The sequence below is a fragment of the Brevibacillus sp. B_LB10_24 genome (genome assembly GCF_046036945.1).
GTDB lineage: Bacteria > Bacillota > Bacilli > Brevibacillales > Brevibacillaceae > Brevibacillus_C.
The window spans coordinates 57672-115142 of sequence record NZ_JBJQOQ010000014.1 but is presented as its reverse complement, the minus strand read 5'-3'; the positions used below and the strand labels follow the sequence as shown (position 1 = coordinate 115142).

59 protein-coding genes (1 of these 59 cut by a window edge) are annotated in these 57471 nt (G+C 51.7%); 10 read left to right on the top strand and 49 right to left on the bottom strand.

Annotated elements, in window-relative coordinates; genetic code table 11:
- Positions 1 to 1059 carry the 3' portion of an amino acid permease gene (locus ACI7RC_RS14745; RefSeq protein ID WP_408108985.1) on the top strand. It extends 330 nt beyond the left edge of the window, so 1059 of the gene's 1389 nt are visible here — the last part of the coding sequence; the start codon falls outside the window, past its left edge; its stop codon occupies positions 1057 to 1059.
- Positions 1060 to 1117: 58 nt separating this feature from the next.
- Here the strand turns inward: ACI7RC_RS14745 and hmpA are convergent, their stop codons facing one another.
- On the bottom strand, positions 1118 to 2338 hold the full coding sequence (gene hmpA / locus ACI7RC_RS14740; protein ID WP_408108984.1) for an NO-inducible flavohemoprotein: 1221 nt from the start codon (positions 2336 to 2338) through the stop codon (positions 1118 to 1120).
- A gap of 109 nt (positions 2339 to 2447) precedes the next feature.
- Positions 2448 to 3401 (bottom strand): threonine ammonia-lyase, encoded by a 954-nt coding sequence (locus ACI7RC_RS14735; RefSeq protein WP_408108983.1) that lies wholly within the window; start codon positions 3399 to 3401, stop codon positions 2448 to 2450.
- A 135-nt stretch (positions 3402 to 3536) separates the two neighbouring features.
- On the opposite strand from ACI7RC_RS14735, the gene deoD reads away from it, so the two are divergent.
- Both deoD and ACI7RC_RS14725 read left to right on the top strand, forming a co-directional pair.
- On the top strand, positions 3537 to 4244 hold the full coding sequence (gene deoD, locus ACI7RC_RS14730; RefSeq protein WP_408108982.1) for a purine-nucleoside phosphorylase: 708 nt from the start codon (positions 3537 to 3539) through the stop codon (positions 4242 to 4244).
- A gap of 159 nt (positions 4245 to 4403) precedes the next feature.
- Positions 4404 to 5492 (top strand): DUF418 domain-containing protein, encoded by a 1089-nt coding sequence (locus ACI7RC_RS14725; protein WP_408108981.1) that lies wholly within the window; start codon positions 4404 to 4406, stop codon positions 5490 to 5492.
- A 174-nt stretch (positions 5493 to 5666) separates the two neighbouring features.
- Here the strand turns inward: ACI7RC_RS14725 and ACI7RC_RS14720 are convergent, their stop codons facing one another.
- The 15 genes from ACI7RC_RS14720 to ACI7RC_RS14650 all read right to left on the bottom strand — a co-directional run bounded on the left by ACI7RC_RS14720 (position 5667) and on the right by ACI7RC_RS14650 (position 22994).
- On the bottom strand, positions 5667 to 6317 hold the full coding sequence (locus tag ACI7RC_RS14720) for an isochorismatase family protein (protein ID WP_408108980.1): 651 nt from the start codon (positions 6315 to 6317) through the stop codon (positions 5667 to 5669).
- Between the two features lie 60 nt (positions 6318 to 6377).
- Positions 6378 to 7127, bottom strand: coding sequence for a maleate cis-trans isomerase family protein (locus ACI7RC_RS14715; RefSeq protein WP_408108979.1), 750 nt, complete (start codon positions 7125 to 7127; stop codon positions 6378 to 6380).
- Between the two features lie 62 nt (positions 7128 to 7189).
- Positions 7190 to 8215 (bottom strand): 2,5-dihydroxypyridine 5,6-dioxygenase NicX family protein, encoded by a 1026-nt coding sequence (locus tag ACI7RC_RS14710; protein WP_408108978.1) that lies wholly within the window; start codon positions 8213 to 8215, stop codon positions 7190 to 7192.
- Positions 8216 to 8250: 35 nt separating this feature from the next.
- On the bottom strand, positions 8251 to 8967 hold the full coding sequence (locus tag ACI7RC_RS14705; RefSeq protein ID WP_408108977.1) for an ABC transporter ATP-binding protein: 717 nt from the start codon (positions 8965 to 8967) through the stop codon (positions 8251 to 8253).
- Positions 8960 to 10744, bottom strand: a complete 1785-nt coding sequence (locus tag ACI7RC_RS14700) for a branched-chain amino acid ABC transporter ATP-binding protein/permease (protein ID WP_408108976.1) — start codon at positions 10742 to 10744, stop codon at positions 8960 to 8962. The genes ACI7RC_RS14705 and ACI7RC_RS14700 overlap by 8 nt, the downstream gene beginning before the upstream one ends.
- Positions 10741 to 11616 (bottom strand): branched-chain amino acid ABC transporter permease, encoded by an 876-nt coding sequence (locus ACI7RC_RS14695; RefSeq protein WP_408108975.1) that lies wholly within the window; start codon positions 11614 to 11616, stop codon positions 10741 to 10743. Before ACI7RC_RS14695 ends, ACI7RC_RS14700 begins: the two co-directional genes overlap by 4 nt.
- 11 nt (positions 11617 to 11627) lie before the next feature.
- Positions 11628 to 12803, bottom strand: coding sequence for an ABC transporter substrate-binding protein (locus ACI7RC_RS14690; protein WP_408108974.1), 1176 nt, complete (start codon positions 12801 to 12803; stop codon positions 11628 to 11630).
- A gap of 78 nt (positions 12804 to 12881) precedes the next feature.
- Entirely contained in the window at positions 12882 to 13700 is an 819-nt protein-coding gene (locus ACI7RC_RS14685; protein WP_408108973.1) for an alpha/beta fold hydrolase, read from the bottom strand.
- A gap of 54 nt (positions 13701 to 13754) precedes the next feature.
- Complete coding sequence (locus ACI7RC_RS14680) at positions 13755 to 14993, bottom strand: FAD-dependent monooxygenase (RefSeq protein ID WP_408108972.1); 1239 nt, start codon at positions 14991 to 14993, stop codon at positions 13755 to 13757.
- Positions 14994 to 15686: 693 nt separating this feature from the next.
- On the bottom strand, positions 15687 to 16472 hold the full coding sequence (locus ACI7RC_RS14675; protein WP_408108971.1) for an isochorismatase family protein: 786 nt from the start codon (positions 16470 to 16472) through the stop codon (positions 15687 to 15689).
- A gap of 289 nt (positions 16473 to 16761) precedes the next feature.
- A complete protein-coding gene (locus ACI7RC_RS14670; protein WP_408108970.1) occupies positions 16762 to 17256 on the bottom strand; it encodes a DinB family protein in 495 nt (164 codons plus the stop codon).
- Positions 17257 to 17386: 130 nt separating this feature from the next.
- Positions 17387 to 18955, bottom strand: coding sequence for an acyl-CoA synthetase (locus ACI7RC_RS14665; RefSeq protein WP_408108969.1), 1569 nt, complete (start codon positions 18953 to 18955; stop codon positions 17387 to 17389).
- 82 nt (positions 18956 to 19037) lie between these two features.
- Positions 19038 to 20378 (bottom strand): APC family permease, encoded by a 1341-nt coding sequence (locus ACI7RC_RS14660; RefSeq protein ID WP_408108968.1) that lies wholly within the window; start codon positions 20376 to 20378, stop codon positions 19038 to 19040.
- Positions 20379 to 20416: 38 nt separating this feature from the next.
- Positions 20417 to 21541: an aromatic ring-hydroxylating oxygenase subunit alpha gene (locus ACI7RC_RS14655; protein ID WP_408108967.1), complete on the bottom strand. Its 1125-nt coding sequence runs from the start codon at positions 21539 to 21541 to the stop codon at positions 20417 to 20419.
- Positions 21542 to 21569: 28 nt separating this feature from the next.
- Entirely contained in the window at positions 21570 to 22994 is a 1425-nt protein-coding gene (locus tag ACI7RC_RS14650) for a gamma-aminobutyraldehyde dehydrogenase (protein WP_408108966.1), read from the bottom strand.
- A 238-nt stretch (positions 22995 to 23232) separates the two neighbouring features.
- Between ACI7RC_RS14650 and ACI7RC_RS14645 the strand changes: the two genes are divergently transcribed.
- From ACI7RC_RS14645 to ACI7RC_RS14635, 3 genes are read left to right on the top strand one after another with little or no spacing between them, the layout of a single operon-like run.
- Positions 23233 to 23784 carry a TetR/AcrR family transcriptional regulator gene (locus ACI7RC_RS14645; protein WP_408108965.1) on the top strand — a complete coding sequence of 184 codons (552 nt, stop codon included), beginning with the start codon at positions 23233 to 23235 and terminating at the stop codon, positions 23782 to 23784.
- Positions 23781 to 24122 (top strand): DMT family transporter, encoded by a 342-nt coding sequence (locus ACI7RC_RS14640; protein WP_408108964.1) that lies wholly within the window; start codon positions 23781 to 23783, stop codon positions 24120 to 24122. The genes ACI7RC_RS14645 and ACI7RC_RS14640 overlap by 4 nt, the downstream gene beginning before the upstream one ends.
- A gap of 28 nt (positions 24123 to 24150) precedes the next feature.
- On the top strand, positions 24151 to 25155 hold the full coding sequence (locus ACI7RC_RS14635) for a sigma-54 interaction domain-containing protein (RefSeq protein ID WP_408108963.1): 1005 nt from the start codon (positions 24151 to 24153) through the stop codon (positions 25153 to 25155).
- Between the two features lie 60 nt (positions 25156 to 25215).
- Here the strand turns inward: ACI7RC_RS14635 and ACI7RC_RS14630 are convergent, their stop codons facing one another.
- The 3 genes from ACI7RC_RS14630 to ACI7RC_RS14620 form a co-directional block, all read right to left on the bottom strand.
- Positions 25216 to 25971: an SDR family NAD(P)-dependent oxidoreductase gene (locus tag ACI7RC_RS14630; RefSeq protein WP_408108962.1), complete on the bottom strand. Its 756-nt coding sequence runs from the start codon at positions 25969 to 25971 to the stop codon at positions 25216 to 25218.
- A gap of 6 nt (positions 25972 to 25977) precedes the next feature.
- Positions 25978 to 26415 (bottom strand): MarR family winged helix-turn-helix transcriptional regulator, encoded by a 438-nt coding sequence (locus ACI7RC_RS14625; RefSeq protein WP_408108961.1) that lies wholly within the window; start codon positions 26413 to 26415, stop codon positions 25978 to 25980.
- 158 nt (positions 26416 to 26573) lie between these two features.
- On the bottom strand, positions 26574 to 26915 hold the full coding sequence (locus ACI7RC_RS14620) for a winged helix-turn-helix transcriptional regulator (protein WP_408108960.1): 342 nt from the start codon (positions 26913 to 26915) through the stop codon (positions 26574 to 26576).
- 219 nt (positions 26916 to 27134) lie between these two features.
- On the opposite strand from ACI7RC_RS14620, the gene ACI7RC_RS14615 reads away from it, so the two are divergent.
- A complete protein-coding gene (locus tag ACI7RC_RS14615; RefSeq protein ID WP_408108959.1) occupies positions 27135 to 27716 on the top strand; it encodes an NAD(P)H oxidoreductase in 582 nt (193 codons plus the stop codon).
- Between the two features lie 65 nt (positions 27717 to 27781).
- On the top strand, positions 27782 to 28798 hold the full coding sequence (locus ACI7RC_RS14610) for an NADP-dependent oxidoreductase (protein ID WP_408108958.1): 1017 nt from the start codon (positions 27782 to 27784) through the stop codon (positions 28796 to 28798).
- Between the two features lie 270 nt (positions 28799 to 29068).
- Here ACI7RC_RS14610 and ACI7RC_RS14605 read toward each other — a convergent pair whose 3' ends face one another.
- The 4 genes from ACI7RC_RS14605 to ACI7RC_RS14590 all read right to left on the bottom strand — a co-directional run bounded on the left by ACI7RC_RS14605 (position 29069) and on the right by ACI7RC_RS14590 (position 32397).
- Positions 29069 to 29452, bottom strand: a complete 384-nt coding sequence (locus ACI7RC_RS14605) for an OsmC family protein (RefSeq protein WP_408108957.1) — start codon at positions 29450 to 29452, stop codon at positions 29069 to 29071.
- Positions 29453 to 29553: 101 nt separating this feature from the next.
- On the bottom strand, positions 29554 to 30735 hold the full coding sequence (locus tag ACI7RC_RS14600; protein ID WP_408108956.1) for a P1 family peptidase: 1182 nt from the start codon (positions 30733 to 30735) through the stop codon (positions 29554 to 29556).
- A 146-nt stretch (positions 30736 to 30881) separates the two neighbouring features.
- A complete protein-coding gene (locus ACI7RC_RS14595; RefSeq protein WP_408108955.1) occupies positions 30882 to 31949 on the bottom strand; it encodes a phosphodiester glycosidase family protein in 1068 nt (355 codons plus the stop codon).
- The gene (locus tag ACI7RC_RS14590) at positions 31939 to 32397 is read right to left on the bottom strand and encodes a hypothetical protein (RefSeq protein ID WP_408108954.1); all 459 of its coding nucleotides are present in this window, start codon (positions 32395 to 32397) and stop codon (positions 31939 to 31941) included. Before ACI7RC_RS14590 ends, ACI7RC_RS14595 begins: the two co-directional genes overlap by 11 nt.
- Before the next feature lie 206 nt (positions 32398 to 32603).
- Between ACI7RC_RS14590 and ACI7RC_RS14585 the strand changes: the two genes are divergently transcribed.
- The gene (locus ACI7RC_RS14585) at positions 32604 to 32771 is read left to right on the top strand and encodes a hypothetical protein (protein ID WP_408108953.1); all 168 of its coding nucleotides are present in this window, start codon (positions 32604 to 32606) and stop codon (positions 32769 to 32771) included.
- A 93-nt stretch (positions 32772 to 32864) separates the two neighbouring features.
- Here the strand turns inward: ACI7RC_RS14585 and ACI7RC_RS14580 are convergent, their stop codons facing one another.
- Positions 32865 to 33308 (bottom strand): carboxymuconolactone decarboxylase family protein, encoded by a 444-nt coding sequence (locus ACI7RC_RS14580; protein ID WP_408108952.1) that lies wholly within the window; start codon positions 33306 to 33308, stop codon positions 32865 to 32867.
- Positions 33309 to 33532: 224 nt separating this feature from the next.
- Positions 33533 to 34399 carry an RNA polymerase sigma-70 factor gene (locus ACI7RC_RS14575; protein WP_408108951.1) on the bottom strand — a complete coding sequence of 289 codons (867 nt, stop codon included), beginning with the start codon at positions 34397 to 34399 and terminating at the stop codon, positions 33533 to 33535.
- A gap of 170 nt (positions 34400 to 34569) precedes the next feature.
- On the opposite strand from ACI7RC_RS14575, the gene ACI7RC_RS14570 reads away from it, so the two are divergent.
- Positions 34570 to 35652: a copper amine oxidase N-terminal domain-containing protein gene (locus tag ACI7RC_RS14570; RefSeq protein ID WP_408108950.1), complete on the top strand. Its 1083-nt coding sequence runs from the start codon at positions 34570 to 34572 to the stop codon at positions 35650 to 35652.
- Positions 35653 to 35728: 76 nt separating this feature from the next.
- Here the strand turns inward: ACI7RC_RS14570 and ACI7RC_RS14565 are convergent, their stop codons facing one another.
- From ACI7RC_RS14565 to ACI7RC_RS14455, 23 genes are all read right to left on the bottom strand, one after another.
- Positions 35729 to 36292, bottom strand: a complete 564-nt coding sequence (locus ACI7RC_RS14565) for a DUF4825 domain-containing protein (protein ID WP_408108949.1) — start codon at positions 36290 to 36292, stop codon at positions 35729 to 35731.
- Entirely contained in the window at positions 36289 to 36963 is a 675-nt protein-coding gene (locus ACI7RC_RS14560) for a permease prefix domain 1-containing protein (RefSeq protein ID WP_408108948.1), read from the bottom strand. Before ACI7RC_RS14560 ends, ACI7RC_RS14565 begins: the two co-directional genes overlap by 4 nt.
- Positions 36960 to 37325: a PadR family transcriptional regulator gene (locus ACI7RC_RS14555; RefSeq protein WP_408108947.1), complete on the bottom strand. Its 366-nt coding sequence runs from the start codon at positions 37323 to 37325 to the stop codon at positions 36960 to 36962. The genes ACI7RC_RS14560 and ACI7RC_RS14555 overlap by 4 nt, the downstream gene beginning before the upstream one ends.
- A 156-nt stretch (positions 37326 to 37481) precedes the next feature.
- Positions 37482 to 37664, bottom strand: a complete 183-nt coding sequence (locus tag ACI7RC_RS14550; RefSeq protein ID WP_408108946.1) for a hypothetical protein — start codon at positions 37662 to 37664, stop codon at positions 37482 to 37484.
- A 366-nt stretch (positions 37665 to 38030) separates the two neighbouring features.
- Positions 38031 to 38720, bottom strand: coding sequence for a hypothetical protein (locus tag ACI7RC_RS14545; protein WP_408108945.1), 690 nt, complete (start codon positions 38718 to 38720; stop codon positions 38031 to 38033).
- Positions 38717 to 39610, bottom strand: a complete 894-nt coding sequence (locus tag ACI7RC_RS14540) for an ABC transporter ATP-binding protein (RefSeq protein WP_408108944.1) — start codon at positions 39608 to 39610, stop codon at positions 38717 to 38719. The genes ACI7RC_RS14545 and ACI7RC_RS14540 overlap by 4 nt, the downstream gene beginning before the upstream one ends.
- Positions 39607 to 39978, bottom strand: coding sequence for a GntR family transcriptional regulator (locus tag ACI7RC_RS14535; RefSeq protein ID WP_408108943.1), 372 nt, complete (start codon positions 39976 to 39978; stop codon positions 39607 to 39609). Before ACI7RC_RS14535 ends, ACI7RC_RS14540 begins: the two co-directional genes overlap by 4 nt.
- Before the next feature lie 199 nt (positions 39979 to 40177).
- Positions 40178 to 41251 carry a YkvI family membrane protein gene (locus tag ACI7RC_RS14530; RefSeq protein ID WP_408108942.1) on the bottom strand — a complete coding sequence of 358 codons (1074 nt, stop codon included), beginning with the start codon at positions 41249 to 41251 and terminating at the stop codon, positions 40178 to 40180.
- Between the two features lie 84 nt (positions 41252 to 41335).
- Entirely contained in the window at positions 41336 to 42445 is a 1110-nt protein-coding gene (gene menC, locus ACI7RC_RS14525; protein ID WP_408108941.1) for an o-succinylbenzoate synthase, read from the bottom strand.
- A 19-nt stretch (positions 42446 to 42464) separates the two neighbouring features.
- Positions 42465 to 43313 (bottom strand): GNAT family N-acetyltransferase, encoded by an 849-nt coding sequence (locus ACI7RC_RS14520; protein ID WP_408108940.1) that lies wholly within the window; start codon positions 43311 to 43313, stop codon positions 42465 to 42467.
- Positions 43314 to 43315: 2 nt separating this feature from the next.
- Positions 43316 to 44449, bottom strand: coding sequence for a M20 peptidase aminoacylase family protein (locus ACI7RC_RS14515; protein WP_408108939.1), 1134 nt, complete (start codon positions 44447 to 44449; stop codon positions 43316 to 43318).
- Positions 44446 to 45306 carry a MurR/RpiR family transcriptional regulator gene (locus tag ACI7RC_RS14510; RefSeq protein ID WP_408108938.1) on the bottom strand — a complete coding sequence of 287 codons (861 nt, stop codon included), beginning with the start codon at positions 45304 to 45306 and terminating at the stop codon, positions 44446 to 44448. Before ACI7RC_RS14510 ends, ACI7RC_RS14515 begins: the two co-directional genes overlap by 4 nt.
- Before the next feature lie 528 nt (positions 45307 to 45834).
- Positions 45835 to 46581 carry an amino acid ABC transporter ATP-binding protein gene (locus ACI7RC_RS14505; RefSeq protein ID WP_408108937.1) on the bottom strand — a complete coding sequence of 249 codons (747 nt, stop codon included), beginning with the start codon at positions 46579 to 46581 and terminating at the stop codon, positions 45835 to 45837.
- Positions 46582 to 46595: 14 nt separating this feature from the next.
- Entirely contained in the window at positions 46596 to 47255 is a 660-nt protein-coding gene (locus ACI7RC_RS14500; protein WP_408108936.1) for an amino acid ABC transporter permease, read from the bottom strand.
- Between the two features lie 75 nt (positions 47256 to 47330).
- The gene (locus ACI7RC_RS14495; RefSeq protein WP_408108935.1) at positions 47331 to 48137 is read right to left on the bottom strand and encodes an amino acid ABC transporter substrate-binding protein; all 807 of its coding nucleotides are present in this window, start codon (positions 48135 to 48137) and stop codon (positions 47331 to 47333) included.
- Between the two features lie 418 nt (positions 48138 to 48555).
- The gene (locus ACI7RC_RS14490; protein ID WP_408108934.1) at positions 48556 to 49608 is read right to left on the bottom strand and encodes an ABC transporter ATP-binding protein; all 1053 of its coding nucleotides are present in this window, start codon (positions 49606 to 49608) and stop codon (positions 48556 to 48558) included.
- Positions 49605 to 51293, bottom strand: a complete 1689-nt coding sequence (locus tag ACI7RC_RS14485) for an ABC transporter permease (protein ID WP_408108933.1) — start codon at positions 51291 to 51293, stop codon at positions 49605 to 49607. Before ACI7RC_RS14485 ends, ACI7RC_RS14490 begins: the two co-directional genes overlap by 4 nt.
- On the bottom strand, positions 51283 to 52362 hold the full coding sequence (locus ACI7RC_RS14480; RefSeq protein WP_408108932.1) for an ABC transporter substrate-binding protein: 1080 nt from the start codon (positions 52360 to 52362) through the stop codon (positions 51283 to 51285). The genes ACI7RC_RS14485 and ACI7RC_RS14480 overlap by 11 nt, the downstream gene beginning before the upstream one ends.
- Before the next feature lie 40 nt (positions 52363 to 52402).
- Positions 52403 to 53173: a 5'/3'-nucleotidase SurE gene (surE, locus tag ACI7RC_RS14475; protein WP_408108931.1), complete on the bottom strand. Its 771-nt coding sequence runs from the start codon at positions 53171 to 53173 to the stop codon at positions 52403 to 52405.
- Positions 53163 to 53963, bottom strand: a complete 801-nt coding sequence (locus ACI7RC_RS14470; RefSeq protein WP_408108930.1) for a sugar phosphate isomerase/epimerase family protein — start codon at positions 53961 to 53963, stop codon at positions 53163 to 53165. Before ACI7RC_RS14470 ends, surE begins: the two co-directional genes overlap by 11 nt.
- Positions 53939 to 54760, bottom strand: coding sequence for a PHP domain-containing protein (locus ACI7RC_RS14465; RefSeq protein WP_408108929.1), 822 nt, complete (start codon positions 54758 to 54760; stop codon positions 53939 to 53941). Before ACI7RC_RS14465 ends, ACI7RC_RS14470 begins: the two co-directional genes overlap by 25 nt.
- A gap of 296 nt (positions 54761 to 55056) precedes the next feature.
- Complete coding sequence (locus ACI7RC_RS14460) at positions 55057 to 56538, bottom strand: amidase (protein ID WP_408108928.1); 1482 nt, start codon at positions 56536 to 56538, stop codon at positions 55057 to 55059.
- Positions 56539 to 56668: 130 nt separating this feature from the next.
- The gene (locus tag ACI7RC_RS14455; protein WP_408108927.1) at positions 56669 to 57355 is read right to left on the bottom strand and encodes an O-methyltransferase; all 687 of its coding nucleotides are present in this window, start codon (positions 57353 to 57355) and stop codon (positions 56669 to 56671) included.
- Positions 57356 to 57471: the final 116 nt, after the last annotated feature.

Sequence of the window (57471 nt, the reverse complement as noted above, 5' to 3'; positions counted from 1 at the left end):
GAGCTGCTCTCTTCCGGGCTGTTGATGCAGAGATGGTTTCCCGCTTCACCGGTTTGGATGTGGTGTGCGGTCTTCGGTGTCGTATTGTTCGTATTGAATGCGCTTTCTGCCAAAGCTTTCGGCGAGACCGAATTTTGGTTCTCCACCGTGAAGGTAAGTGCGATCATTTTGTTCATTATTTTAGGTGGAGCCGCCATGTTCGGCTTCATCAGTATGAAGGGTGGACAAGCTGCCCCGCTGTTTACTCACTATACGACAGCTTCCCTTCTGCCGCACGGCATAACCGGCTTGCTGCTGACGATGATTACGGTTAACTTCTCCTTCCAGGGAACGGAATTGATCGGGATTGCCGCAGGCGAGAGCGCCGAGCCGGAAAAAACAATCCCGCGGTCGATTCGAGCGACCGTTTGGCGTACCTTGATTTTCTTCGTATTGGCTATTTTCGTTTTGGCCGGATTAATCCCATATCAGCAAGCAGGCGTCATCGAGAGCCCGTTCGTCGTCGTGTTTGACAGTATTGGTATTCCTTTTGCCGCCGACATCATGAACTTTGTCATTTTGACCGCGCTCCTCTCCGTTGCCAACTCCGGTTTGTATGCGGCAACCCGGATGCTTTGGTCTTTGTCAAAATCAGACATGGCAAGCCCTGCACTAGGCCGTCTCAACAAAAAGGGCGTTCCGATGAACGCCCTGCTGCTGACATTTGCGATCGCGCTCTTGTCCCTTCTCTCCAGCGTGTTTGCCAAAGATACGGTTTATGTCTGGCTTATTTCTCTCGCAGGCCTGGGCGCTCAGGTAGGCTGGATTTCCATATCCGCTTCCCAGTTGGCTTTCCGGAAACAGTACTTGGCTAATGGCGGAAAAGTAGCGGATCTAAAGTTTAAAACACCGCTTTATCCGGTTCTTCCGGCGGTCGCCCTGACTTTAAATACGGTTGTTTTGCTCAGCCTGGCCTTTGATCCTGAACAGCGTGTGGCGCTTTACTGCGCGATTCCGTTTACGATATTCTGCCTCGTATATTTCCAACTGAGGGTCAAAGGGAAGGCGGTACTGGATTAACTGAAACGAAAGAGCCCTGACTAAACTCAGGGCTCAATCTTTTTGCTCAGGCAATCGGCTAATCTTCCAGGCTGCCAGCCGGGCCGAAGAATTCAAAGTGGATTCTCTGTGCCGGAACTCCCCAGTCCTTGAGCGTCCGATTGACTTCCCTCATGAACGGAACCGGGCCGCAGAAGTAGAAATCCGCCTCGTTCGAGGACAAGATTGACTTCAGCCAAGCCAAATCGACAAACCCTTCCTTGTCGAAATTACCCGCCAGCCGGTCTTCCGCAGACGGCTCGGAATAGCATGTGTAAGACGTTACTTGGCTGTGGTTTTCGGCAAGCTGGGCGACGTGTTCTTTCATCGCGTGCGTGCTGCTGCCTGTCGCAGCCTGGATAAAGGTGACCTTCCGGTTTGGAAAGCGTTCCACGAGTGTGTTCAGCATGCTCATCAGCGGGGTGAGGCCAACGCCGCCGGCAAGCAGCACTACCGGCAGATCCCCGGCTGTGTCCAATACGAAGTCGCCGGCTGGGGCACTGATCTCCAGGACATCCCCTTCGTTGACCTGGGCATGAAGGTAGCTGGAGACGACTCCCTTCGGCCGCTGGTCCAAAGCGTCTTCCCGCTTGACGCTGATCCGGTAGTACGCTTTTCCCGGGCTGTCGGACAAACTGTACTGCCGCAGGTGGGTATTCTGCTCACCAGGAATCTCCGCTTTCACGGTGATATACTGCCCCGGCAGGTAATCGGCGATCTGGCTGCCATCTTCCGGCACAAGGTAAAAGGAGGTGATCACATCGCTTTCCTTCACCTTTTTCGCTACTGTAAATCTGCGCCAGCCTTCCCAGCCGCCCCGCTGCTCCCGGGCCTGCTGGTACATTCCGGCCTCGATGCTGATGAAAGCGTCAGCGATCACGCCATACGCCTCCGCCCAGGCCTGGATGATCTCATCCGTAGCCGCATCGCCGAGCACATCCTTGATTGCAGCCAGCAGATTTTCACCGACGATCGGATAGTGTTCCGGCTTGATGCCCAGGCTGCGGTGTTTGTGGCCGATTTGCTCCACCACCGGAATGATGGCGCCGAGATTGTCGATATGCGCGGCAGCGGCGTAGACGGCGTTGGCCAGTGCCGTCTGCTGGCGCCCCTGCTTTTGATTGGCATGATTGAAGATGTTCAACAGCTCTGGATGCTGGGCAAAGAGCCGTTCGTAAAAACGGGTCGTAATCGCCCTTCCATGAGTTTCCAGTACAGGTACGGTCGATTTTACCACTTCTATCGTCTTTGGGCTTAACATCTCTATCCCTCTTTCCTGTGATCTGATTCACAGGTTTCAGTATAGACCCGTTTTCCATGCCGCACTGTTATTACAATCACACGAAAAATTGCGGCTTTGTGACAAAGCATCACTCCCCGCCGATCATCCTCGCCGCCTGTTCCAAGTCGACATTGCCCCCGGAGATGACGGTCACCACCTTTTTCCCCGTAAAAGGCAGCTTTCCAAACATCGCTGCCGCCACCGTAGTCGCGCTGGACGGCTCGATCATCTGCTTCATCCTCTCCATGACAAAGCAAAAGGCCTGGCGAATTTCTTCCTCGCTGATCAGAACGATGTCGTCGATGTACTTCATCACAATCGGGAAGGTAAGATCACCCGGCTGGCTCGTCCGCAGCCCGTCGGCGATCGTCGAAGAGGCGGGAATAGAGGTGATCTGGCCGCGCTGGCGGGACAGATACGTATCATTGGCCAGAGCCGGTTCGACGCCGATCACCTGAACCCGCGGGCGGCTTTCCTTGATGGCAGTCAAAATCCCCGATATCAAGCCCCCTCCCCCAATTGGTACGATGACGGCATCAACATCATCCACCTGCTCCAATATCTCCAGTCCAATCGTGCCTTGACCGGCCATGATGAACGGATCGTCATAGGGCGGGATGTACACGCCGCCCTCCTGAAGCGCGATCTCCTTTGCCCGCGGGATGCGCTCCGCCGATGTCATTCCGCACGTCTCCACCTTGCCGTTGTAGGCCTTGATTGCATTGACCTTGCAAAGGGTGGCGTCTTCGGGAACGACGATGGTCGCGGGAATCCCCAGTCGATTGGCGGTGTAAGCCACGGCCTGGCCGTGATTCCCGGAGGATGCCGCGGTCACGTACTTCGCCCCTTCCGCTGCTGCTTGCTTCACTCGGTTGGCCGCTCCGCGGATTTTGAACGATCCGGTTTTCTGCAAGTGCTCCGCCTTCAGAATGATCTGATTGCCGCAAATGCGCGAAAGCTGTTCCGACTGCAGCAGGGGCGTGACATAGGCGATATCGGCAATGCTCCGCTTGGCAGCTTGAATGTCCTGCAACGTGATCATGGGCTAATGCTCCTTTAACTTTGACATGAACATAAGTAAGTAATTGGATATCGGAGCCGCGATTCCCTGCCGCGTTGATCAGGAACGGCAACATGGTATAATACTACAGAACGTGAAACAGGAGGGATTTATTCGATGAGTGTACATATTGGCGCCAAGGAAAACGAGATTGCCGAATCCATCCTCTTGCCCGGCGATCCGCTGCGGGCAAAACACATTGCCGAGACATTCCTGGAGAATGCCGTCTGCTACAACAACGTGCGCGGAATGCTTGGCTATACGGGAACGTACAAGGGCAAACGGGTCTCTGTTCAAGGTACGGGGATGGGGATTCCGTCGATCTCCATCTATGCCCAGGAATTGATGCAAGAGTACGGCGTGAAGAATTTGATCCGGGTGGGAACGTGCGGAGCCATCCAGCAGGACGTCAAGGTGCGGGATGTCATCCTGGCGATGAGCGCCTCCACCGATTCGGCCGTGAACAAAATCCGCTTTAACGGGATCGACTTTGCTCCGACAGCAGACTTTGACCTGTTGAAAAAGGCTTACGATCTTGCAGCCGCAGCGGGAATGTCGGTAAAGGTGGGGCCTGTCTTTACCAGCGACACCTTTTACAACGAAGATGCAGACGGACAGCGGCTACTCGCAGCTTACCAGATTCTGGCCATCGAGATGGAGACAGCCGCCCTTTACACGCTCGCGGCCAAGTTTAACGCCAAGGCCCTCTCCATCTTAACGGTGAGCGACCACATCCTGACAGGTGAAGCGACTTCGTCTGAAGAACGCCAGTTGACCTTCAACGATATGGTCAAAGTGGCCCTGGAAACCGCCACTGCCAGCTAAATAGCCGCAAGGCCGACGAAGCACCCAGTCTTTTTTCCAGACTGGGTGTTTGTTTTTGCTAATCTTACACCCCTGTAAGGAAAATGAAAGACAAATCGATTGTTCGTCACAAGCCCCCTCCCTATAATTGGGTTGAACATAATGAAAGGAAGAACAGAAATGAATTCACAACCCATTTCGAGCAGGGAGCGGATCGTCTCGCTCGATATCATTCGCGGAATCGCCCTGTTCGGCATCATGTTGATTAACGTGCCCGCTTATATCATTTACACCTCTGATACCCCGCCGGTTGATTACAGCGGGCTGAACGGCGTACTGCATACGTTGATTTCCATCTTCGTAGAAAAGAAATTCTTTTCCATATTTTCCTTTTTATTCGGCGTCGGCTTTTACATCTTCGTATCGCGCGCCGAAAAACGGGGAGACAGGTACTATCTCAGGTATGTGCGCCGGCTGCTGGCGATGCTGGTATTCGGCATAGTCCATCTCTTGATCTGGTGGGGGGATATCTTGACGATCTACGCACTGATGGGCTTTTTCCTGATTCCGTTTTACAACCGGAAGCCGCGAACCATTCTCCTGTGGATCGGCATTCTTGCCGGGCTTCACGAGCTGTCCCTGCTCGGCTCGATGGCCCTGTATCAACCGGGCGCCCAGCCGCCTTCCGTTTTCGGCTTTTTCGGCAACGACGCGGTCAATATCTTCGTCATGTTTTTGCTCGGACTGTACGCGGCGAAGACAAACCTGATCGCTCAGGTATCGACCCATTTTCGCACGTACAAACTCACCCAAGCCGTCACGCTGGTGTTGTCGGTTATTCTTTCCGCTGGCGTTCTGTGGATGAGCCTGGTAACGGAATCTGATGCTGTCAGCTTCTACAAAAATTCGCTGATTGGCCTTGGCGCTGTCCCGATGGCCGTGTTTTACTTGACTACCCTATTCCGTTTGCTGGAGCACAAGGGCGTGCAAAAAATGCTCCGCCCGATCGGCTGCGTCGGACAGATGGCTTTCTCCAATTACATCGGACAAGATTTGATCGGCGCCAATATCATCATCCCGCTCGCCGGGCTGCAAGTTGTCTCGCCGCTGCCTGCGCTCATCATCGCCATTGTCATCTATCTGATCGAGCTGATCGCAAGCATTATCTGGCTGAGATTTTTCTCTTACGGCCCGCTTGAATGGATATGGCGCTTGCTCACGTACGGAAGGCTGCGAAAGAAGCAATCTGCGGAAGCGGCGAACGCGTAAACGGAGGCGTTCCTGCCCGCTCTTTTGAATGAACCATTTTCGCATCGGCTCTTGCCTGAAAAAATAGCGCAAAATCGTCCCCAGCCTTTCCAGTTGGCGGGGACGATTTTACGCTTACACTGCGGCCTTGCCTTTTTTTGAAGATCCGGCTTGACCTTCTATGGAAGCTCTCTTTTAGGAAATCGCCTTGTACGAATGAATGTCTTGGATTAGCTCGCTGGCGTTTAGCACATCGGCATATTTTTGTTCCATGTCAAACAGGCTCTGGTCGTGCGAAGCAAGAGAACGATCGCCAACGGCGTCCTTCACGACAATCGGTCGATATCCGTATTGGAGTGCATCGACCACTGTCGCCCGCACGCATCCGCTTGTCGTACAGCCGGTCACAATCACCGTATCGATTCCGTTGACGTTCAAACGGGAAATCAAATCCGTTCCGAAAAAAGCGGAAGCGTACTTTTTGTTCAGGATCATGTCCCCTTTTTTGTAATGGAGCCGCGGATCCAACTGTACAGCGTCCGTTCCAAATTTCAGGGTTTTTAATCCGCCCATTTTTTTCAACCAGATCCCGGAATCACCCATATCTTCTTCGTATGCGATGGTAGTGAATATGACGGGCAAGTTTTTTTGGTGAGCCGCATTCAGCAATTGATTGATGACTTCAATCTGCCTGGATAAATCTGAACCGAGAGGCATGACCGGATCCGTAAAGCCTTGGATGACATCAACCACGAGGAAACAAGGCTTGTTCCCAATACCTAGCGGTTGCCCAAAACCCCTTTCGCGAAAATTGCGCAAATCATTTTGCAACTGATTGGTCTCCATGGGTTTCCTCCAATTACCAAATTTCTTGTTTACTTCCTCTTCATTCACGCTGCAGGCCGCTCAATACTTGCCGGATAAAAGGGCCCCCGCATCAGGCACAATCGGTTTCAACCCCAGTGTCCTGAGGATCTGGTAGACGGTTGCTGTCGCTGCGGATAGAACCGGCTTGCCCAGCCTGTTTTCAACTTCCTGTACCGCCGGAAGTGACGGCATCTGAACACATGCTGACAGCACCACAGCATCCGCTTCCCGCACGTCCAATTTTTCAGAGATCGAGAGCAAATTCATCGGGTCCAGCTTGCCTACCTCGAGATTATCGGCGACCTCCAGGCTGATAGAGTCAACCACCTCGATACCGTATGACTGAATATAGTCGATGACCATGCCGGTAAGCGGCTTCATATACGGAGCGATCAGGGCGATTTTTTTGGCACCCATCGTTTGAATTCCCTGAATTAACGCTCCGGCACTGCTGACTGTAGGAATGTCTACTCCCATGTCCTTCGCCGTCTTTGATAATTTCTCTTCCGAGACGGAATGATAGCCAGGTCCATTGCACATGATCGCAACCAGACAGGCATAAGCCAAGACATCGCATCTTGCATCTGATAGTTCGACAGCGCAGCGGATGCTGTCATTGTCCATTTTGACCAATTCTTCCTTTGTCACATGCTTCATCCGCATGCGGCTCGAGTGAAAGGTAAATGCATCTTGTGCCAACTGCGAACGGGATCTGAGCATTTCCGGAATTTCCGTTTCCATCGTCGTATTGGAACTGGGCACGATCAGCCCGATTCGATAATTTTTCAAACTGTTCCACTCCTTTTTCTACCTGTTTTTCATGTACCGTTGAGAACTACAAACCGACAAAATCACACCGGCTTCATTTCTTCGATAACGACGTCCCCGTCCTTTACGATGAGTTTGCCGTCCAGATACAACGTGCAGTTTTTCATAGGAATATCGAGATGGCATTTGGTATCATTTGTTCCGCCCAGTTCTGTATTGGGGCCTAATGAAAACAATACATTTCCGTAAAAAGCACGTCCGTCCATCCCAAACACGTTGCTGTCCAGGGCCAAGCTGTGCCACTTGGCACGTTCATTCAGTCCCCAACCGATGTGGGATATCGCGTAGGCCCGGGGATCTTGGAAACTTTCGATGTATTCTCTCATCAACATGGCGTCAAACCCGCCTTCAATCTCCGTGACAAAACCGTCTTTGATCGTGAGCTTTACCGGCTCCTGCACGTATTTGTTAAACGGGAAAAGAATATCCCCGCGATCGAGGACGACTACCCCATCCACGCCGCCGTCATTCGACGTGCCTGCCGAAAATCCGCTTGGCAGATGATCCCATTTGCCCGGTTCATCGGCAAATCCGTATTCGATCAGGATAGGATACTGTCCCAGCTTGAAGGTTACATCTGTGCCGGCCTTGTTTGTAAATCGTAATTCTTTTGCATTTTTTAATAAATCGGCAGCAAACAGCACTCTTTGCTTATCGCTTGGTTTCGGAAACATATTTTTAATGACTTCAAATGGTTCAACAACCATCAAAATTCTTTTTCCCTCATTCTGCAGCTCCAACTGTTCCTTGGAGAACAACAGCAAGACCAGGTCGATAATCAGATCCGCCTTTTTCAGCATTTCAACCGCTGCCCGGTTGTCTGTCAGCGGGGTAATGCCAAACGAACCGGAAATGCCCCGATTGGCGGGCGGAATGTTCAGTTCGAATGTATTGGCTCCGATCAGCTTGGCTGCTTCCATAAACGCTTTGGCATAATCTGCGCGGACGCCCCCAGATGTCAGCACAGCCATCGTTTCGGTCGGCTTCAACTGGCAGAGTTCCAATTCCACTTTGAACAGTTCTACCATTTCGTTAAAATTTGCACTCATACTTTTCCTCTCCTTCATTCCCGTTTTCCTTACCCTCAGCCATGCAGTACATGCTGCTGGCCCATATAGATCGATTGGATCGATCGGTCTTTTCGAAGCGTATCGCTGTCCCCTGTCAATACCGTTCTGCCCAGTTCTATCACATATGCCCGATCGGAAACTTCCAATGCCAGTTCGACATTCTGCTCGATTAAGAGTATCGTCATCCCCGCTTTGCGCAGCGAAATGATGCTGTCAAAAATCATGTCTATAATCTGCGGCGCCAACCCCAGTGACGGTTCATCGAGCATCAGCAGTTTGGGCTCGCCGATCAGCGCTCTGCCAATGGCCAGCATCTGCTGTTCTCCCCCGCTGAGACTTCCGCCAAGCTGATTTCTTCGCTCTTTCAGCCGCGGAAACAATTGAAAAATTTCCTCTATTTTTGTGCTGCTGATTCTTTTTTTAAGAAATCCGCCCATTCTTAAATTCTCTTCCACGGTTAGAGTAGGGAAGATGCGCCGTCCTTCAGGAACTTGTGAAATACCCAAGGATACGATCTCATGCGGATGCCTTTTGCTGATATCGGTGTGTTGAAATTCGATCAGCCCCTCTTTGCGCTTCATCACACCGCTGATCGACATCAAAGTGGTCGATTTGCCTGCCCCGTTGTTTCCGAGAATGCAGATAATTTCACCCTGGTTTACTTCGAAGCTGATATCTTCCAAAGCCTGTGCATTTCCGTAATAAGCTTTCAAGTGTTCCACTTTAAGCATGCTTTCTGTCCCTCCTCCCTAAATATGCCTCCACAACTTGCGGATTTTGCATCACCTCCTCAGGGCTGCCATAGGCAATTTTTTCTCCAAAATTCAACACGGCCATATGATCGCAGAGGTTGGACAACATATGTAAATCATGTTCGACGATAAAAATGGTGATGGCGAATTCTTCCCGCAAACGTAAAATCAATTTTTGCAGCTGTTCTCTTTCACTTAAGTTCAGACCGGCTGCCGGCTCATCGAGAAACAAAATCTTCGGCCCGGAGGCGAGGGCGCGGGTGATTTCCACCAAGCGGCGGTGTCCGTATGAAAGATTGGCGCATAATTCGAACGCTTTCTCCTCCAAGCCCGTCAACTTGATCAGTTGATACGCCACATTGACAGCGTACTGCTCCTCGGACAAAAACTTTTTGTTTTGCAGCAGTGCCAGACCGATATCGTTTTTTAATCGGCACGACATGCCTGTTACCACATTCTCCAGAACCGTCATGCTTTCGAACAACCTGCTCGTTTGGAACGTCCTTACCAGGCCCAGGCTTCCTATATGGGATATCGTTTTATTTGTCACTTCTCGCTGCTGAAAAGTAACCTGCCCCGATGTCGGTCTTTCCAACCCGGTTACAAGGTTGATAAACGTCGTTTTACCCGCCCCATTCGGCCCGATCAATCCAAAAATCTCTCCTGCCTGCACCTCCAGGCTGACGTCATGAAGCGCCTTGAGACCTCCGAATTGTTTCGTGACATGTTCGAGCTTTAAGATTACACTGTTGTCCGCTTGGGTTTGAGACAGAAATTGTCTCAGATTGACCGGCGATCTTGCCACAGCCGTTTGATTTTGAACCGGTTTGAACCGCTTATGCAGCAGACCGTAAATCCCATTCGGCATAAAAATCATCATCAGCACAATGCAAGCTCCGTAGATAATCGGCCGGTACAAGGGAATTTCTTTCAGGATTTCGTTAAAAAACGTAACGCCGAATCCCCCCAGCAAAGCCCCGGTAAAAGAACCCAGGCCGCCGAGAACGACCATAAGGATAACGGTGATGGATTCAAGAAAATGGAATGGCTCCGGGCTGACAAACGCATACATATGCACCATCACGCTGCCTGCTAGTCCGGCCCAAAAACAGCCGATGATAAAGCCTTTTGTTTTCGTAGCAGCGATATTGATGCCTACTGAAGCCGCAGCAAGCTGGTTGTCACGAATCGCCCGAAAGTTTCTGCCCAATCGTCCCTCCGTCAGCCTGATCATAAAGACGCACTGGATAATCAATAAAATGGAGGAAAGGATAAAAAATTCCTTTTTGCTGTCAACAGACCAACCCAAAATGTCGGGATAGGGAATATTGGTTAGTCCGTTCCACCCTCCGGTCAAGCTTCCTCCGTTGGCAAAAACGATAATCAAGATCAAATTAAAGGCGAACGTGGACATGGCAAAGTAGATTTCCGAGAGTTTCGCCATCGGTGAAAGGATAATCGAGACGATCGCGGCCACGATCCCCGACAGCAAGAAGGCAACGAGAAAATTCAGGTCAAAATGCAGCGTGAGAATGGCTGAGGTATAAGCGCCGATGCCGAAAAAACCCGCATGAGCCAGACTGACCTGACCGGCATACCCGAAAATGAGCTGCAGCGAAACCGCCAAAATCGTATAAATCGCCGCCTGGGAAAACAACGACAAATAGTAATTGGACTGGACAAAAACGGCTGCCAACACAAAGACGATCAGGTATACGCCGATTGGTCCGTATGATTTGAGATGGTTTGGCTTCAAGCGGTATCCCTCCGTTTCTTTATGCCCAGTATGCCGGTGGGACGGATCAGCAGCACCAGGATCAATATCGCGTACAAGATCAGATCGCGAAATTCCGAACTGATCATCGTTCCGCCGAATGCCTCGATCAATCCGAGCAAGATGCCGCCAATGACCGCTCCCATGATATTGCCAAACCCGCCTAATACAGCCGCCGCAAACGCCTTGATGCCAATGATCCCCATATCATAAGAAACAAAATAGAGCGGACCTAAGAGGACACCTGCGACTCCGGTCAAGGCTCCGGCTACCAGGAAGATGAGCGCGATGTATTTGCGGTGATTCACCCCAAGCAGCTGTGACATGACGCGATCGTCTGCTATGGCTCTCATCGCCTGACCGATACGGGTAAATTTAAAGAATAACTGAAACAAAATCATAATGAAGATACTTAACAGAATGATCAAAAAACTGATGCCGGAAATCTTCGCGCTGCCCAACTGAACCTGACCTGCGGATAGACTGCTTGGAAAACTCAACGGCTCCGCTCCCCAGACCAATGAGCCGATCTGCGGCAAAATAATCATGATTCCGATGCTGGCCATCAAGACATGAATGCTTTGCCCGCCGCGCTTTTGCACCGGATGAAATACAAGTACATTCGACAAGTAGCCGATTAGACCGGCAATGGCCATGGTTAGCAGCATGACAAGGTAAAAATTTTGCGTGACATTGGTCATCAGACTGAACCCGACAAGCCCTCCGATCATGACAAACTCACCAGTGCCAATGTTTAATACGCCCGACGAACGAAAGATGAGACTAAACGACATCGCAATTAAACTGTAAATGCATCCGACGGCGAGACCACTAACGAAGATGTCAAAATACACCGTAACCCTCCTTAATACGAACCGGCTTGAAGGACTTTTTCCAATTTCAACTGTCCGTTATCCCAATTCACCACGAAAATCGGTTTGGTTGCCGAACCGTCATCGTTAAAGGATGTGAGCCCTGAAGCTCCTTCATAGTTTTTGATGTTCAGGAGTTCCTTTTGCACTTCGTCCGGGGCGGCAGATCCCACTTTTTCGATCGCGGTCTTCAGGATATAAACGGAGTCGTATCCATGCACCTGATAAACGTTGGGCTCCATGTTAAATTTACTTTTCCATGCTTCGATAAACGCTTTCGTTTTTTCACTAATATTGGTGTCGGATATATAGGCCGCACTGATCATGGTATTATTGGACGCATCACCGGCGATCTCGTAATACTGTGGACTGGAGATTGGGTTTGTGGCGATGAACGGTTTGTCATAACCCAGCGCTCTTGCCTGTTTCGCGATCAATCCGCTGTCCGCTGCATAGCCTGTCAAAAATATGTAGGCATTCGGGTTTGAACTGATGCCTTGGCTAATGTATGAATTAAAGTCTTTTGCGTCAGCGGGATACTTGAATTCTTTCACAATTTTCATGCCCAACTCCGCTGATTTTTCTTCGAAAGCTTTATAAACACTGGTACCAAAAGCGTCATCCCGGATAAAAGCGATCACTTCTTTCACGCCCATCTCTTTGGCGGCATAGTAGGCGGCTGACCAGCCAAACTGGTTATTGTTGGCCAAATTCACAAAGAATCGCGGATTTTCCGATACGACTCCCGGATCCGACGCGATCGGCGACACGGCAATCATATTGTTTTCCTTCACTTTGGCTACCTGTGACAAAGCAACCGCGCTGCTCGATCCGCTGATCACAAACTTGATATCCCGGTTGGCAAATTTGTCGATCGCCTGCTGTCCTTTAAACGGATTCCCTTCGTCGTCTTCCGAAACCAGTTTTACTGTCTGCCCAAGGATTCCACCGTTTTCGTTGATTTCATCGACAGCGTATTTTACCGCATCGAATGCCGGTTTTCCGAAAGCGGCCGTCGCCCCGCTCAGCCCGCCGACATAACCCAAAGTCAACGTTCCTCCGCTATTTCCGCCACTTCCCGTCGACGCTGCAGAATTGTCCGTTCCGCAGCCAGCCAGAATCAATGAAAGCAGTGACATCACTGACAACATCGATAATAATTTTTTCAATCATCCCAACCCCTTTATGACTGACTTTTTCTATATGACACCACAAAAATACGTTCACCCGCTTTTCGTACCATACCGTTATTTCAGATGATCGCTGATGAAAGAGATGATAGATTCCGCTGTTACCTGAGGTGCCTCCTTGTATACCATGTGACCAACGCCGTTCACGACAACGGCCTGCAAACGGGAATTGAGAGACTTCAACTCGGCAAGTTCATCAGGACGAATTGTATCTCCAAGTTCAGCGGCTAACAGCAGCATGGGACAAGTTGTCAATTTTACATGGACCTGAAAAGGTTCTTTGATAAAGTTGTTGTACGATTCGATGATCGCTTCCTTGCTTACGTTCAGGTATTCGGTAATTCGTATCTTCCGTTGTTCTTCCGTAAAGTGCGGATAAAAGGCGCGAAATTTGTCCCATTCCTCTTCGTCTGCCGCGGCTTTTTGTTCCAGAAACATGGAGAGGGAATTGGGGTAAACTTGTCGATGACCCGGACCGGTAACCGGGGGGTCGATGAGCACCATACCGGAAATGAGAGATGAGTATGCGCTGCCAAAACCGGCTGCAATTCTCGCCCCCATGGAATGGCCGACAAGGAATGGTGCCGTCTGATTTCTCGTTAACGCATTCACCACATTGAGCAAATCCTCAACGTAATCCTGCATGCGGTATCCCTGTTTGGGCCAGCTGGATTTCCCGCGCCCGCGGATATCCATGGACAAACAGTAGAAGTGATCAGGCATCCGCTTTAGAATTTCCGAAAATGACATACTGTAGCTTGTAATGCCCGGAAGAAAAAGAACCGGTACCCCGTTGCTGTCGCCTTTGGTAAGTAAATGGATATCCGCGTTAAGGCCTTTGACTAACATTTGTCCGAAAAGCTCCTTATCGTTCAAGCTGATCCCCCCTATTTCGAACTTTAAAAAATTTACCGAAAATTACCAAACCTACTATTCCTTCAAGCTAACGCCTGAAGATACCCCAAAACGCTGACGGCAGGTGGTCGCGTCGTACTCGTACACCCACTCGGCACTGATGCCAACCGCATTCGGATCTTGGCTCTGCCGCTCCCGTAAAGCAAGATCCCGCTGCCGTTGTTCCTCAGGCGATTCCAGATGATAGGTACGGCCTCTTTCACGGGATTGCAGCTGTACGTCCCGGGTGCGATTGCGTCGTTCTGCTTCGTACGCGTCCAATGCCAGGGGTACGTTCCCGCCAAAATGAACAAGAGCTTCAGCGAGGACATAAGCATCTTCTATCGCCATCGCGGCACCCTGCGATAAGTATGGAAGCATAGGATGGGCAGCGTCACCCAGGAGCGTCGCATGACCTTGGGACCAGCGCTCCATTGGATTGCGGTCATACAATCCCCACTTGAAAACCTGTGAATTGTCTGTGCGTTCGAACAGACGAATCAAGTCAGAATGCCAACCATCGTACGCCTTCAATAGTTCTTCAGTCGAACTGGGCTCTGTCCATGACTCTTTCACCCATTCATCTGTCTCTTTGCAGGCAACGATATTTACTGCCTGACCGCCCTTGACGTAATAGGTGACCACATGTGCTTTGGGACCAAACCAAAAGGTTACTGCCGGCAGAACGAAAGGCAGCGGATGCTTGTCGACCGGAACGAGCGCACGCCAACACATATGCCCGGTAAATGCCGGATCATCCTTGCCCCACAACCCTTCCCGGACAGCAGAACGTATTCCGTCCGCACCGACAATCAGGTCAGCCTCGAATTCATCTCCATTGTCAAATACAGCAACGGCCTTATCGCCCTTAAGTTGGACATCTACACATCTCACATGAAAAGTAATGCACTCTTCCGGTAATCCTTCTGTCAAGATACTGTGCAGGTCAGCGCGGTGCACGTGATAGTACGGAGCACCAAAAAGTTGGACAAACGTATCTTTTAAGGGAGTCCGAAATAACTCCTCGCCTGTCTCCCAACCGCGGCCCACCATCGCTTCCGGCAAGAAACCGACCCGCTTCATTTCGTCTGCTAGCCCGAGTGATTTCAATACCTTCACAGCATTCGGCGTCATTTGGATACCGGCGCCAACTTCCCTGAACTCCGCTGCCTGTTCAAACAACCGAAAAGAAATGCCGCGTTGCCACAGGGCTCGCGCCAAAGCAACCCCGCCAATACCGCCACCGATAATACCGACACGAAAAGACTTGTTCATCGCTTATCTCCCCCCGTTTTTTTTATAAAGCTAAAAAAAGGAACCAACCATTGAAATTGCTCGTTCTAGTCCATTTGGCAGTATTCGCTCACCCCTGTTTCAACATTTGGCTGCAAATCCCGACTATCGATTCCAAAAATGTCCATATTTAGCGGATGTATAATCGGGTATTTGAGGAGGTTTTTCATAACTTTTCCAATCATTTGAAACATTTTGTTGAAATGAAAGTTACCAAACATGATCAAATTTACTAATCTTTTCGTTCCTGATTATAATCTATTGTGAATTGTCTGTCAACGCAATCTATTCTAAATTTTGAAATCCTATTAAAAACGGGGGGGGGGGGGGATCATAGAAAAAGTCAGCATAACATTGGCCGCGGCAACAACGAAGATCGCGTTACCTGTTCGGGGAATCGCATTCAGATGCAAGGAGATTTGTCCTTCAAGTTTGGGCTGAGAGAGAATTCTCTGGGTAGGAAAAAAGGGGGAAAAACAAGGGGAGAAACCGAAGCACGCTCTCACGGGAGCAGCAGCACGAAACCAATTTGGTTCTCTACATGCCCGCCCCTCCAAGAAAGCCGCCTATGCGCCGAGTTTGACCAATGCAGGTGTAGCATTGACCAAGGTATTCCTTGTCTTGGCGGCAGCCCAGGCAGCTTGGCACACTTTCAGGGGAAGATGTGAAACACCTTTACTTCGATTTTCTTAGTGATCCCGCTTCGTTCACGCATTTCAACACTTTTTCCAACGTCATGACATCAGCGTAACGCGCATGCAAGTCGAGAAGGGTCGCTCTTTGAATCGATTCGGAACGGTCGCCGACAGCTTCTTCTGGAATGATGACACGATACCCGCGCTGCAGGGCTTCCACGGCATTTGCCCGGATGCTGCCGCTCGTTGTGGTTCCAGCCAATATGACCGTATCGATTTCTCTTTGCTGCAGAAACTCATCCAGCGGTGAGCAGTAAAAATCGTTAATGTAAGTGGTTGCGTTAACCATGTCATACGTAAATTCATCTAATGTAGGATGAATTTTCACCCATGCCGTATTACGGTCAAGCAGCTGTATGGAAGGAAATTTTTGTCCCCAAAGCTGTGAAAATTTATCTGCCGAGTCGTAGATGGTCTTGCTGAAAACAACCGGAAAATGATTGGCAAGAGCAGTTTTAACCAGTTGTGTTACCGCTTCAATCTGGCCGTTTAACTGGATGGATAATTTAGAATTCGGATCCGTAAAAGCCAAAGTCATGTCGCGAACAAGCACAGCCGGTTTGCCGCCAAATCCGATTTGTCCGGAGAAGCCCTGCTGTGAATACAGATGCTGTATTTCGTCTAAAATGTACCTGCGCTGCCCCCCCGGTGTATAAATCACACTCAATCCGTATCCTTCCACAACGCCGTCATGTTCCAGTCTGCGCAGCGTGCTGGCTGAAATCCCAAGAAGTTTGGCTGCCTCTGAGATATTTAACAATTTCATTTTGCGTTACCCTCCCTAAATATCTTCCACATGAATAGAAATCAACACGATTCTGTAAGTTTGATAAGTTTCATTAACTTAGAAATATTATATATGATTTGACGTTTACCTGCCACACGACCGATTTTTATGCGGAGTGGCCGGTATTTCAGTTGCTCCATACCAGAGAATATGCCATAGAAAGCCTTTTGTCTGGAGAGACAAGGATGGTAGGCTTGGACACAAGGGAGATGGTCCGATGCGGGGCCGCAAAAAAATGAACCCCCAGCTGCTGACTGGGGGTATAGACTCATTCTTCATCCCATGTTTCCCACGAACCTCGTTCCTTCCGAATGTAGACGATCTGGCCAATGTGATAGGCGTTATGGAGTGCTATGTGGGCTATTAACGTCCACCATGGTACGTCTCGATCCGGGTGGGTTTGACTGTCCAATTTTGAATCATCGCAGTTCATGATAGCTTGTTCCCATTGGGCAAGGACGTCGTCCAATCTCATTTGCAGCTCATCCCAGCTTGCAGACATCCCGCTCTCCTGAAACGTCTCAGAATTGGTGACTATTTCAAGCGGTGGTAAATCGCCTTCGTTAAAACATTTTAGATAACGTTCATTCCAAAAGATAAGGTGACGAACGATACCATAAATGGAATTTGAAGAACCTTTCCCTCCTTGGACAGCCTGTTCCTCTGTAACACCTCGCAAGACAAAATTCAACGGAGCAAACCATCCATCCTGATTATGGCAAGCGAACATCTGTGTAACCAAAACTTCCTTGCTAGTTGACATTTCTCTACCTCCCATATATTTTCCATATTCCTGTGGCGTTCCTTGCTGACTCCTCGTTGTTTCGCTGCACCGGGAGGTTTTTCTGTCACCTGGTGTCTTGTTCTTCCCCCGCCGTGATACGTGTTCATACTCAATCTGCGGCAATCGATTGATACTGCGCGCGAAGCTCCCGTTTCAGAATTTTGCCGCTCGGATTGCGCGGCAGATTGTCGGCGATGACGACGTACTTGGGAGATTTAAACGAGGACAAATGCTCCTTGCAAAACAGCAGGATGTCTTCCGGTCCGAGCAATTCGCCTGATTTGGGCACCACTACGGCGGTAACCGCTTCGATCCAGTAGGGATGGGGGACGCCGATCACCGCCACCTCCGATACTTTCGGATGCTGATAGATCAACTCTTCCACTTCCCGGCTGGCGACGTTTTCCCCGCCTGATTTGATCAGGTCTTTCTTGCGATCCACGACGGTGATGTACCCTTCTTCATCCATGATGCCCAAGTCCCCGCTGTGAAACCATCCGCCGTGAAAAGCCGCTGCCGTCTTCTCCTCGTCCCGGTAGTAGCCCAGCATGGCGTGACTTGTGCGGTGCACGATCTCGCCGATCTGGCCGCGGGGCACCTCGTCGCCGTTGTCATCGACGATTCTGGTCTCCACATTCAGGCCGGGCTTTCCCGCCGAGCCCGCTTTTCTGATCTGGTCTTCCGGTTTGAGTACCGTCGCCAGCGGAGCGACCTCGGTCTGCCCGTAAAAATTCCAGAAGCGGGCTGACGGCAGCCGCAGGTTGCATTCCCTCAGCACCTCGACGGGCATGATCGCCGCTCCGTAGTAGCATTTTTGCAGAGAGGAGAGATCGCGCCGGTCGAAGTCGGGGGAACGCAGCAGGGCGATCCAGACGGTCGGCGGACAGAACAGCTGTGTTGCCCGATGCGTCTCAATCGCCTCCAGGATCGTCGCAGGCGCGGCTTGTTCCAGGATGATGCCGCTGGCCCCGAGGTAGATGTACGGCCCCAAAAAGCAGTGCAGCTGGGCAGAGTGAAACAAGGGAAGCGCATGGATCGCCACATCGTCACTCGTCATGCCGCCGTCGATGATGGTACTGACATACTCGCTGATTACGTTTTTATGGGTGAGCATGACGCCTTTTGGCTTGGACTCGGTGCCGCTCGTATACAGGATGTGAACGACGTCGTCATCCCAAAGCTCCGCTTCCGGCTCCGCCAGCTCGGCCCCGCTGATCAGCTCGCGAAATGGAACCCACTCCCCGATTTGTGCCGAAGGTCTGGAAATGAGCGACTTCAGCCGCAGCGTGCAGCCCGATTTGGGGACGGCTTGCTCGGCGATCGGCTGGAACTCCGGCGAGACGAAGAGAGCGCTTACATCTGCATGGCTGAGAATAAACGCCACGTCGTCAACATTGAGCATGTAGTTGATCGGCACCATGATCACACCAGACTTGGCCAACGCGAAATTGAGAATGGCAAAATCGAGCGAGTTGCGGGAGAGGACGGCAGCACGGTCCCCTTTTTTCAGTCCTTGGGCCAGGATCGCGTTCGCCGCCTGGTTAACCGCATCGTCCAACTGCCGGTAGGACAAGACCTCTCCTTCAAAATTCAGCGCCGTCTTGTCCGGATAGCGCGCTCTGCTCCGTCGCAAAATATCCCCAAGCGTATTTCTTCTGGCCCGGTTCAAATCACTCATTCCCACAATCCCCCCATCAAGCGAGTTTTCTGTCTCTATTATACACGCAATTTAAGGGAATAATTTTTAAATTTCGAATTCTTCATTGATTGATATGCTCTTCAAATTGGAAGCGGGGTGGCTGCCTGGTGAACAGCTTGGTCAAATAAAGCAGATACACCAGTCCGCATACATTCCAGATAATGCCAAGCACCAGCGCTTTCCCGTTCATATGGGTCCAAAGCACGGCGATGAAGCTGATGGCGATCATCGGACCGGCCAGGTAAAAGAGAATCGCACGCCAGGAACGCATTTTTTTCTGAACGATGAAATAGGCGATGACGGACAGATTGACAAAAGTGAAGGCCGTATAGGCGCCAAAACTGAAGAAGGAGATGGCAGTTTCCAGGTCGAAAAAGCTGGCCGACAGCGAAAACAGTCCGGCGAGAATGACGTTGAACACAGGTACCCCGGTACGGGGATGAATATACCCGAACAGCTTTTTGGGAATGACGTTGTCCCGCCCCATCGCATAGAGCAAACGGGATGTGCTCAGCTGGGCGGCAATCCCGCCCACCATGTTGCCTGTGACGGTGATCGCCGCGAAGACCGACGCGAACAGCATTCCGCCGATCCGCTGGGCGATCTCCGGAGAAGCCCCTTCCGGATCGTTGAAAATCGATACATCGGGAAAAAGTGACTGCATAAAATAGGTGACAGCGGTGTACATCGCGCCCAAAAACAACGTCTGGATGATCATGGCGCGGGGTATGGTCTTTCTCGGTTCCAGGGTTTCTTCCGACAACGTGCTGAGCGCGTCGAACCCGATAAAGGAGTAGGAGAGGATCACCGAACCGGCCAGGACAGCAGACCAGTTCAGACTGGCGGAATAGAACGGCTGCAGCGAAAAGCCGGCAGCCGTGCCTCCCAGCAGCTCCCGAATCAGCAAAGCGATGAACACGACCGTGATCAATACTTGAAACACGACGAAAACAGCATTGAACGAGACCGTAACCTTTACCTGGAAGATATTGGCCAGGGTGAAAAACAGCACGGTAAGCACAATCCAGCACCAGCTCGGCACTTCCGGAAACAGAGACGACAAATAGATTTCTGCGGTCAAAGCGTACAGCATCGGCAAAAACAGGTAGTCGCAAAGCGCCGCCCACCCGACGAGGAAGCCGATACTGGAGTTAAATGTCTGCTGGGCATACGTGTATGCCGATCCAGCTCCCGGAAATACCTTCACCATGTGGGCGTAGCTCAGCACCGTGAACAGAATGGCCGCCATGCTGAACAGATAGGCAGTCGGGACGTGGCCGCCGGTAGAGCCGGCGGCGATCCCATAGGTATCAAAAACAGTGGTGGGAACCATCAGTGACAGACCCAGGGCGAATACATGCCAAAGCTTTAACTGCCTTTGCAGTCCCGTTCTCTTCTCCAAGGTTTGTCGCCCTCCATTCGCATGTGGGGGAACGCGTCCTAGCGCGCTCCCAAAGCTTTCAGCACGAGTCCGTGAAAGTGGTGCACGGCATGCTCGCTGATAGACGAACGATCCTGGTCGACGACGTAGCGCCCGTCAGCGTATCCCTTGGAACGCAGCCCCCGCTGCACGCTTTCCACCAGGGCAAAATCTTCCGGATTCAGCACTTTGTCCTGATATTCGATATTGGCCCATCCCTCCTGCGTCGGCTCCTTCTGCAAATAGTAAAACTCCAGGTGCTGCACCGTTGTCTCGGGACCGTCAGGCAGTACATGCATGACGATCAGCCCGGGTTCTCCCGGCATGATGTCAATCGCCAGGTTGGGCCACAGCCAATAGGAGGTATACATGGCCACAGCGTTTTCCTGATCATCAGGCGTCCGGTTGCTGCCAAGCCTTTTTTTGCCTGCACCGGTCTGCAGGATGTGGTAGTCGAACGTCTTCAGTCGGTACTTGGCCATATCGACAATCTCCACAAACTGCGGATGGGCAACGGCACAGTGATGGCACTCCAGGTAGTTGTCGAGCACGTTTTTCCAATTGGCTTTGATCTCATAGGAGATTCTGTGCGATAGCGTCAATTTGTCCAGAACGGGTACGCGCTGCCGGATTTCTTCTTCCACTCCCGGAATCATTTCTTGCAGCGGCTTCGCCGCAGGATCGAGATTGACAAACAGGAAATGGGCAAAGCGCTCCACTTGGACAGGGCGCAAACAAGCTTCCTGCTCGTCGAACTGCTTCATTTGGCGGACAGCCCTGCCGTTGTGAAAGCGGCCGTCAAGCTGAAAGCTCCATGCGTGGTACGGGCAGACGATCAGCGGCTTGTTGCCCTCCCCGCTTACCAATTCGTGGCCGCGATGCGGGCAGACATTGTAAAAAGCCCGCACGACCTGATCCTTTCCTCTGATGATTACGATATTCTGGTCGAACAGCGACACGGTAAAATAATCTCCCGGCTCCCTTACTTTCTCCTCATGGCCGACGCAAATCCAACTTTTTTCGAAAATCTCCTTCCGCTCCGCCTCCAGGACAGCAGGGTCGAAGTAAAAATAAGAGGGCAGTGTGTAAGAGCGCTCCACATCTTCATGGTAGCGATGCTGCAGCTGAACGAAATCCTGCTTCAAAACAAGTCAACCTCCGTTTCGCTGATGGTTATGCAAAGCGAATCATGGCGTGTTTGATCTCGGTGTACTCCTCGACGGCATAGATCGATTGATCCTTGCCATAACCGGAATTTTTGAAACCGCCATGCGGCATTTCACTGGTCAGCAGGAAGTGGGTATTGACCCAGACGGTTCCGTACTGAAGCTGTTTGACGAATTTCATCGCCCGCGACGTGTTCTGTGTCCAGACAGACGTGGACAGCGCATATTGACAGTCGTTGGCAAGCTCCATTGCCTCATCCTCGGAAGCAAACGGCATGACGGTCACCACGGGACCAAACACTTCTTCCCGGATAATCTCATCGCTCTGGCTGACCCCCGCAAGCACTGTCGGCTTGTAGAAAAATCCGCGGCCCTCTAGCCTCTCCCCTCCGGCAAGTACCTGTACCTGGGGCTTGCTCCGGGCGCGCTCGACAAAACCGGCGACTCTTTCCAGATGTTCCTGCGAGACCAGCGGCCCCATCTCCGTCCCTTCCGTCAGCGGATCACCTACGACGATGCTCTGGGCTGCGGCTGCAAGTTTGTCCAGGAGCGCTTCGTACGATCCTTTTTCCACATAAATTCTGGCGGCCGCCGTACAATCCTGTCCGCTGTTGGAAAATCCGGCCAGGCGAATCCCGTTCACGGCTTCGTCAAGGTCGGCATCGTCAAATATGACCACGGGAGCCTTACCGCCCAACTCCAGGTGCACTTTTTTCAAGGCGGCGGACGCTTCCCGGGCAACCGCCTTGCCCGCCCTGACGCTACCGGTGAGCGAGATCATGTGCACGCCGGGATGCCTGGCCAACGCCGCTCCCGCTTCCTCGCCAAGCCCTGTGACGACATTCAACACGCCCGGCGGGAGCAGGTCTGCCGTCAGCTCCGCCAGCTTCAACGCTGACAGGGGAGTCAACTCCGACGGTTTGAGCACCACTGTGTTGCCTGCGGCCAGAGCTGGACCAATCTTCCAGCCGGCCATCAGCAGCGGGTAATTCCATGGCGTGATGGAACCGACGACGCCCACGGGCTCGCGCCGGATCATGCTGGTGTGTCCCTCCATGTATTCGCCACAGCTCAAGCCCTGCAGCGTTCGGGCGGCTCCGGCAAAAAAGCGCAGATTATCGACAAAGGCACACACGTCAAACCTTGCGACCTCGAGTGGTTTGCCGACATTCTGCGATTCGATCAGCGCCAGGCTCTCCAGATGCTGCTCCACCCGATCGGCAATTTTCAGCAGGAGGGCGCTTCGCTCTGCCGGTGTCGTCGCTCCCCAGCTGAAAAAGGCTTTCCGGGCCGCGGCTACTGCCTGCTCCACGTCTTTTTCCCCGCACAGCGGGATTTCGGCAATCTCCTCCTCCGTTGCAGGATTGACGATCACCTTGCTTTTTTCCGCTGTGCTGTCGGCAAATTGCCCGTTCACAAAAATGCGTTCCATTTCCTGTTCCTCCCTTGCGCAAGATTGCTGTTCGCCAACACTTCAAGCAAGAGGAATGCCAAGGGGAACACCCCTTGATTCTTCATTAATTTGCGAAAAAACAGCGGTTAAAAAAGCGATTCCAGCCTGACTCAAGCGAGTCACGGCTCACTCAGGGGAAAGGAAAGAATTGACAACTGTACCGTCCAGACGGTATAGTAAAAAGAAATAAGACCGGAAACGAAAGGCGGTAAGAAGCGTGGGAGCTACAAAAACAACCCGCGAAACGATTCTCGAAGCAGCTTACGCCCTGATCCAAAACGAGGGGATCGGCCGTTTGACGCTGGATGCGGTTGCCGGGCAAGCGAATATCAGCAAAGGCGGCCTCTTGTATCACTTCCCCTCGAAGGAAGCCTTGATCGAGGGTATGATCGATCACTTGTTCAAGGAATACCATCAGCAAATAGAGGACGACATCTCCCAGGAGCCCCACTCCCCAGGGAAGTGGGCGCGCGCCTACGTCCGCACCACCTTCCGCAGTACCGAGCAGGAATTGAAGATCAGCGCCGGCTTGCTGGCCGCACTGGTAAACAAGCCGGAACTGTTGGAGCCTGTCCGGCGTTACTACGCAGGCTGGCAGGAACAATTGGAACGAGACGGGATTGACCCTGAAGCAGCGACCATCTGCCGGCTGGCCGCCGACGGTTTGTGGTTCGCCGAGATGTTTGGGCTGGCTCCGCTGACGAACGGCGAGCTGCGGGAGCGCGTACAGCATTTGTTGATCAGCATGTCGAAGGGGGAAGCGAGATGAAATTCGTCTATTTGGCATCGGCCATACTCCTGGAGATTACCGCAACCACCGCATTGAAATTATCCGAGGGGTTTACCAAATGGGTTCCCGGCACGGTCGTGGTCATCGGATACGCCGCTTCTTTCTACATCCTGTCCCTCGCGTTGAAATACCTGCCGCTCGGCACCGCTTACGCCATTTGGTCCGGAGTGGGCACCGCCCTGACTGTAGTCATCGGCATCATACTCTGGAAAGAATCGGTCAGCCCCCTCAGGCTGCTGGCGATCGCCATCATTATTGTAGGTGTAGTCCTGCTCAACCTGGCGGAGAGCCCGGGCCGCCAAAACCTTCCCCAATAGCTTGCGGATATACAGGGGTGAGAGCGTAGTGGATATTTCAAAAGCATTGCCGACGACAGCGCAAGTCTTGGAAGACCAAAACCAGCCCCTTGTCGTCCACAGCGAAGCCATGAAGAAGGTGCTGCGTCTGTGCCGGAAGGCCGCTGCTGTGGACTCAACCGTTCTCCTGCACGGCGAGACCGGTACGGGAAAAAGCGTCCTGGCCCAGTTCATTCACCGCTTCAGCTCCCGCCGGAAGCAGCCGTTTCTCACGATTAACTGCTCGGCGATTCCGGAGAATTTGCTGGAAGCCGAATTGTTCGGCTATTCGCCCGGGGCGTTTACCGGCGCCTTGAAGCAGGGAAAAATCGGCCTGATCGAAGCAGCCAACCACGGCACCCTGTTTTTGGATGAAATCGGCGAACTGCCGCTGCACCTGCAGCCAAAGCTGCTCCACTTCCTTTCGCACCGCGAATACATTCCGCTCGGCAGGCGCGAACCCAGAAAGGCAGATGTCCGGATCGTGACCGCGACCAATTGCGACCTGCAGGAGATGGTGCAAAAGAAGCTGTTTCGCGAAGACCTCTACTACCGGCTTCACGTGTTGGATATCAAAATCCCCCCGCTGCGCGAGCGGGAGGCCGACCTTTTGCCGCTGATCCATTTTTTTCTGGACAAATACAACCGGCAGTTCGGCAGTTTCCACCGCATCTCCGACCAAGCGCTGAAGCTGCTTCTGTCGTTTCCCTGGCCGGGCAATATCCGCCAACTGGAAAACCTGCTGGAAAAGCTGATCGTCACTTCTGATCCCTTGATCGACGTCCCCGACTTGCCCGATGCCATTCGCTGCTGCGGTCACACGCCACAGGAGCGGACGCTGCTGCCCTCGCTCGCTTCGGCCATGACAGAAGTAGAGAGGAAAATGATTTGCGAGTCATACCAGAGGTTCAAAAGCTCGCGGAAAGTGGCGGAATATTTAAAAATCAGCCAATCCAAAGCCTCACGCTTGATCCGCAAGTACTGCCGCCACGATGAGGACGAGATTCGGACATGAAAAACCGCCCCTGTCAGCAGAGGCGGTATTTTTCCCACATGCAAATATGCTGTTTCGCTGTTACAGAGTAAGACCGCCGTCGATCGGAACGATCGATCCGGTCATGTAACTGGCTCCCGGCGAAGCCAGGAATGCCACTACATTGGCGATTTCCTGCGGATCAGCCATGCGTCCGATGCGCGGAGATTCGATCTTCGGCACATTCCCGGTTTCGGCTATCGTCTTTTGGAAGCCCGCTACCAGGTTGGTCTCGACACCGCCAGGACAAATCGCGTTCACGCGGATTCCTTTATCGGCGTATTCCAGCGCCGCCGACTTCGTAAGTCCAACCACAGCGTGCTTGCTCGCCGAATAGACGGCCAAGCTGTGCTCCACCCGCAGTCCGGAGCTGGACGAGTTGTTGATGATCACGCCGTAGCCCTGTTTTTCCATCACCTTCAGCACGTACTTCAACCCGAAGAAAACGCCTTTGAAGTTGACCGATACGATGCGGTCAAACTCCTCGTCAGGGATATCCGACAGCAGATACGGCTTTTGGATCACGCCCGCATTATTGAAGAAAACGTCAATCCGGCCGTAGGTTTCAACCGCTTTGTTCACATAATGCTGCACATCGGCGCTCTTGCTTACATCTGCCTGCACAAAAATACCGTCGCCGCCCTGTTCCTTGATCATGCCGAGCGTCTCTTCCCCTGTTTGCCGGTTGAAATCCACCAGCACCAGCTTCATGCCCATTTCCGAAAGCTTCAGGCTGGAGGCCCGTCCCATGCCGCTCCCGGCGCCTGTCACTACTGCAATCTGTTCTGTTTGAGGCATGTTGAGTCACTCCTCATCCGCTTGATTTTCCAGCAAATTGTCAACCATTCGTCTGTAGTACTTCAGCAGATCATCCAGCTCCTCGGCGGAAAAACCTGCCCAAAGAGTGTTGGTCAAGGCGAGGTACTTTTGATTAATCCTCTCCAGCACCTGCGAACCCAGCGGGGTGATCTGAAGCAGCGTCACCCGTCGGTCGCTTTCGGGAACCTGACGCACGATATATCCCTTTTTTACCAATTTATTAGCGAGATTCGTAATCGCCGGCAGGCTGATCTCTAATCTCTCCGCCAGTTCGGTTCCTTTCTTCGCGCCTTCCTCGTCCAGGATTTCCAGGATGTATACCTGGGATCCGGAAAGGTCGCTGTCCAGGATCTTGCCATAGGCAACAATGAATTTATGGACCATCACCGACAACAGCTTGGCTAATTGACTTCTCTCTTCCATCTGTGCCCGCATCACCACCTTCATTCAAACCATTAATAGTTAAATGTTTTAACCATTAAAATGTTACACCGATCCTGCCGCTTCGTCAAGCTGCATGTCTCCCATCTGCTATTCTCCCACCACTGGCAAAAAAATATGGACCTCTTTAAAAAGTGCATTTACTCTGAGAATGGTTCACGGCCTTGGATATATTGCTCGCCCCAATCGTTCAATTGGTCCAATATCGATTTCAGCGATTTTCCTAACTCACTCATTTCATAGACAACTTTCGGCGGTACTTGGTTGTATACCGTTCGAATTATGATATCGTCTTCTTCCAACTCCCGGAGCTGCTGCGTTAACATTTTTTGTGTAATTTCCGGTATTTCCTTCTTTAATTCACTTGTTCTCTTGGGTCCACAGTTTAAATGACACAGAATCAATAATTTCCACTTCCCCCCTAAAATGTCCAACGTTGCTTCAGCGGGGATGTTATAAGTCCGAACGGATTGTCTCTCCACGGAATACCTACCTCCTGTACAAGATAGTCAAGATTTTATACTAAGGCACTTTTTGGTATCTATATAACTTTTTTGTATAAATGATACAAAAAAGTGCGTACTTCTCAATATCCATTGTATGATACATAATCCATTCATGCCAGTATTACGACACCTTCTCGTCTCTCGATCTACATGTCTCTAAACGAAATGAACCAAATAAGTGAAAGGAGAAGCATAATGAAAGTATTGACAGTTGTATCACACCCAAGGGTTGACTCTTTGACCTTTTCTGTTGCAGCCCAATTTACGCAAGGCCTGATGGATGCTGGCCACGAAACGGAGGTGTTGGATCTGCATCGCAGCGGTTTTAATCCTGTGTTGTGGGAAGCAGACGAACCGGACTGGACAGCAGATCATAAAACATATTCACCTGAAGTAGAGAAGGAAATGGAGCGAATGAAAAAGCATGAAGCACTCGCCTATATTTTCCCAATTTGGTGGTACAGCTTGCCAGCCATGCTAAAGGGCTATATCGACCGCGTCTGGAACAATGGTTTTGCGTACGGCTCCAATAAGCTGCATCATAAACGGATGTTATGGCTTGGTCTCGCAGGCGCTCCACTCGAGCACTTTGAGAAAAGACAGTATGACAAAATGATCCAGCACCAACTGAACATAGGAATAGCTAGTTACGCAGGAATCCCGAAAACAAAGGTTGAGATATTGTATGACACCTTGGATTCGAGGCCGGAAATTCATGAAAAGCTGCTGAAACAAGCTTATTACCTCGGTTTGCATTATGACAGCAATCCGAAGTGATCATCAAATAATTCATGATTTTTCGAATCATGACCTTGCGAACAACGATAAAAAGGAGAATGAGGATGAACACTCAAAATCAACAAATTATTTTAATGAACCGTCCAGAAGGTGTACCAACAGAGGAGGCATTTGGACTTCGAAATATTCCTATCGATAAACCCGAAAGAGATCAGGTGCTTGTAAAAACCCTTTACTTGTCTGTAGATCCATACATGAGAGGGCGAATGAATGCTGGAAAGTCTTATATTGAACCATTTGCTTTACATGAACCTATTACGGGTTCCATGATTGGTGAAGTGATTGAATCCAATTCAGCGGAATTGAACGTTGGGGATAAGGTACAGGGCTTCCTACCTTGGCAACTTTACAACACTGTTGACTCAAAAACCGTTAGTAAGATTAATAATACCAATGTTCCCTTGTCCGCTTATTTAAGTGTACTGGGAATAACGGGATTAACAGCTTATTTTGGACTGATAGATGTTGGTCAACCGAAAAAAGGAGAAACGGTTGTTGTCTCAAGTGCTGCAGGTGCTGTTGGCTCTATCGTCGGTCAAATCGCAAAAATCAAAGGAGCCAGAGTTGTAGGTATTGCAGGTACGGATGAGAAAATTGCACATTTGGAAAATGAACTTGGCTTTGATAAAGCCATTAACTACAACACTACAGATGATTTACAAAAAGCTCTTGAAGAAGCATGTCCGAATGGAGTGGACGTCTATTTTGATAATGTTGGCGGCAAAATTTCTGATGCAGTGCTCCGTTTACTTAATAATTTCGCGCGTGTACCATTATGCGGTTCAATTTCATCCTTTAATGCTGAGAATGAAGCGTTTGGACCAAGTATTCAGCCGAAATTGTTAAAGACACGTTCTCTAATGAAAGGTTTCCTCGTCACGGATTATGAAGAACGTTTTGGTGAAGGGCTTCAGTACCTATCCGAGTGGCTATTTGAAGGGAAATTGAAATACGAAGAAACCATTGCAGAGGGCTTTGAAAATGCACCGAAAGCTTTTCTCGATTTATTTACAGGGAAAAATGTAGGGAAACAGCTTGTGAAGGTCAGTGATCCATCTTAATTTTCGTAATAACAGGAATAAATTCTGGCATTAAACAATGAGGACGACTCTTCCAAATTAAAGCGGAAGACCGTCCTTTTTCTACAAATGTAAGCTGGTATGTCACCGATCATAAAACAAGTCAACATTTCTTACCTTTAAAAATTACAGTGCAAATTCTAAGTCCTGTCGTTTAAGATTGGCTCATCGTGTTTCGAATTGTGCAATCCATCGGAACAAGCAACGGTCCCCCTTGCCTGAAACAAGGAGGACCCAACCGGTGCTATTCTCTTACTGGACCAACTCAAACGACTCCGTAATCTCAATACTGTCTTTCACGGATTGGACCATCGGACAGTTTTTTCGGGCCAGGGCGACTGCTTTCTCCACTTTTTCCGGCTGAAGCCCCTCTCCCTTGATGACAAAGTGCATGTGGATCTTCTCGATGCGATTGGCTTCCTGCTCGTTCCGTTCGACCTGTACGGAGACTTTCAAGTCTTCGCAGTTCATCCGCATTTTTCCCAGGACTTTGTTCAAAACGCTGCTGCTGCATGCGGCAATGGAAGAAACCATCAGCTGGTAGGGACGAAATCCGTAGGTTTCATCGCCCGATATCTTCAGTTGGCCATACTCAAAATTGGCAATAAATCCGTTATCCTTCATCTGCAATTCCATCGGTACCCACTCCCTTCCTCATCATTGTAATACGATTTGACGTTCTTTTCAGCTTTCCATCCGGCTGCAGCCGATAAGCAAATGGACACCGGGCAGACAGCCTATTTTTGCAGATCGCGGTAAGCCGGCACCCCGCCTGCCGCTTCGGCAGTACGGATCGCATTGGCGACCGCCTCCGCCAGGACAACCGCCGACAGCGTCCCGACAAGGTCGACGGAAGCGTCCACTCCCCCAGTGGCCAGGGCAAAAATCGTGTCGCCGTCGCTCATCGTATGCACCGGAAAGATGCTGCGGGCCAGGCCGTCGTGGGCCATTTGCGCCACTTTGTTCGCCTGTGTCTTGTTCAGGTTGGCATTGCTTGCCACTGCCGCGATCGTCGTATTCGTCCCCGGGCGTGCTTGCGGCGACCCCTTCTCGATCATCCAGGACAGGGCGCCGCGAATCTTCCCGCTGTCGTCCCTGGCACCTGCCAGGATCTCCCCCGTATGGGGATCGCGCACCTCTCCGACTGCGTTGACGGCGACGATCGCCCCGACGACCAATCCTCCGGGCAGACGGATCGACGCGGAACCGAGACCGCCCTTCATCGCCCGTTTCATCCCGGCCAGCTTGCCGACCGTCGCCCCCATGCCGGCCCCGACATTGCCTTGCTGGACCGGTTTTTTGCTCGCATTTTTGGCCGCATTGTACCCCATTTGCGCATCGGGACGCACCTTTGCGCTGCCGATCGACAGATCGAACAGCACCGCAGCCGGGACGATCGGAACGACACCCACTCCGACTTCAAATCCCATCCCCTGCTCCTCCAGGCAGCGCATGACCCCTGTTGCCGAATCCAGGCCGTAAGCGCTCCCGCCCGTCAGACAGATGGCATTCACTTTGTCCACTTGATTGATCGGATTAAGCAGGTCCGTTTCCCGGGTCCCAGGTGCCGACCCCCGCACGTCTACTCCGCAGGCCGCCGCCTTTTCCAGCACGATCACCGTGCAGCCGGTCAGCGCTTCGTCATCTTGCACGTGTCCCACCTTGACGCCGGGCACGTCGACAATCGTTCCATTTGGTTTCAGTACTGTATCCGTCACTTTTTCACCGCCATCCCCTCCGCCTGCATCCGTCTCAGTTGCCATTGCAGAGCCAAGGGTTAATAATGTGCCGGGAACGGCCGCTGCCAGTCCCAGCAGCGCCGTCTTGTGAAGAAATTCCCGGCGAGAAAAACCTTTCTCTCCCTGATCGGCTATCTCCTCTTTTTCCGCGGATTGTCTTCTCCCAGTCTCTTCTGCCATAGTATTCCCACCTTTTTTCCTAAAAGTTCTGAAAAATAGTCATCATATTCTATTAGACATGGACTGCAAGTAGACGCTAAATACATGGAGCCCCCTTCCCAACAAGAAACCCGGCTTCGCTCGGAAACCGGGTACGTTATTTTCGTTCATGGCAGGATCACGATGTTGCTGGTTACAGGACGCTCCCGTCCATCAGACGGGCGATTGAGTATTTTGCCTTTGTAGTAGAAAGCGCTGGAGCCGCCGCCGTCCAGGTTGTACGCATCCCGGACTTTGAATTCAAGCAGTTTGTTCTGTGCTTCTTCCAGCGTGACGCCGTTGCTCCATCCCTGGCGTCTGCCGTCGATGACGATGAACAGCAAGTCGCCGTTGGAAAAGTGGCCGATCATGGTACGGGGCTGCCGCGTGTTCGCCCACGCCTTCGGAATCGCCACCTTTTTCCCGTTTTGCAAGAGCGTCGGCAGGAAGCTGGCTCCCTGCAGCACGTTCATCTTCTTGATCTGTTCCTTGGAGGTGACTTTGCCCCCGACAAGGTGGCCGCTTGTGTTAAATCCGACGAACGACAGGTCGTTTTTGTTGGAAAACGCCTTGATTTCTCCGTCGACTACCGTGGTGCCAAGCACTGCCAGCTTTCCGTTGACATTGTAAAAACCGCCGGCATTGACAGCCAGGACCGCATTTTTCCGTTTAGCGGCATGGCTGGTCGTCTCGCCATTGCTGACCACTTGATCGTTAGCCAGGACGACTTTCAGCGCGTTCGGATTGTTCAGCCGCACTTTTGCCATATAGCCGCGGTAGCCCGCCTCTTCCAGCGAATAGACCTTTACCGTCGCGTTCTTGCCGAAGGTTTGTCCAATCGGGTTGCCCAGCATGCTCGTCAAAAGATGGTCGAGTACGTCAGCCGATTTTTGCACCGACTCTTTGCTGCTCGAGACGAGCTCGCTAAGCGATTTGTCGTGCTGCTCATACGCTTGTTTTTCCTGCTTGGCTGCCTCTTGTATCTCCTGGGCCAATTTGCTGGATTCATCGATGACTTGTTTGGTCTGTTCCACTTCATCCTGGACCTGGCTGAGCTTGTCCGCCGTTTCCTTCAGTGGCAGCTCCAACCTTGCCGATTCAAAGCTCATCACCGGGTTGGACTGTGCAAAGGTGACAAAGAATCCGACTGCCGGAGCGAGCAGGAAAAGAAGAACCAGCTGTCCCTTACCAAGCACGGGCAGCATCCTCCAGCTTTTTCAGCGAACCTTTCAACTCGGCAAGCTGTTTGTTTAATTCGTCTATGCGCTTCTGCAGCGATTGCTTTGTCTGATCGGTCCCGTGGATTGCCTCGCCTGTCATCGTCAGATCCTCTTTCAATGATCCCACTTGCGTTTTGATCGCCGTCAGCTCGTCCTGCACTTTTTGCAAATCGCTTTGTACGCTTTCGACCTGTTTCGCGTTATGCAGCTCTACTTCCTTCACCTTTTGATCGATGTAGGTATGGCTTTTCTCTATGTACAGGTTGGCCAGGAGAACGCCGCCGCACAACAGCGCGGCCCACACAACAAACGATATGATCGCTGCGGTTTTGTCGTCTTTTCTCCGCTTTCTCTGCTTCTTCTCGACTATTGGCGGCAGTGTGCTTGCAGAATCTGCCTCCATCGGTGTCATCTGTCTGTTCAAGGTAAATCCCCTCCCCACTCACCTTCTACGCATTATACCATCTCTCGCAAAAAGTGCGGCAAAAATCGACAAAACTTTCTTTTTCCATAATCGGGCAGTTTATCAAACAAAAACCTCCTTTCGGCTGCCTGAAAGGAGGTTGAATAATCCTTCACCTGAAGCGCAAAATACCAGTGATACCCAGACAGAGGAGTGATTCACCAACGATGACGGACAAAAATGCTCCCTCACCGATTGCAAAAGAAGAGCTGGAAACCCTGGGCACACATGCCACAGGTTCCCCGGATCAATACAAGACTCGCAAGACGGACGAGGTTCAGACGATCGAACCACCCGACCACCCTGGCGGTGCCGGTTCCTCTGGTGTGTATTAAGCAGCAATTCGGCAAAAAAGAGGGCATCCTGCAAGCAGCCTATACGGCCTGCAGGATACCCTCAGCTTCTGCTCCTTGACTTCAAGCTCATCCTTATTCGACAGGGGGCATTTTTCTGGTGGAGATGGCAATTCGGTTCCACGCGTTGATGGTCACAATCGCCATGATGAGCTCCGCCGTTTGGGTTTCGTCGAAGTAGCGGCGCACCTCGCTGTAGACTTCATCCGGCACATGTCCTTCCGTGACCAGCGTAACCGCTTCTGTCAAAGCCAGAACGGCCCGCTCTTCGGGAGTAAAGAAAGGGGTTTCCCGCCATGCGTTGAGGGCGTAGATGCGCCGCTCCGTCTCGCCCAGCTTGCGGGCGTCTTTGGTGTGCATATCGATACAGAAGGCACAGCCGTTGATTTGGGAGGCGCGGATCTTGATCAGTTCTTTCAGCTTTTTATCGATACTGGCCGTCTGCAGGTACTTCTCCAGTCCGATCATGGCTGCGTAGCCGTTGGGGTTTACCTTTTCCATCTGAAATCTTGTTTCCATGGGAAGTTCCTCCTCATCATGCATGGATTTGCCTTTCACTAATAGAACAAAACAGCCAGCCGATTTGTGACATGAATAATAAAAAAGTACAAAATAAGTACTCCGGCTGCTATCATCAATCTATATTTTGCGAGCGAAATTCAAAAATCATGCATAGTCAGCCGGTACCCGGTTCACTGGACATCTTCCAATGAAAAACTAGCCTCCCAGAGATTCGCAGAACTTTATTGAAGATGCGCCAGCTTGTCGGGATTTGCGACGACAAAGATGCGTGTAATACGATCCTGTTTTTCATCCCGGGCAAACCCGATTTCTTTCGCCGGCCGGCCATCCGTCACAAGCAGGACGCCCCGCTGGCCGTTAACGTATACAGGGAGGAAATCTCCCGCAAAATACCCTCTGGGAGCAATTCCTTCCAGAAGCGCCAAGATGCGCTCACGCCCAATGATCGGGCGCAAGGCGCCGCGCACCTTGCCGCCGCCATCGGTAACCATAGCCGCGTCGTCGGTCAACCGATGGATCAATTCGTTGAAGTTTCCCGTTTTCGCTGCATCGATGAATAAATTGACCAGATCTTCTTCACTGTTCGATCGGGAGGAGGAGACCGCGCCATCACGGTGCAGCTTCTTTTTGATGCGGCTGTGTATTTTTCGGCAATTTTCTTCCGTTTTATGCAGGATCTCAGCAATTTCCCTGTAACTGTAATCAAGCGCTTCCCTCAGGATGAAAATCGCCCTTTCCACTGCGTTCAACTGCTCCAGTGCGACGAGCAAAGCGTAGGAAATGACCTCGTCTTTCATGACCAGCTCCATCGGATCTTCCTGCGAGAGGGCGACGATTGGCTCCGGGAGCCACGGTCCGACGTACACTTCCCTTCGCTTGCGGGCCGACTTCGTATAGTTGATGCATCGATTGGTGACCGCTTTGGCCAGATAAGCTTTCATGTTTTCGATACGGTTTGTATCCTGCTGCTGCACCTCGAGAAATACTTCCTGAACGATGTCTTCCGCATCAGCCAGCGAACCAAGCATATGGTAGGCGATGGACATAAGCATTGTTCGGTATTGCGTATACATGGTTTCAAACTCCATCGCTGTCTCCCGTCCTTTCCGGCAAAATGGCGAACTCTCTCGTGGGGTCACACTTATCTAATTTGAATGCATTTTTCAGCTGTGATAAAAAAGTTGAAACGAACGGCACAGACGACTCGTCGAACGAAATGTAACACAATAAAAGCTAGGAAACATAGGAGGAGAGCACCATGAAAAGCGTAAAATTACTCGGAACCGCCGCCCTATTCACAGCCATGTTTGCCACATCTGTGCATCCTGCTGCAGCTATCTATAATGTAAATCAGGGACAATCGGCAGACAAGCTGGATCCTAACCAAGCTGTAATTCTTTCGCAACCGCTCGATTCAGCGGGAGGACTTCACTACAATCTGGTCGTCAACGGCAAGGGACTTTCCCGGGATGAAAACAAAGTATACGAAAATAACCAAAAGGAAATCATGGTTCCGCTCCGCGCGATCGCCGAAGAATTAGGCTACAAGCTGACCTGGAATCCTGAGACACAGGGGACTGAGCTGGTCAAAGGGAACCAGTGGTTCTTGATCAAAATTGGCGAAGACCAATACAACATTGCCAGAATGAATGTAACCTTGGGTACAGCGCCTGAGTTGAAGGATGACAAAACCTACGTCCCGCTGAAGTTCGTCCAAGATGTCTTGAAGGAAAACGTCACGGTTGGCGTAACAGGGACGATCACGATCTCTTCCGAAAAATCCGAGGAGGTTGCCGCCAACACCAAAGAAGGTACCATCACGAACATTATCACTGGGGAAAAAGGCAGCCAAATCGAGTTAAACGGTTTTTTGAACGGTATCAGGCTCAACATCTCGGATGAAACCGAGATCGTCACGGAAGACAATCAAAAACGGACAGTCTCCGATCTCGCCCTTGGCATGGAAATCAAGGTAGTCCATGCGCCGTTCATGACCCTGAGCATTCCTCCAATGACAACCGCGGAGAAGATTATCGTCAAAGGAAGCCAGGCTGCCAAAGATACGTTGGGTACAGCCGGTGAGATCGCGGAAGTGACCACAGCTGCGGACGGTTCGAAAAAAGTGCTAGTCAAAGGAGAAAAACTGACTGATCTGGGCTATGAACAGATCTACCTGCGTGTAGATAAAGACACTCCGATTCTCAGCACAAAAGACAATCAGCCGCTGTCACTTGACGATTTGAAACAGGGAGCCAAGGTGTACGCCTTCTACGGTCCGATCGTAACCAAGAGCATGCCACCAATGGGTGGAGCGACAAAAATCCTGGTAGAAAACGAATAAACAAGCAAATATTATAGAGAGAAAGCAGCGAAACGGGAAAAACCCTGCAACAGCCGGAATCGGCGGTTGCAGGGTTTTATGATTCGACTGCCACATTCTGCTCGTAAAATCTCCGGGCATAAGCTGGATCCGCCAAAGGGCCCTGGACCTCTTTCTTCCACGTCTCATTATCCTGCAATTCCTTGAAGCGGTCGCCGTACCATTTTTCTACTGCTTCTCTCGTTATCGTGTACGAGGTTCCGTTAAAACTCAGTTTCAAAGCCTGCAGGTTGTCTATCAGCACAAAATTGGCCGTGGAATTGTAGAGAAGGGCCTGTTTCAGCCGTTTTTCATCCAGATCTGCCGCCTTCCGATCGTAGAAAACCTCTGCCGTAAGCTCCTCGGGGTAAAGCTGAAAAGATGCCACGATATCGCCAAGCGGCAGATGATAGTTGAGATTGATGAGATTGCCCGCATTGCCCATATACTTGTTTTTATACGGCAGGACGCTCTGAAAGTCGTGAGTCAAGGGATTGAGCTGATCCAATCGGTACTGCTCCTGCTGTCTTTCCATTTCGGGCTTGATTTGCGCTTCAACGATCGTCATCCCGAGAGCACCGGTGATGAAAAGCGCGATGATCAACAGGTTTCTCTTCCTCACGAAGCATTCACCTCGTATTTTTCTGCCAGGATCCGTGCCTGATGAAAGATGATGGGCACGATTATCGATAGAAAAGGCAGAGCAAAGTCTAGTGAAACAACAGCAAATTGGTAGGGTCCATCGATCTGGATCGCACGTCCAAACCACACATTGCTTCCGAATTTCACCGCTGCCGTAAACGCCGTCATCACCAGGATGTAGATTCCCCACAGCATCCAGACTGCTTTTCTCCATTTCCCCAGCTTGACTAAATCCACCGATGCAACGGCATTGGCAAATCTGCTGTTTTTCAGCGCCAACAGGATCATGTAGATCAAACCGCATGCCGCGACAGCCAATGTAAACAGGCCGTTCACCCATATGCCCGTCCATACAATCCGCAGCGGAATGGTTACGATCCAGGCAACCAGGACAAAGAGCAATGCCATCTGGACAAGCTCCAAGCTGAACCGATATAAATGCACCCGCTGATGTCCGTCAATCAGGAAGTCAATCGAGTCGATGCTCTTGGTGGCGCGAATGACCGCTTCCTCGTACGTCATTCCATCCTGCATGTAATCCGTCACTTTGGCTTCCAGATTGCTCAGGATCTCGCTCTTCAGTTCCTTGATCTCGCTTGTCACCGGATAGCCGGCAAACAATCCGGCGACGTATTCCTCCAGCTCTTTCACACAGGCTCCCCTTCCTTTCGGTAATCGATCAGGCGGTCTATCATATCCCTTGCCGCCCGCCATGCTTCACAGTTTTGCAGGTACATCTCTCTGCCCGCCCGGGTAATCCTGTAGTATTTCCTGCGGCCGCCCTGCGTCTCCTCGCCCCAGTACGATTCGATCATCTGTTGTTTTTCCAGGCGGCGAAGACTCGAATAAAGCGTCGGTTCTTTTAATTCAAACAGATGATTGCTTTTCTCATAGATTTCCTTAATGATTTGATAGCCGTAATTGTCTCCTTGAAGAAGCACCCGCAAGATAATCGTATCAATGCTTCCCCGCACCAAATCACTGCTGTAGGATGACTCGTTCAATCTGCCCATGCCCCCCATCCTTGCCACGTATACTGTAACACATATTACTGTGTCAGACAAGGTACATTGTCACACAAATTAATTGACAATAAAAAACCACCCCGACAGCCTCACAAGAGGTCACGCGGGGTGGTTCTCTTAAGGCGCTCCCTGCAAGCTGAAGACTCAACAAGCAGGAAACGCCTCTCTTCTGAATGAATCCGTGACTATCATCTGCAGCGGCTGCAAAAACCGCATCTGCCGCATCTGCAAAAACCGCAACTGCAGAAACCGCAGCTGCAGAAGCCGCAGCTGCAAAAACCGCAGCTGCAAAAACCGCAACTGCAAAACGAAGAACAACTGCACCATTGAACCAGTTTCGTGTCGGTTTTGCTCGGATTGTTCCAGGAGTTGATTCCGCTTGCCTTAAAATCAGCTACCTTCAACTGTTTGAGGTCCTTCTTGAATTCATCCACTCGTTTTCACCTCCTACTTGTTCGTACATAGAACAGGACAGAAAAGCCATGTGAGGATGATCCGCTCACGCCTTGAATGGGGGCCAAGGTATTTCCACAAAGCCTACAATAGATTTATGTAACATAGCCGTATGTCGGATACTGTTACAAACACCCATTTTCCTGGCTCTTACAAAAACCGTCTCAATGGAAGGCGGGAATCCCTCCAACTCCCGCAACGAAAAAAGCCGCCCGGATCATCCCGGACGGCAAAGGACAGCTAGCGTACAGTCGCTTTGCGGAGCATGAGGTACGACACAAGCATATAAACGAGGATCAACGGCACCATCCACAAGGCAATTTGGGCTGCGGAATGGTGAACCAGCCAGCCGAAAATATCGCCCCACCAATGATAATACGTGCACATATATCCAACAACGCTCAGGACAAGAATAACCGCGATGAAAAAAGCGAACATGCCGTAGCGACCGAACCGCCGATGGATGCTGGATATGGCAAACCCGAGAAAATACATGTGCAGCATCAAGATAAAATAGACTCCCAGTTGTTGAATGGCTGACCCATCATTCAAATAGGGCAAGTGAAAAAAGTGTAAATTTACTCCCCAATCCCCTGTCAGTCTCTCCGCGATCGAGAGCAGATAGAACAGGATCGCCGTAACTGCGCTGACCGCAACAGCCATCCCGGAGGTGCCCAGAAAGTAATCCGTTCTCCGAATGCTAAAGCCAAGCGCGAAGGGAAATGTATGGGTCAAGATTATCGTTCCTACAATAAACATATAAATGTAGATAGAGGCGATTCCCCCGGTATAGATCGGCTCTTTTCCCCCGAAGAAATAGCCGATGAAAAGATTTATTAAGAAGCTGGAAAATAAAATGAACCACGGAACAAAGAACCACATCGTCTTATCCCTGAGATGCATTTTTATCACATTACTGATCGGGTTCATTGGATTGCCGCCTTTCGTTCGGTTTTTTCACGGGTAAGGTGGACGATTAACTGCTGCAACGATACTGCCGCGAGTTCCAGTCCCAACTCGCCGGCTTGCTTTTTGTCTTCCCTGTCCAGGCTTCCCCATACAGTCGCCGAAGCGAGACCGCCAAACGGTTCGCGGCAGATGACCTCCCTGCCCGCCGTGAAGACATCAACCTTTGACATGGGGCCGACGACAGTGATCGCACGCCCGCGCATCGCCTCTGCATTTTCATTGAGAATCAGCTTGCCTTGATCAATGACCAGGACGTGCTCCAGAATCTGGCTGACTTCGTCGATCAGATGCGTCGATAGGATGATGGTGCGCGGATAAGCTGCGTAATCCTCGATCAACAGGTCGTAAAACATGTTCCTGGATACGGCGTCAAGGCCCAGATACGGCTCGTCGAAGATCGTTAGCGGAGCCCTGCTGGCAAGCCCTACGACAATGCCCACAGCGGAAAGCATCCCCCTGGACAACTTCTTCATTCTCCGTTTCAACGGCAGCCGGAAATCCTCGATCAGCGAGTATGCGTAGTCCCGATCCCAATTCGGAAAGAACAAAGCGGCTACTTCCAGCACGTCGACAATACGAAAAGTTTCGGGATACTTCTGGCTTTCCTTGATGAAACATATTTTGCTAAGCACCCGGTTGTTCTCATAAGGATTTTCCCCGAATACGTTCAATTCCCCGCTCGTGGCTAAGAGCTGGGCTGTGATCATTTGCATGATCGTCGTTTTGCCGGCTCCGTTCCGCCCCAGCAATCCGTAAATTTTCCCTTCCTCCAACGAAAAGCTGACATCAACAACCGCCGTTACCTTTCCGTACGACTTTGTCAACCGGTTTACCTCGACTACATGGCTCATCGCGCTTGTTCTCCTTTCCGGATCATATCCATCAACTGTTCTGTCGTAATCCCCAGCTTCTCTGCCTCGCGAATCATCGTTATGACGTACTGTTCGAAAAACTGCTCCTTGCGTTTCTCGATTAACACTGCACGCGCACCTGTTGCCACAAACATGCCGATCCCCCGCTTTTTATACAAAATCCCTTGATCTACCAGAAGATTTACCCCTTTTGCTGCTGTCGCCGGATTGATCTGGTAAAAAGCCGCGAACTGATTCGTTGAAGGGACCTGCGATTCTTCGGGCAGACCGCCTTCAATGATGTCGTCTTCGATCCGCTCGGCAATTTGTACGAAAATCGGGCGGCTGTCATCAATTAAAAGTCCCATCTCTCCACCACCATATTGGTTAATTACTCATGTAACTAACCATACAAGAGAAGAACCGATTTGTCAATCCGGCGAAAAAAAAACAGGCAGATGATCGGGGTGTGATCATGCCTGTTTTTTCTGTTCAGCCGAATCAAATTCGGATGCGATATCTGTGAAGAGAGCTGAAAGTGCTTGTCGTACATGTAAGCTTTACCGACTACAACGCTCCCGTCTGCCCCGTTTGCTTCGCAGCCCTTCCGCGAAACCATGCCACTACGGTTGCCGCGATCAGCACAAAGCCGAGGTAGCCCATCAGCGGGTAAACCGTCCCGACCAGCTTGGTAAAACCGGCCAGGCTGGCGACAAAAGAAAGAATGCCAAAACCGATAATCGACAGCTTGAATCTGGGGTGTTCAGGCTGCACAAACCGGACCGTAAAGGAATAGAGCATGCCAACTGCCGTATTGTAGATCATCCCCAGCAAGACGATCGACATAATCCCGGACAACAGAGGAGAAATGTGGCCGGCCAGGGCCAGAGTGGGCAAGTCCACATCTTTTACCTGATCAAACTTGGAAAAGATTCCGAGATTGATCAGGATAATCAGCAGTCCAAGGCCCAGACCGCCCAGCAAGCCGCCCATACCCGCCTGTTTGCTGTTTTTTGCGGTCGTGCTGATGACTGCCAGCATCGCGACCCCTGCCGCGATGTTGTAGGACACGTACAGGAAGGAGCCTAATGCCCAGTTGGAGGCTGCCGCTGCCTGAGGGTCGGCGAACTGATTCAGTTCAGAGAAGCTGGCGTCCATCGAAGAAAGAGAATAAATGGCGAGAATCACAACGACGGCCATTAAAACCGGAGTAAACATGCCCATCAGAGTAATAATTTTCCGAATATTTAGGCAAACAGTTAAAATCGTGACTACTACCATGAAGATGCTTCCCAGGTAGCTGGGCATCCCGAATTGCTGTTCAAACAGGGATCCGCTGCCCGCCATCATGACGACCGTTACCCCGAACAGGAAAAAGGTAATGACGATATCTACTGCAATCCCTAGGTAACGGCCGCAAATATGGTTGATCACTTCTTTGTGGGATTTCGTCTGAAGCCGGTTTCCAAGCTGGGCAATCTGCATCCCGAGAAAAGCAAAAAGCGCAGTCGCGATCAGCGTGCCTGCCATCCCGGCCAGTCCAAAACTGGTAAAGAACTGGAGCACTTCTTGTCCCGAAGCAAACCCTGCTCCGACAATCAATCCAACAAAAGCACCTGCGATTTGTAAGCTCTGCCGCATAAAATCCTCCTTGATATCTATTGATGATAGAATCCGGGGAGAAGGCTATCTCCCCTCAGGGAATGGACAGCCTTCTCCGGTATACTAGGGGCGAAATGTCTGGCTGGCTAAGGTAAAGAGGTCAATAGCGTCACGGTTCGGTTCATAGCCGATCCCCCGCCGCTCGGGAACGCGTATCACTCCGTTTTCCACCGTTACTTCAGGATCGATAATGTCTCTGTCCCAATAGCGCGACGACGCTGCCGTATCGCCTGGCATCGTAAAGTTGGACAGGGTGGTAAGCGCGATATTGTGCGCCCGGCCAACGCCGGATTCCAGCATTCCGCCGCACCAGACCGGTATGTTGTGCTGCGCGCAGAGGTCGTGGATTTTCTTCGATTCTGTCAGTCCGCCGACCCGGCCGATCTTGATATTGATGATTTTGCAGCTTCCGAGTTCGATCGCCTTCCTCGCGTCCTCCACGGAGTGAATGCTCTCGTCGAGACAGATCGGCGTGATGAGTTGACGCTGCAGTTGTGCGTGGTCAACGATATCGTCAGAGGCCAACGGCTGCTCGATCATCATCAGGTTAAACGCATCCAGCTCTTTCAACCTGTCCGCCTGCTCCATGGTGTAAGCCGAGTTGGCATCGGCCATCAGCAGAATGTCCGGGAATTGGCGGCGCACTTCTGCCATGACGTCTACATCCCAGCCCGGCTTGATTTTTACTTTCATCCGGCGATACCCTTCGCTTACGTATTGATCGATCAGCGCAAGCAGATCCTTTACGGATTTTTGGATCCCGATGCTGATGCCCACTTCAATCTCTGTTCTCTCTCCGCCGAGAGCCTTTGCCAGCGAGATGTTTTGCCGCTTGGCGTACAAATCCCATACCGCCCCCTCCAGAGCAGCTTTGGCCATGTTATTCCGGCGAATATGAGCAAAGCGCCGGGATACTTCATCCGGATGGGCGATGGGCGTTTCAAACAACAGCGGAATGAGAAAATCCTTCATGATATGCCAGTTGGTCTCCAGCGTCTCCTCGTTGTACCAAGGCGCGGCAAATGCCACTGACTCTGCCCAGCCGCAGGTTCCCTCCTGATCCCGGATCTCCACCAGGATAAAATCTTTTTGCAGGAACGTCCCAAAACTTGTCGTAAATGGCGCCTTTAACTCCATTCTCATCCTTCTCAGCGTTATCGCATCCAGTTTCATGGCTGTGTCTTCCTTTCTTCTACAGTGTATTGGCGGCAAAATCAATGGACAGCCTGTCTCGTTTTACGGCTGCATAATACTGAACGGGTTGTCCTGGCAGCCGTACAACCCCCGCCGCCGCGTAACCTTGGGCAAACAGCGCCTCCAAGAGAGCCCTTGTTTTCAAGCGCCAGTCCAGCGCCAGTGCAAAGTCGGTCCGCTTCAACTGCTGGAACTGAACGGGAATGGGGATGTATGCCGCCTCTTTATCCAGATGGACTTCGGTGACAACATCATCTTGCAGATACGGATACCCCTGTTCATTGAGCTTCCAGTCGATCGTCTGCAGGTCGGACTCATCCGCTTGGGGAATCTCCTGTCTCGCTTGGACATGCGGACTTTCAATCCACCATTCGACCAACAGGCGGTCTGAGGGCAAGCCCTGATTCAAGGCATCCGACATGCTGCCGTAACAATCGCGCACATACGTCTGGCTGATCCCGCGCAGCTTGCTGAAGTTGAGGTAACCATTTACACTCTCCAGCGGGTCGAACGTCCAGGTGATCAGACGATACCCTTGGGCCAGCGCCCATTCCCGCTGTCCCCATTTCAGCGCCTCACCCAAACCGCGCCCGCGATAAGCGGGAAGGATGCCCAGCATATGCGAACAGAGATGCACCTTGCCGCCGGCGAAACCGGAAAATCCGTAGTTAAAGCCGACCAGTTTGTCTTGGTCAAAGCCGCCCAGGATCATCCCGCCGTTCTTGATCGCTGTCAGCGTCTGATGAACAGGGATCGGGTCCATTTGCCAAACCTCTCGCTCCAGCTGCTGTACTTCCTGCAATTCATCGATGGTCTGCAGCAGCTTTAGCCGATACGTATCGCCCATGTTCAGTCCCGCCTTCCCGTTTCAAACGTCAAGAGGACAGTTTTGGCCAGGATCTCGATGCCGTCAAGCAGCGCCTCGCGGTTAAACGTCATCTTCGGATGGTGAAGTCCCGGCTTCAAATCACAGCCCAGCCCCAGCATGGTCGCTTTTAAGTGCGGAAGCTTCAACGTGTAAAAGTGGAAGTCTTCGCCGCCGGAAGTGACGACCGGGGCCGCGAGATTGTCCTCCCCGAGAACCTCCTGAATCGCCGCGGCCATCAGGTTTTGCGCCTCCTGATTCACTTCTGCTGCAGCGGTCCTCGTCCCGGGCTCAAGCGGAATCGGCACATCGTACATCTCGGATACGGCCCGGACGATTCTTTCCACCTTCGCGAGCAGCTGATCCATCACTTGATTGGTCTGGCCCCGCAGATCCAGGTTGAATTCCGCCTGGCCGGGTATGATATTGCCGCTTTCACCGCCGGCGACAAACCTCGTCATCTTCACCGTATACGGAACCATCGGATTGAGGTGGATCTTGCCCAGTTCCTGAACGAGGGTCGCTCCTACTTCAATAGCGTTGACGCCTTGGTGCGGTCTGGCCGCGTGGGCGTCGCTGCCGTGAATTTCCCCGCTGACGAACTGGGAGCCTCCGTGAAGGATGGCTGGCGCCGCCTTTCCGTCGGGCACTTCTTCCACGGGACGAAGGTGAACCCCGTAGAGGTAATCCACGCCGTCCAACACGTTCTTTTCGATCATCTTTAGCGCGCCTGTGCCTTTTTCCTCAGCCGGCTGAAAAATAAACCTCACCTTGCAGCCGCTCGGAATCCCCGTCTGCTTTAGCGCCAGGAACGTGCCAAGCGCCATGGTCATATGGGCGTCGTGGCCGCAGGAGTGATTGGCGCGGAATTCTCCGTCCACCTGCTGCCAAAGCGCATCGATGTCCGACCGCACAGCTACCGTGAACGGTCCCTCCCCGATCTCGGCGACGACCCCTGTGCAATCGTCGAATGTATGTGCATCGCACCCGTTTTCCCGCAAAAAGGCGGCAATGTACTCTGTCGTGTTGTATTCCTTCCAACTCACTTCAGGGTGTTGGTGCAAATGTTCAAAAATCTCCATGATCATCGGCCTCATCTGTTCCATGAGCGATTTCATTCTAACCCTTCTTCCTGATAAAAAATGTGATCAAACCCGACTGACTCGTACGCTTCCTTGCGCTTGTCAAACCGCTCCCGGTCCCGAACGGATACGCCGGAAACCAGAGCATTCAGAAACGAAAAAACAGAGACCAGGACATCAATGCTGGAACCCTGTGCGGTGCCGACGGGAAAGACCAGATCGGCGTATCTGGAAATCGGCGCCACAGGAGAATCCGTGATCCCGATCACGCAGACTCCCCGCTTTTTCATTGCTTTTGCGATCTGCAGCGTTTCTTTGACGTAACGGTGAAACGAGAATGCCACCAATACACTTTGAGCAGTCATCGTGCTTCCCTGCAGAATGATGTCATCCGTATCGGGACGATACAGCTCCACATTGCCCCGGACCAGATTCAGCGTAAAGGACAGCCAATTCGCGTGCGAATAAGATGCCCTCATCCCCGTCACCAGAACGCGGTCTGCTGCGATCAAGCGTTCAACAGCGAGGTTGAACGCTTCCTCGTTCGTGTGTTGGATGATGTGCTGAATATTGGCGATATCCTGCTTCATCACCTGAACGAACAATCCCGGCTGTCTGTCCAGCTCCAGCTTGCTGGTTTGGTAGCGGGCCAAGCTGCTCCGGGAGATAAGGTGCTGCCTCAGCTCCCGCTGCAGTTCACTGTATCCGCTGTACCCGAGGGAGTAACAAAAGCGAATAACCGTCGTCTCGCTTACTCCTGCTGCCGCCCCGACTTCTGCGGCAGAGTGAAGGGTGAAGAAATCGGGGTTCTCGAGGAGGAACTTGGCTGCCCTTTTCTGACCGTTGGGAAGCTGGTTAAAGTGTTCCATTACTTTTTGTTGAAAATTCTGCATATTTACATTCATCTCCGCAGTTCGCCATCACGTGTGAAATGAAAAAGCTGGAAGTGTAGACTTCATAAAAGTTAATGACGAAGTATAAACTTCAATAAAAGAATACGATATATTTTCGGTCAATTCAACGGGAAATGAGAAAAACGTGCGAGCTATTTTTGCTGAGGAGAACATTGAGGGGGCGGAAGAAAAAAATGGGCTCGCTTCGTCTGTGGCACGCCTGCTGGGAAGCCNATGAGAAAAACGTGCGAGCTATTTTTGCTGAGGAGAACATTGAGGGGGCGGAAGAAAAAAATGGGCTCGCTTCGTCTGTGGCACGCCTGCTGGGAAGCCGGGATGTCCGTCTCCACTACAAAAAACGGCACGTCGACCAAAAAGGACTGGGGTATTTCAACGTAGAATTTGGTCGACAAGCGTGTGCCGTTTTTTTCCGTTCCGACTGGGTGGGCGTTGCCAAAAAAAATCCGGCCCTTCCGCTTGGAGAGGAGGGGGCCGGGGAGATTGTGGGATGTACGTACGCTGCAGTTTTTATTTTAATGTCCGGTTTAAAAAAGTCCTTGTTCGTTCGGATGATGGATTTTTGAATAGTTGGTCGGGCGTACCGGATTCGATGATCTCGCCGTTGTCCATGAATACGATGGTGTCTGCCACTTCTCTGGCGAAGCCCATCTCATGGGTGACGACGATCATCGTCATGTGTTCTTCGGCAAGCTGCTTGATTACCTGCAGCACCTCTCCTGTCAGCTCGGGGTCGAGGGCGGAGGTGGGCTCGTCGAACAGCATGATTGCCGGATTCATCATCAGGGCCCGGGCGATCGCCACCCGCTGTTTTTGCCCGCCGGACAGCTTGGCCGGATAGGCGTCGGCCTTATCCGACAAGCCGATTTTTTGCAGCAGCTCCCGGCATCTCCTTGCGGTTTCCTCGGCCGCTTCGCCTTTTACCAGCTTTGGCGCCAGCTCCAGGTTCTCCTTTACCCGCAGATGGGGAAAGAGGTGAAAGTGTTGAAACACCATCCCCATTTTCGAAGTGATCCGCTTGATTCCCTGCTGATTGGCGTATACTCCGTCTTTGACCAGGTAGTCGCCTTCCACGCAGATGCTCCCGCCATTTACCTGTTCGAGGTGAACCAGGCTTCTGAGCATCGTGCTTTTGCCAGAACCGGACGGACCGATTACGGCGACGACTTCCCCCTTTTTCACTTCAAACGAGACATCCTTCAACACATCCAGCGCGTCAAACGATTTTTTCAGATTGGATACTTGCAAGATTGCCATTTATCGCCAGTCCCTCATTCAAATTTGAACCTTTTTTCCAGCCACTTGAAAAACATCGTCAGCACAAAAGCCATCAGCAAATAGATGACGCCCGCAAAGAAAAACGGGACGATCGTAAAGTCGCGGTTTACGGCTGTCTGGGCAAAGTACAGCAGCTCGGGAACAGCGACGGCATACAGCAGTGCCGTATCCTTCACCAGCGTAATCGATTCGTTGGCGACGGCCGGCAGCGCGACCCGAATCATTTGCGGCACGATGATCTTGGTTGTGGTTTGCCACCTGCTCAGCCCCAGTACCTGTGCCGCCTCGTACTGCCCCTTGTCAATCGCCAAGAGTCCCCCCCTGAAAATCTCGGCGAAGTAGGCTGCATAGTTTAAGATGAAACCGACGCAGGCTGCGACAAACCGGTCCAGGACGAGGTATTTTCCGACAAACGGGAGGATTGGCAGGCCAAAGCAGATAAAGAGCAGCTGCAAGAGCAGCGGGGTGCCCCGTACCACATAGATATAGGTGTGGGCAAACCAGGATAGCGGCTTGCTTTTGCTGTTCGCAAGGATGGTCAGGCCAAAGCCCAATGGCACGGACGCGATGATCGCGATAAAGAACAGCAGAACCGTCATTTGCGCCCCTTCCAGCAAGGGCCCGGCTATTTTCAGTACGTAATCGATGCTCATCTTGATTAGCTCCCAAAAGCAAAACCGGATCTGGGTAAGAGCCATCCGGTTTCCATTTTTATTTTCGTCATCGTATTATTTTAATACCTTGTCTTCCCCGAACCACTTCTCGGAGATCTTGGCAGCTGTGCCGTCCTGGTTCATCTCATCCAGTGCTTTTTGCAATTCCTCGAGCAGTTTTTCATTCCCTTGCTTCACGCCTACCCCATACTCTTCCGGTGCGAGGCTTTCATCCAGGAGCCTGAAGGTTTCCGGTTCTTTGGACATGTAGTAGCGGGCGACGACTTCATCGATCACGACTGCATCGAGACGGCCGATTTTCAAATCGCTAAGCGCCAGCACATTGTCTTTAAACTCGTTGACAGTCTTGATCTTCGACTTGATTTCATTCGCGTCCAAGGCGTCGGCGGCTGAAGACTGCGCTTGCAGTCCGACCACTTTTCCGGCGAGATCGTCCAGCTTTTGAATATCGGACTTGGCCATGACGGCTACCACTTGCGCGTTTTCCAAGTACGGCTTGGTGAACAGGACCTTTTGTTTTCTTTCGTCCGTGATCGTGTATCCGTTCCAGATCAGATCGATGCGGCCGCTGTTAAGCTCCGACTCCTTGGCATTCCAGTCGATCGGTTGAAATACCGCCTTGTATCCCATTTTTTCTGCGGCGGCCCGGGCGTAATCGATATCAAAGCCGACAATCTCGTTGTTCTCGTCCCGGAATCCCATCGGCGCAAACTTGTCGTCGATCCCGATCACCAGTTTTTTGTCGCCGCTGCCGCTGCCGCCTGCAGCCGCGTTTTTATTACCGCCGCCAGCGCTGCCGCACCCGGTAACCAGGGACAGGGCGATGGCGCACACCATCCCGATTGCTGCTATCTTTTTCATTCCGTGACCCCCCTAAAATACAGACCATGTTTCAATATATTCTCTCATTCCTTTTATATACGTTTACGAGTGTATCCTTTATCACGCTAAATTGCTAACTAGATAAATCGATAAAATCTCTTTTTGTGGTGAGATTAAAGTAGAATTGCTTCTGATTGCTTCAGTTTTCGCCCGTTTTTACTATTAAAACTGGGAATTGGTAGAAAAGAAACAAACCGACGAAGGCAAGCCGATCGGCAAGCGGAATCAGACTGGTCGGAACATCCTCCGTGAAGTTTGCTAAGTCTTTATTTCGTTTGAGCTAGAGAATCGCGGCGAAAGAGAAGCCCGACACAACCCCTTGCCAATCAGCAGGGGGTGTCGGGCGTTCTGGTACAGGTCCACAAAGGATCTTTTGGTCATCGCAACACTAAACTTGCTATACTTGCAACTCCAACATCACCTTTTCCTGAAAGTCAAACCTGGTATGGATGTCCGTGATCACTTCTAACTGGCTCTCCGGGGTCTGAACGGAGTAGATGAGCTCTTTCCCTTGAAATTGGATGTTCGCAATCATGCCGACAAGTCCCGCTGCCGCTTCATTACACTTCTTCAAGCTGATTTGATCGGGCCTGACAGGCAGGAGATTGTGTTTCTGAAAGAACGAAAAAAAGTGGGGAGATTGAATCGCGATCGGTTCCCGGCCGATCTCGGGCCGAAATGTGCCGGGGTTTAGCCACGTTCCCGATAAAAAGTTGGCTCTCCCGACAAACTTGGCGACAAATGGCGTTTGCGGCGCAAAATAGATTTCTTGCGGTGTCCCTACCTGCTCGATATTGCCTTCCTTCATCACCACGATGCGATCTGCCATCGCCAGAGCTTCGGACTGATCGTGGGTGACGTACACGATCGATGTCCGAAGCTCCCGGTGAATCTCCTGAATCTCCTTCCTCATCTGAATGCGCAGTTCCGCGTCCAAGCTGCTCAGCGGCTCATCCATCAGCAACACGGAAGGATGAAAGACTACCGCCCGCGCCAATGATACCCGCTGGCGCTGACCTCCGGACAGTTGATTGGGGTAGCGCTGTTCAAACCCGCCCAGACCGACCATTTCCAGAATCTCTTTTACCCGTTTTTCCGGATTCTGTTTATACGCTGGCGCGATGTTGGACTGATGCTTTAGGGGAAACGCTACATTTTCATAGACAGTCATATGCGGCCATAGGGCAAACGATTGAAACACCATTCCAATCCTCCTCTCCTCTGGAGGCTTCCTGGATTCGGCATTTGCCACCAATTCACCATTAAGCCAGATCTCGCCTGCCGACGGCGATTCAAAACCCGCGATCAATCGCAGCAAAGTCGTTTTTCCGCAACCGCTGGGGCCTAACAAGGCGATAAATTCCCCCCGCTTGATGGCAAGATCGACATGGTGCAGCGCCGTTACTTGTCCGAATCGCTTGTTTACTCCCCGGATGATCGTCCCGTTCATTCTGCTCTCCTCCTCAGCCACATTTTTTTCATGAATCCCCCGAGTGAGATCGCCAGCCCGATGGCAGCCACGATCACTGTAGAAAAGGCTGTGCTGCTCGTTGTCGATCCAGCTTGTTCCAGGTTAAAAATGACGACGCCAATTGTTGCCGTTCCAGATGACCAGAGCAAAGAGGAGATCGTCAACTCTGTAACAGATGTCAAAAAGACGAGGAACGCTCCCGTCAAGATACCAGGCAAGTACAGCGGGATAAGCACCTTTTGCCAGCGCGGCCACAGTCTTGCGCCGTTGATCCTCGCCGCTTCTTCCACTTCATTGCCGATCTGCAGCATCGCGCTTGAGCTGCTCCTTACCTGCAAGATCAAAAATCTTGTCAGATAAGCCACCAGAATCATCCAGATGGTTCCGTAAATACCGGGCTGCCATCCGGGAAGCGGCTCGATCCAGGTCAGGATCATGGCCAGCGCCAACACGATTCCAGGCAGCGCATAAGGGAGCGATACCGCTCCTTCTATCGCCTTCAGCAGCATCGTCGGCTGCTTCACGCGCCAATAGGCGAACAGCGTTCCCGCCACCATGCAGATGACCGTTGTCATGAAAGCGAGAACTAGGCTGTTCCTGATCGCTCCTCGGGTAGCCCCATTGCCTGTCAGGACAAACCGGTAGTTGTCCCAGGTCAGGTTTTCCAGCGTAAAGGATGCCCCATACGCCTTAAGAAAGGAAGTGGCTGCCATTGCCAGCAGGGGAACAACGCTCGTTCCCAGCAGAAAGATCCATACAAGCCCTTCCACCGCAAAACGTTTCTTTCCAAGCGGATAGCGAATCGAGCGATCCTCTGCGTACGTCTGATCCGAATGGCTTTTTCGCACCAGCATCCACTGTACACCGGTTCCAAGGAGCGCTATCCCGCCCAACATGATGGAAAGGGCAGCGGTCCGGGCGAAAGCGTTGGGTCCAAACCCGATCACTTGTTCATAAATCAGCGTGCTAAGCACCGTCACTCCTTCTGGAATGCCGAGAAATGCAGGGATGCCGAAGTTGTCGAGGCTGGCGATAAAAGCCAGCAGTCCGCCCCCGGCGATCCCGGGCAAAGCGAGCGGCAGCGTCACCTGGCGGAATACTTTTATCCCCTTGGCCCCAGATGCTCGCGCCGCCCATTCCAATTCTTTCGGGATGCGGTACAACACGGACAGCGTCAATAGATAGACCAGCGGATAATGCGTCAGCCCCATCACGACGATAATCCCGTCCAAACCGTAAACATTCCATAAAATAGTCCATTTGTTCAGAAATCCTGTCGGCCCGGCCAATTGCGTCCACGCCAGTGAGGTCACATAAGAGGGGATAATCAACGGCATGAGGGCCAGAAGGTGAATCCAGCCCTTTTTCCGTATATCTGTATAAGCAGAAATCCAGGCTAGCCCGGCTCCGATCACAACGGCGATCAGCGTGGATCCGCCTACGACCCAGCAGGTGTTTTCAACAGCGACCCACGTCCTTGGGTCAGCCAGGATTTCCGCAAAATGGGTGAAGCCGATCCCCGTGTCTGTTTTTACGCTGAGAAACATCAGCTTCAGCAGCGGTGCGAGGAAGAAACAGGCAACCAGTACCAAGGTTGTCCGCTTGCCGATTTCGCTCAGAGGAAAGCGGCGAAATGGGGGGACAGCTTGGAGTTTACTTTGCACCGATCATCTCTCCAAATTTCTTTTTGTCTGCCTCACGCGTTTCTTCCAGCTCCTGCGGATTCGCCGACAAAACCTTCAATTGATCGATCGTTTTTAGTCCTTCCGGCGCTTTGACTCCTTTTCGTATTGGCGTATAGCCCAAACTTGCCGCCACGTTTTGCCCCTCTTCCGAAAGCACGAAATCAACAAATGCTTTCGCCGCTTCCGCATTTTGCGAGGCTTTTAAAATCCCGATCGGTTCGGTAATGACAGGGACTCCTTCTTTCGGATACACGAGTTCAACCGGAGAGCCTTCGCTTTTTGCCTGAGCCACCATGTAATCCACGATCATCCCGTAATCCTTTTCGCCGCTGGCCAGACTTTTCAGCACAGCGCCATTCCCTTTTACGACGGTCATCTTGTTCGCTCCAAGGGCTTGAAAGTAATCCCATCCGAACCCTTCCTGTCTGGTCAGAACGCCCAGGTTATAAGCGGCAGCCCCTGAATACAGCGGACTCGGCATGATGCCCTTTTCGGCTGCAGAAGGCTCGGTCAATACCTTCCAGCTATCCGGCAGCGCAGGTACCTTCTTGGTATTTACAGCCAAAACGGTAGACATGATTTTTGTCCCGTAATAGGCCCCATCAGGATCTGTAAACTCGCCGGGGATCTCGTCAGCCTCTTTTGACTGATAGGACAGCAGCAAGTCCTTCTTTTTTAAACTGATAAAGGTCGGAGCGTCGGCTACCAGCAGGACATCTGCTTTCACATTGTTGGTTTCCGCCTCTGCCAGCAAACGGCTGATCACTTCTTCCGTGCCGGAGCGGAATAGCTCCACTTTCACATCCGGATACTTCTTGTTAAAAGCTTCAATCAGCGCCGCTGCATCCTTGTCCGGTTGCGACGTGTAGAAGTTGAGTGTTCCTGCGACTTTTGGCGTTCCCACGGTTGCAGCGGTATTAGCCGTTGGCGTTGGGGCGGCATCGCTTGGCTGCTGCCCTGCAGGTTGGGCGCCGCAAGCCCCCAAGCCGACAGCGGTCAGAACCGTAAGAATGGGCAAAGCGATTTTTTTAGACACAGTACGCAGCATAGATTAACTCCTCCTTATGGTTCAGCGTTTGCGCTGATTGTCAGTCTTGAAACCACTTCATCATTTTGCTTTTCAGTGCGGTATTGGTCATGTTAAGCTGCAGCGGGGTCACGGTAATATAGCCGTTGCGCAGCTGTTGAAAATCGTTTTCCTCATCGTGAAAATTCAGTTCGGCCAGGTTGTCTTTCAGCCAATAGCATAAATAGCCATGCGGATCATTCAAGCCGACATACTGATAGCGCAATACGTCCATCCCGAGTTGGGTCACTGCCACCCCGCTCACCATTTCCTTTGACAGATACGGCAGGTTGATGTTCAACACGTGTTCGGCGCTGAGCTTATGTTGAAACAGGGTTTCGAACACCCGGTACGCCAGCGGTTCCACAATGGAAAAATCGGCGTCTTTCTTAAAAGTGGCCAGCGATACCGCAATGGAGGGGATTTGGTACATCACGCCCTCAACCGCTGCCGATATCGTCCCCGAGTAAAACACGTCCCGCCCGAGGTTCGGACCGAGATTGATACCCGAGATGACAAAATCAGGCTTCTCTTTCAAGATGACTTCGACCGCCATTTTGACGCAGTCTGCCGGCGTTCCGTTGACTGCCCAGGCTTCACACGTCATTTGGAAGAAATTTACTTTATTTGCCTTCAAGGGAGACTTTAGCGTAATAGCATGACTGATCGCGCTTCTTTCCTGATCCGGACAAACAACAAAGACCTCGCCGAACGGCTGCAATGCCTTTACAAGGTGATAAACACCGTTCGAAAAAATGCCGTCATCATTCGTAACCAGAATTTTATAGGACATGTTCACGACTCCAATCGCTTGACCACACTTGTGTTTGCAGGTATTTCGCATTTTGTTTCAAGGCCTCTGTCTCTTGGGAAAAGTCGATTCCTTCGACCACGATGATCGTCTCTTTTTCCATGATCACAGGCAGGATAGTCGACAGCGCCACATCGCCTTGTCCAAGCGGAAGGTGCAGTTGGTTCACTGTGGCGTCACTGATATGCACCTTGCTGATCCCGCGAAGCTCCCGGTAAAAATCGACGAGAGGATAAGTGAGCGGTACGTGTGCAATATCAAAGGTGGTGCTGACCGGATAAGCGATCCTGGCCGTCAGTTCATTCATATCTGCCGGGGTTACAATGAACTCTTTTTTGATGGGTTCGATATGTTCGATGGACAAGTCCAATCCAAGTTTTCCTGCTTCTTTTGCAAGCGAGTTGAGCTTCTGTGCAAGAATGTTCATATGCCAAGCCTTCCAACTCTGCGTAAGGGTGACCCGCCCGGGATGGATCGTGACATTCCTGGCTCCCAACTGTGCCGCCAGAATAAACGACTTGGTGATTTCCGCTGCGGATTGTTCCCGGATTCCTTGATTGAGCGAACAGAGATTCAAATCCCAACTGGCTGCATGAAGCGTCAAGGACATATTCTCCCTGGCTGCAATCTGCTTGATTTTTGCAGCATCGCTCTGATGAAACCAGACGTGCTCCGCCCATATCTCAACTCCCTGAAAGCCATGCTGTTTCGCGATCAGAATCGCTTCTTCTACCGGATAAGACCACATCAGGGTTGACGAGACATAAAACAAGTCCACCACTCCTTTACTTCAGGGGGAATCGCTACACTTCCGATCGGATGCGAATTTCTCGAACCATATCCGTGAAAGTCGCTGCCGCCTGAACGAATTAAGTTGTATTGCTTTGCTTCCCGCTCCCATTGGGTTGTCTGCTCAGGCGAATGCTTGGAATAGTAAACCTCTACTCCGTCAATCCCATACTCAACCAAGAGCTTGAAATCGAACGCAAACGGGTAAATGCCCGGATGTGCCAGGATGGCGATCCCCCCGATTTCACGGGTTAACTCAATCGCTTCCCGGGCAGTAAAAACCGGTCTGGGAACATAGGCTGGACAGCCTTTTTGCAGCAGTTTGCCAAAAACCTCTTGCGGGTCCGTTCCGTATCCGTGGGAAACCAAAACTTCAGCGATGTGGGTACGGACCACAACCCCTCCCCTGGCCCGAGCCAGACAATCGGCAAAGGGTATCTCCATTCCCAACTGTTTGCACTTGCCGACAATCTCTTTGGCCCAATCAATGCGCTCCTGCTTCCGCCTGTCGATGGTATAGTGCAGACGGGGATCGGCGATGTCGAAGCCGTAGCCCAAGATGTGCAGTTCACCGTCCGGACCGTCCGTGTTCCATTCGATTCCCGGAAGCACCCGGACCTCCGCCCGCTTGCTTTCTTCCCTGATGGCCAGGTAGCCGTCGATCGAGTCATGATCGGTAATAGCCAAATAACGGACACCTGCTTTTTGCGCCTCGACGAGCAGCTCCCGAGGAGCCATAAGTCCGTCGGATGCTGTCGTGTGTGTATGCAGGTCGATCATTTTACGCTGCTCCTCTCGTTTCACTCTGTTTTCATTGTAAAAAAGTAGTTTTAACCCCGGTTAAGCAGAGTAATAAGCTTTTATGAAGCGCGGCTTCTCTATTTACAGGCACATGTCACCTGGCATACATGCGCCTTTCGTTAAGAAATGTGATGTTTTGAGCATGGTTTCGCAGCACTTTTTAAATCTTGTGCGAAGGTTTTGTAAAGGATTTACAAATTTTTAACACAAAAAAACCACATGCTGACGACTCTTAATGGTCATCGCATGTGGTTTCTTTTATGAAGCTGTTACTCTTACAAAGGCCTTGCCGCACAGAGCTTATAGATATCCTGCCAGGGGTTGATTCGTTCAAAGACAGAGCTGGCCGTCAGTACATCGGTGTCCGCATACCGCCTGCCGATGATCTGCATGCCGACAGGGAGCCCATCAGCCAACCCGGCCGGTATGGATGCCGCCGGATGCCCTGTATAGTTGATGAAGTATGTCATGCACCAGCCGATCAACGGGTCTACCTCTACTCCGTTGATCTGGGTCGGCCCAGTCGTATTGCCGTCGTCCGTATTCTCCACCGGCATAGCTGCCAGCGTCGGAGTGATCAGCAGCTGGTAGTCATCGAGCACGTTCTGGACGGCGTCATATACCTCCGTGCGGATCTGCTGGTCGCGGATGAGATCGTGAACGGTCATGCGGCTGCATTTTTCGAACCACTCCAGAAACTGCGGCGGGAAGTCCTCGCGATGGTCAGCCAAGAGGTCCAACCCTTGCTGCTTAAAGGTCTCGAATGTCTCTATACTGAGCGGCATGATCATCCGGCACCACAAGTCGCTCAGTTCCCGCTGATCGCGGGTAAGCCCCAATTTTACCTCTTCAACATGGGCACCAGCCGCTTCAAACACCTTCACGGCATTCGCTACCGTTTCGGCGACCCGTTTGTCTACCGGATAAACATCCAGGTCAGGACTGTACGCGATTTTCCAACCTTTCACCGAGCCGCGCAGCGCCCCCATGTAATCGATGGCTTGATCAAGGCTGTACGGATCGCGGGAATTGTAGCCTGTGATGGCGGTGAGCCCGAGGGCGGCATCTTCCACCGTGCGGGTGAGCGTTCCTTCAAAGACAAACGGAGCCGTGCCGCCAAACGCATTTGGCCGCAGCACCATCGGAGCCCGCCCGAAAGAAGCCTTAAACCCGTACAACCCGCACCAGGCGGCGGGAATGCGTACAGAGCCGCCGCCGTCCGACCCCTGTGCGATCGGAACCATCCCGTCGGCAACCGCCGCCGCGCTGCCGCCCGACGAACCGCCGCTGTTGCGGGACAGATCGAACGGATTGCGGGTCGGGCCAAACAGATAGTTGTCACACGTACCGCGGAAGCCCATCACCGGACTGTTGGTCTTGCCCAGCAAAACGGCTCCGGCTTTCTCGATCCGCTCCGGGTAATTGCTGTAAAAGTCTGAGACGTTATCCTGAAACGCCTTTACTCCGCCAAAGGTGGCCACCCACCCCGGCCGAAAGTCGAACAAGTCCTTCATCGCTGTCGGCACTCCGTGCAGGATCCCCAATTCTTCCCCGCTCATCAGGGCGCGTTCTGCTTCTTTCGCATTTTTTCGCGCATCGTCAAAGCCGCGATAGACAAAGGCATTCAAGCTTTTGTCCCGCTGCTCAATACGCTCGATGCACGCCTCGACCACATCGACAGGTGACAGCTCCCTCCGCCTGATTCGCGACGCAAGCTCAGCAGCAGACATATAGGCCAACTCTTCTGACAATGACATCCCTTTAAACCCCCTCGCGTTATTGACAATCTGCGGTCCGTCTCGCTTCAGGTTGACGTTTCTGGGATGAAAACGGATACCTTATTATAATAGTTATATGAATTGTTTGAAATTATCAATTATTTTATTTTTAGGAAAGAGAATCATTCGATTCCGTAACGAGTATAATTGCGAAGCCGTCGTACCCTTTGCTGCCTACTGTCTGGATGGCTGTAGCGCTCACACGCGGCTCAGCGGCAAGCAGTTCATTGAAGCGGCGAATCCCTTGGATATTGGGATCGGTGCTGGCTTCGTCGATTACAACTCCTTTGCGCACGACATTGTCTGCGATGATCATGGTGCCGCGGCGGGAGAGTTTGAGCGCCCACTTGAAGTATTCGGGATTGTTTGGTTTGTCGGCGTCGATGAAGATCAGATCAAACGGTCCCTGCTCCTCCGCATCGAGCTGAGACAGCGTATCCAGCGCTTGCCCGAGGCGAATCTCTACGATGTCGGACAGACCTGCCCGCTCGATGTTGGCGCGGGCGACTTCAGCGTGCTTGGGCGCGGACTCCAGCGTAATCAAACGGCCGCCAGCCGGCAGCGCCCGTGCCAGCCAAATGGTGCTGTAGCCTCCCAGCGTTCCGATTTCCAGTATGGTACGTGCCCCCTGGATACGCGCTAATAAGTGCAGCAGCTTGCCTTGATTCGGAGTAACGTCGATTGGGGGCAGTCCAGCCGCAGCGTTGGCCTCGAGTGCGGCATCCAGCGCCGGATCGGACGGTACGAGCAGATCGGTGAAATATCGGTCGACTGCTGTCCATTGCTCATGAGACATACGATCAACTCCTTTGCTTCGTTTACCAGAATCATAACATGGAAATGGAGAAAAAACCCAGTGTAATTCAAGTAGATACGCTGCTTTAATCGCTTGTGGAAGTAATTGCAGAGTTC

Excerpts from the sequence above, each read along its gene's own strand:
- hmpA (WP_408108984.1), bottom strand. The coding sequence starts at position 2,338 with ATGTTAAGCCCAAAGACGATAGAAGTGGTAAAATCGACCGTACCTGTA.
- ACI7RC_RS14735 (WP_408108983.1), bottom strand. The coding sequence starts at position 3,401 with ATGATCACGTTGCAGGACATTCAAGCTGCCAAGCGGAGCATTGCCGAT.
- deoD (WP_408108982.1), top strand. The coding sequence starts at position 3,537 with ATGAGTGTACATATTGGCGCCAAGGAAAACGAGATTGCCGAATCCATC.
- ACI7RC_RS14725 (WP_408108981.1), top strand. The coding sequence starts at position 4,404 with ATGAATTCACAACCCATTTCGAGCAGGGAGCGGATCGTCTCGCTCGAT.
- ACI7RC_RS14720 (WP_408108980.1), bottom strand. The coding sequence starts at position 6,317 with ATGGAGACCAATCAGTTGCAAAATGATTTGCGCAATTTTCGCGAAAGG.
- ACI7RC_RS14710 (WP_408108978.1), bottom strand. The coding sequence starts at position 8,215 with ATGAGTGCAAATTTTAACGAAATGGTAGAACTGTTCAAAGTGGAATTG.
- ACI7RC_RS14705 (WP_408108977.1), bottom strand. The coding sequence starts at position 8,967 with ATGCTTAAAGTGGAACACTTGAAAGCTTATTACGGAAATGCACAGGCT.
- ACI7RC_RS14680 (WP_408108972.1), bottom strand. The coding sequence starts at position 14,993 with ATGAACAAGTCTTTTCGTGTCGGTATTATCGGTGGCGGTATTGGCGGG.
- ACI7RC_RS14675 (WP_408108971.1), bottom strand. The coding sequence starts at position 16,472 with ATGAAATTGTTAAATATCTCAGAGGCAGCCAAACTTCTTGGGATTTCA.
- ACI7RC_RS14670 (WP_408108970.1), bottom strand. The coding sequence starts at position 17,256 with ATGTCAACTAGCAAGGAAGTTTTGGTTACACAGATGTTCGCTTGCCAT.
- ACI7RC_RS14665 (WP_408108969.1), bottom strand. The coding sequence starts at position 18,955 with ATGAGTGATTTGAACCGGGCCAGAAGAAATACGCTTGGGGATATTTTG.
- ACI7RC_RS14650 (WP_408108966.1), bottom strand. The coding sequence starts at position 22,994 with ATGGAACGCATTTTTGTGAACGGGCAATTTGCCGACAGCACAGCGGAA.
- ACI7RC_RS14640 (WP_408108964.1), top strand. The coding sequence starts at position 23,781 with ATGAAATTCGTCTATTTGGCATCGGCCATACTCCTGGAGATTACCGCA.
- ACI7RC_RS14630 (WP_408108962.1), bottom strand. The coding sequence starts at position 25,971 with ATGCCTCAAACAGAACAGATTGCAGTAGTGACAGGCGCCGGGAGCGGC.
- ACI7RC_RS14625 (WP_408108961.1), bottom strand. The coding sequence starts at position 26,415 with ATGGAAGAGAGAAGTCAATTAGCCAAGCTGTTGTCGGTGATGGTCCAT.
- ACI7RC_RS14615 (WP_408108959.1), top strand. The coding sequence starts at position 27,135 with ATGAAAGTATTGACAGTTGTATCACACCCAAGGGTTGACTCTTTGACC.
- ACI7RC_RS14610 (WP_408108958.1), top strand. The coding sequence starts at position 27,782 with ATGAACACTCAAAATCAACAAATTATTTTAATGAACCGTCCAGAAGGT.
- ACI7RC_RS14605 (WP_408108957.1), bottom strand. The coding sequence starts at position 29,452 with ATGGAATTGCAGATGAAGGATAACGGATTTATTGCCAATTTTGAGTAT.
- ACI7RC_RS14600 (WP_408108956.1), bottom strand. The coding sequence starts at position 30,735 with ATGGCAGAAGAGACTGGGAGAAGACAATCCGCGGAAAAAGAGGAGATA.
- ACI7RC_RS14585 (WP_408108953.1), top strand. The coding sequence starts at position 32,604 with ATGACGGACAAAAATGCTCCCTCACCGATTGCAAAAGAAGAGCTGGAA.
- ACI7RC_RS14580 (WP_408108952.1), bottom strand. The coding sequence starts at position 33,308 with ATGGAAACAAGATTTCAGATGGAAAAGGTAAACCCCAACGGCTACGCA.
- ACI7RC_RS14575 (WP_408108951.1), bottom strand. The coding sequence starts at position 34,399 with ATGGAGTTTGAAACCATGTATACGCAATACCGAACAATGCTTATGTCC.
- ACI7RC_RS14570 (WP_408108950.1), top strand. The coding sequence starts at position 34,570 with ATGAAAAGCGTAAAATTACTCGGAACCGCCGCCCTATTCACAGCCATG.
- ACI7RC_RS14555 (WP_408108947.1), bottom strand. The coding sequence starts at position 37,325 with ATGGGCAGATTGAACGAGTCATCCTACAGCAGTGATTTGGTGCGGGGA.
- ACI7RC_RS14550 (WP_408108946.1), bottom strand. The coding sequence starts at position 37,664 with ATGGTGCAGTTGTTCTTCGTTTTGCAGTTGCGGTTTTTGCAGCTGCGG.
- ACI7RC_RS14545 (WP_408108945.1), bottom strand. The coding sequence starts at position 38,720 with ATGAACCCGATCAGTAATGTGATAAAAATGCATCTCAGGGATAAGACG.
- ACI7RC_RS14540 (WP_408108944.1), bottom strand. The coding sequence starts at position 39,610 with ATGAGCCATGTAGTCGAGGTAAACCGGTTGACAAAGTCGTACGGAAAG.
- ACI7RC_RS14535 (WP_408108943.1), bottom strand. The coding sequence starts at position 39,978 with ATGGGACTTTTAATTGATGACAGCCGCCCGATTTTCGTACAAATTGCC.
- ACI7RC_RS14530 (WP_408108942.1), bottom strand. The coding sequence starts at position 41,251 with ATGCGGCAGAGCTTACAAATCGCAGGTGCTTTTGTTGGATTGATTGTC.
- menC (WP_408108941.1), bottom strand. The coding sequence starts at position 42,445 with ATGAAACTGGATGCGATAACGCTGAGAAGGATGAGAATGGAGTTAAAG.
- ACI7RC_RS14520 (WP_408108940.1), bottom strand. The coding sequence starts at position 43,313 with ATGGGCGATACGTATCGGCTAAAGCTGCTGCAGACCATCGATGAATTG.
- ACI7RC_RS14515 (WP_408108939.1), bottom strand. The coding sequence starts at position 44,449 with ATGAAATCGCTCATGGAACAGATGAGGCCGATGATCATGGAGATTTTT.
- ACI7RC_RS14510 (WP_408108938.1), bottom strand. The coding sequence starts at position 45,306 with ATGCAGAATTTTCAACAAAAAGTAATGGAACACTTTAACCAGCTTCCC.
- ACI7RC_RS14505 (WP_408108937.1), bottom strand. The coding sequence starts at position 46,581 with ATGGCAATCTTGCAAGTATCCAATCTGAAAAAATCGTTTGACGCGCTG.
- ACI7RC_RS14500 (WP_408108936.1), bottom strand. The coding sequence starts at position 47,255 with ATGAGCATCGATTACGTACTGAAAATAGCCGGGCCCTTGCTGGAAGGG.
- ACI7RC_RS14495 (WP_408108935.1), bottom strand. The coding sequence starts at position 48,137 with ATGAAAAAGATAGCAGCAATCGGGATGGTGTGCGCCATCGCCCTGTCC.
- ACI7RC_RS14490 (WP_408108934.1), bottom strand. The coding sequence starts at position 49,608 with ATGAACGGGACGATCATCCGGGGAGTAAACAAGCGATTCGGACAAGTA.
- ACI7RC_RS14480 (WP_408108932.1), bottom strand. The coding sequence starts at position 52,362 with ATGCTGCGTACTGTGTCTAAAAAAATCGCTTTGCCCATTCTTACGGTT.
- surE (WP_408108931.1), bottom strand. The coding sequence starts at position 53,173 with ATGTCCTATAAAATTCTGGTTACGAATGATGACGGCATTTTTTCGAAC.
- ACI7RC_RS14465 (WP_408108929.1), bottom strand. The coding sequence starts at position 54,760 with ATGATCGACCTGCATACACACACGACAGCATCCGACGGACTTATGGCT.
- ACI7RC_RS14460 (WP_408108928.1), bottom strand. The coding sequence starts at position 56,538 with ATGTCATTGTCAGAAGAGTTGGCCTATATGTCTGCTGCTGAGCTTGCG.
- ACI7RC_RS14455 (WP_408108927.1), bottom strand. The coding sequence starts at position 57,355 with ATGTCTCATGAGCAATGGACAGCAGTCGACCGATATTTCACCGATCTG.